Origin of the sequence: Bacteroides sp. 1001302B_160321_D4 (assembly GCF_015667765.1) — a bacterium.
Taxonomy (GTDB): domain Bacteria; phylum Bacteroidota; class Bacteroidia; order Bacteroidales; family Bacteroidaceae; genus Bacteroides; species Bacteroides xylanisolvens.
On the sequence record NZ_JADPLO010000033.1, the window covers coordinates 1 to 57,671 of the forward strand.

Below are 57,671 nucleotides of genomic sequence, written 5' to 3' on the forward strand. Positions count from 1 at the left end.
TTGAGCCTCTTGTCGGATTCGAACCAACGACCCCGAGATTACAAATCACGTGCTCTGGCCAACTGAGCTAAAGAGGCGGGTGGGTAAGCTATCTATATCGCGCCGCTACAACCAACTACCTTTGCTGCGATCAAGCCCTGGAGGATTCGAAGGGAGCTGGCCGTATAGGACTTACCCGTTTTGCGGTTGCAAAGGTAGACATTTTTATGTATTCTGCAATAGCTGCAGACAACTTTTTTACTAACAAAAGACTAACAGGCTACATTTCAGGCAATTAAAATTGCAAAAAAATATTCAGACAACAACTTCCTCTGCTTTATTAACTTTAACAACCAGATTTCCCCTACCAACCGATATTATTTGTACCTTTGTGCGCAATTTATAAATGAAGATGACAGAGAACAGAAGCTATTTACAAAAATATGCCATGCATTTTGGCACGTATATGGGAATCTACTGGATATTGAAGTTCATATTATTTCCGCTGGGATTCCACATACCTTTCCTTTCGCTTTTATTTGTAATCCTGACATTGTCCGTACCTTTCATCGGATATCACTATGCGAAAATGTACCGGGATAAGATTTGCGGAGGAAGTATCCAATTTTCACATGCCATGCTCTTTACCATATTTATGTATATGTTTGCTTCTCTGCTGGTAGCTGTGGCTCACTACGCCTATTTCCAATTCATCGATCATGGATTTATCATCAACTCTTACATCCAGTTGTGGGACGAACTGATGACCAACACCCCGGCTCTGATAGAAAACAAAGAAGTTATAAAAGAAACAATAGATACCGCCCGTTCACTTACTTCCATCAATATCACCATGCAACTATTGTCATGGGATGTATTTTGGGGAAGTATCCTGGCCATTCCCACCGCATTGATGGTAATGAAAAAGGCCAAACCGGAAAATGACGGAGTGTCTCAATCGTAATTTATAATTCGTAAGTAATTAGTAATAAAAAAATGGATATATCAGTTGTAATCCCATTATTCAATGAAGAAGAGTCACTACCCGAACTCTATGCTTGGATAGAACGGGTAATGCAAGCCAACGGATTCTCATTCGAAGTGATTTTCGTTAACGATGGAAGTACCGACCATTCATGGGAAGTGATCGAAAAGTTTAAAGCTCAATCGGAACATGTAAAAGGTATCAAATTCCGCCGTAACTACGGTAAATCACCTGCACTCTACTGTGGATTCGCTGAAGCGGAAGGAAACGTAGTCATAACGATGGATGCGGACCTACAAGATAGCCCAGACGAAATCCCCGAACTTTACCGGATGATTACAAAGGATGGCTACGACCTGGTATCCGGCTGGAAGCAAAAGAGATATGATCCTATTTCAAAAACACTGCCCACCAAGTTGTTTAATGCTACTGCCCGCAAAGTATCAGGCATCAAAAACCTGCACGACTTCAACTGCGGATTGAAAGCCTATCGCAAAGAGGTCGTAAAACATATCGAAGTGTACGGTGAGATGCATCGTTATATACCTTATTTGGCAAAGAACGCCGGATTCAAGAAAATCGGTGAAAAGGTGGTACACCACCAGGCGCGTAAATACGGCACAACAAAATTCGGACTGAACCGTTTCGTAAACGGGTATCTGGATTTACTCTCTCTTTGGTTCCTCTCCAGATTCGGCATCAAGCCGATGCATTTCTTCGGACTGTTGGGATCATTGATGTTTCTGATAGGAATGATTTCTGTCATCATCGTAGGTGCCAGTAAACTATATGCCATGTACAACGGTCTCCCCTACCGACTGGTGACCGACTCTCCCTATTTCTATTTGTCACTTACGGCAATGATTATAGGTACGCAATTATTCTTAGCCGGATTCCTTGGCGAACTCATCTCGCGCAATGCACCGGAACGGAATAACTATCAGATAGAAAAGAAAATTTGATTCACATTCAATAAACTGACTATGAAGAATTTAATTCGTATCTTTCTCATATTGACTATCATTGGCGGTGCAGTCAGCTTACACAGTGCCTGCTCGGATGAGAACGATTGCTCATTGGCAGGACGTCCGATGATGTACTGCACAATATATACCATTAATCCGGATAACCCTACTATTGCATTAAAAGACACGCTTGATTCATTAACAATCACAGCATTAGGCACCGACTCTATCATTCTGAACAATGAAAAGAATGTGCATACCCTGATGTTACCACTACGATACACAAGTGACACTACTGTGTTCATATTCAGATACGATCCCAAACGTAGAGAAAAAGATTTTGACACATTATACATTGTACAACAAAATACTCCTTATTTCCAGTCCATGGAATGTGGTTATATGATGAAACAAAATATAATCAGCGCTAAATTTGGAAAACCGGGAAGACCGGGTAACCCTCCTCCCTATGGCAACGGGCAGCCGGACCAGATAGATTCTCTTCATATAAAAAATAAAGAAGCCAATACAAATGAAATCGAGAACTTGCAGATATTCTATAATTATCGGCCAGAACGCACACCTGATGAAACGACTAATTAGTCTGCTTCTGCTCTTTTGCATTGGGCTTCCGTTGCTGGCACAACAGCAACGTCCGGCGCAAACGCCCAAAAGAGATCAGAAGAAAAAAGAGGTTGCCGAGATAGATACCATTCCGCTCTACAATGGTACGTATGTCGGTGTGGATTTATATGGCGTTGGAAGCAAGCTGCTGGGAGGCGACTTTATGAGTTCTGAAGTCAGCGTAGCCGTTAACCTCAAGAATAAATTCATCCCTACTATTGAGTTTGGTATGGGAGGAACAGATACCTGGAGCGAAACAGGCATACACTATAAGAGCAAAATGGCCCCATTCTTCCGAATCGGTGTGGACTACAACACCATGGCAAAGAAAAAAGAGAAGAATAGCTACTTGTATGCAGGACTTCGCTATGCATTCAGTTCATTTAAATATGATGTTTCCACAATGCCGGCAGATGATCCTATCTGGGGAGATGTAATAGGTAACCCCAGTTTGGAAGACGGTTATTGGGGAGGAAGTGTGCCATTCAGCCATCTGGGTATGAAAGGATCGGTGCAATGGCTGGAAATCGTTTTAGGCGTCAAAGTACGTATTTACAAAAACTTCAACATGGGGTGGTCGGTACGTATGAAATACAAAACCAAAGCATCTACCGGAGAATATGGAGACCCATGGTACGTGCCCGGTTACGGAAAGTTTAAATCAAATAACATGGGAATCACTTATTCCCTTATTTATAAATTGCCTCTTTAGAATACAATGACAGGACTAGAGATTTGGCTGCTTGCAATAGGTCTGGCGATGGATTGTTTCGCTGTCTCAATTGCAAGCGGTATTATTTTGAAACGTACCCGTTGGAAACCCATGCTAATCATGGCTTTTGCTTTCGGCTTTTTTCAGGCAATCATGCCATTTATCGGATGGATGTGTGCAAAGACATTCAGTCATCTTATAGAAAGTGTAGACCATTGGATTGCTTTCGCGATCCTTGCCTTCTTAGGCGGACGAATGATTTTAGAATCTTTCAAAGAAGAAGAATGTTGTAAACTGTTCAATCCGGCAAATCCGAAAGTGGTATTGACTATGGCAATAGCCACAAGTATTGATGCATTGGCAATCGGCATTTCCTTTGCCTTTCTGGGAGTTCAGGACTATACCGAAATCCTTCCTCCTATCAGCATCATCGGGTTTGTTTCATTTGTCATGTCACTCATCGGTCTGATCTTTGGTATCCAATGTGGCTGCGGCATCGCCCGGAAACTGAAAGCAGAGTTATGGGGAGGTATCATTCTAGTCATTATCGGACTAAAGATATTAATTGAACATTTATTTCTTCAATAAAACGAGTTTTCTCATCAAATAGAAGAGCGTATGAAAACAAAAAAAAGTTTCCTTTGGCTGGCTTTCCTGATTTTGGCAACTATCTGGATATTAGTCAGACATAATCAACAAGTTGGCTATTACAGTGTCAAAGGTTTGGTGTTTGGGACAGTATATAAAATTACTTATCAGCATGACGGTGACTTAAAACCGGAAATAGAAGCTGAACTAAAACGCTTCGACCAATCTTTATCGCCATTCAATGACAGTTCTGTTATCAGTCGCGTCAACCGCAATGAAGAGCTGGTGACTGATAGTTTTTTCCAGAAATGCTTCCATCGCTCGATGGAAATTTCCCGCGAGACAAAGGGTGCTTTCGACATTACAGTAGCCCCTCTTGCCAATGCTTGGGGATTCGGTTTCAAAAAAGGTGCTTTTCCTGATTCATTAATGATAGACAGTCTGTTACAAATCACCGGATATGAAAAAGTGAAAATGGATAACGGCAAAGTTATCAAACAGGATCCTCGTACTATGTTAAGTTGTAGTGCCGTGGCCAAAGGGTATTCGGTAGACGTAATTGCACAACTGCTCGACCGTAAGGGAATAAAAAACTATATGGTAGATATAGGCGGCGAGGTGGTAGTGAAAGGGAAAAATCCTTCCAAAGGCTTATGGCGCATTGGAATCAATAAGCCCATCGACGATTCACTGGCCGTAAACCAAGACTTACAGACAATTCTTGAGATAACAGATTTAGGCTTGGCTACTTCCGGAAACTATCGCAATTATTATTATAAGGATGGGAAGAAATACGCCCATACGATTGACCCTAGAACTGGCTATCCGGTACAACACAATATCTTGTCCTCTACGGTAATCGCCAAAGACTGTATGACTGCCGACGCCCTTGCCACCGCCTTCATGGTGATGGGACTGGAAGAAGCGGAAGCTTTCTGCAAAGCGGATACAACGATTGACGCCTACTTTATTTATAGTGGAGAAAATGGAGAGTTCAAGACTTATTATACGGAGGGAATGAAAAAATACATAACTACTCCGTAATATATATATTATACAAACAGAGGTTCTACTTGAGTAAAACAGAACCTCTATTCAATTGGCAAATATCTATTTCATAAACACGAAATACACTGCTGCAATCAGACAAATAAATGCAGCCAGATGATTCCAATGTAAAGCCTCACCTTTAAAGAAGATGGTAGTGAACACTGTAAAAATAACAAGTGTTATTACCTCTTGAATGACTTTTAGTTGCATCAATGAAAACGGGCCTCCATTGCCTATAAAGCCAATGCGATTGGCCGGTATCTGACAGGAATATTCAAAAAAGGCGATCGCCCAGCTGAACGCAATCACACCAATCAGCGGAAGAGCTGCGAACCAACTGTACTCCTGTTTCATCTTTAAATGTCCGTACCAAGCAAATGTCATAAAGACATTAGATACAATCAGTAACAAAATGGTATAGAATCCTTTCATAACAATCTATTCAAATTAATCTATTTTATCTGGTAATAATTCCTCCTGTACATTAGTCATACTGCTCCAAAGGCTATAACGAGCTTCCGGGTTCATCGCTTCCAACTGCCGTAAAATTCCTTTCATATCACTCCGGCTGGACTGCGATTCATAAGGACAATTCTTCACTTGCTTCTGATAATGACGCAAAGCTGCCAATTCTACCAAATCAGCTTCATGGACCAGACACATCGGACGAATAATTGTCATATCAAACTTCTTCATCATCAACCGGGGCGGCATTGTACTGAAAGCTCCCTGATAAGTGATATTCATCAATAAAGTTTCCAAAATATCATCCATATGGTGACCGAGAGCGATTTTATTGCATCCGTGTTCCTTGGCAACTGTGAACAGGGCTTTCCGACGGTTCCATGAACAGAGGAAGCAGGGAGATTTACGTGTGTCGGTAGCAGGATCAAAAGCTGTCTCATACTGCACAAAGGGAACTCCATACGTCTCACAGTGCGCTTTCAAATATTCCGTATCACTCTGATAAGGAATATTCTTCATCACTACATGGACGGCAACGACAGAAAAGCGAGGTTTATAGATACGTGCGCGTCTCCCCAACAGTTCCACAAGCGCCAACGAATCTTTTCCTCCCGATAGTCCGATAAGGATTTTGTCTCCTTCTTCTATCAATCCATATTGCACCACTCCTTTGCTAAACCGCCGTTCAATGCGGCGAATGGTTTTCTCTTCTTCCGTAAATTGTGTCATATCTTTAAAAATCGGCTGCAAAAGTAAGCGAAAAGAATGATTTAAAGAAGAATTAACATAATAGAATCACTGAAAAAGGGTTTATTTCTAATAAATTTGTACTTTTGAACAATTGATAAATGGACCGGTGCCCGAAAGCAGCGATGTTTTCAATCTACCCGTCACTCATAAACGCTCAAAACGATGAAAGGAAAATATATTCTATTTTTAATTTGCAGCCTCTTCCTTTGCGAAGTCTCTGCACAAACGTTGGAACAGGCACGCACCTTATTTACCAAAGGTGAGTACGAACAAGCCAAACCAGTTTTTAAGAAGTATACTAAATCACAACCGTCGAACGGGAATTATAATTATTGGTATGGCGTATGTTGCCTGAAAACCGGAGAGGCGGAAGAGGCGGTGAAACCTCTTGAAATAGCGGTAAAGAAACGTATCACCGGTGGACAACTCTATTTGGGACAAGCATATAATGAGACGTACCGCTTTGAAGACGCAGTGAACTGCTTTGAAGAATACATCGCAGACTTAAGTAAACGCAAGAAACCGACGGAAGAAGCGGAGAAACTTCTGGAGAAAAGCAAATCTGACCTTCGTATGTTGAAGGGGGTTGAGGAAGTATGTATCATCGACAGTTTCGTTGTGGACAAAGCAACTTTCCTGAACGCTTACAAGATCAGCGAAGAATCGGGCAAACTGTTTACTTTCAATGAATTCTTCAAGACAGAAGGAGATCATCCGGGAACTGTTTATGAAACAGAAATCGGAAATAAAATTTATTATAGCGAAAAGGGCGAGAAAGGTAATCTTGATATCTTTTCAAAGAACAAGTTGTTGAATGAATGGAGTGACGGACGTCCGTTACCGGGTAGTATCAATGCTTCCGGGAATGCGAATTATCCGTTTGTTCTATCGGATGGAGTCACCGTTTATTACGCCAGCGATGGCGAGGGATTGGGTGGCTATGATATTTTTGTCACTCGCTACAACACGAATACCGACACTTATCTTGTTCCGGAAAATGTGGGTATGCCGTTCAACTCGCCGTACAACGATTATATGTACGTCATCGATGAATACAACAACCTCGGATGGTTTGCTTCCGACCGTTTCCAACCGGAAGGAAAGATATGTATTTATGTATTCATCCCTAACACTTCCAAACAGACTTATAATTATGAAGCAATGGAGCAGCAAGAGATCATTCGTCTGGCACAGATTCATTCGCTGAAAGAAACCTGGAAGGATAAACAAGCGGTTACCGAAGCACTGCAACGATTGAAAGCTGCTATCAGTCATAAGCCCAAAGAACGCCGTGCCATGGACTTTGAGTTTGTCATTGACGACCATACGACTTACTATCTGATGAGCGACTTTAAATCCGCAAAAGCCAAGACACTTTTCCAACGCTATCAGCAGATGGAAAAAGACTATTATCAACAAGAAGAAAAGCTGAACGGCCTTCGTCAACAATATGCCGGTGCCAACCAACAGGGAAAAGCCAAAATGGCTCCTGCCATTCTCGACCTCGAAAAGCGGATACTGCAAATGTCCGAAGAACTCGATGCTCTCGAAGTGAATGTACGTAATGCAGAAAAAACAAAATAAATAATAACTCTGAACTATGGATATACTCATTATCGCCGTTCTCATTATTGCCGCAGTCATACTGTTTCTGGTAGAACTGTTCGTCATCCCGGGCATTAGTCTGGCCGGAATTTCTGCATTGGTTTGCATCCTGTATGCCAACTACTATGCATTCACCAATTTAGGTATGGCAGGAGGATTTGTCACTCTTGGCATATCAGCGGTTGCCTGTATCGGATCACTGATTTGGTTTATGCGATCGAAAATGCTGGACAAACTGGCGTTGAAAAAAGATATCGATTCAAAAGTAGACCGTAGCGCAGAAGATAGCGTCAAAGTGGGTGATATAGGAATCAGTACTACCCGCCTGGCACAAATCGGTTATGCCGAGATTAACGGAAAAATTGTAGAGGTAAAGTCAATAGACGGGTTCCTCAATGAGAAGACTCCGATAATCGTAAGCCGGATCACCGACGGTACAATCATGGTTGAGAAACACAAAGAATAATATTCACTTAATAAAAACATCAATGGAATCATCTTTCTACTTGCCTATCTTTCTGATAGCCGGAGGTATTATCTTCTTGATAATATTTTTCCATTACGTGCCGTTCTTCCTTTGGTTGTCGGCTAAAGTTTCGGGAGTTAACATCTCGCTGATACAACTATTCTTAATGCGTATACGTAACGTTCCGCCGTATATCATCGTTCCGGGAATGATCGAAGCCCACAAAGCCGGTCTGAAAAATATCACCCGCGACGAACTGGAAGCCCATTATCTGGCTGGCGGACACGTAGAAAAGGTAGTTCACGCCTTAGTATCGGCATCGAAAGCCAACATCGAATTGCCTTTCCAGATGGCTACTGCTATCGACCTGGCAGGACGTGACGTATTCGAAGCTGTACAGATGTCTGTAAACCCGAAAGTGATTGATACTCCTCCTGTAACGGCTGTTGCGAAAGACGGTATCCAGTTGATAGCTAAGGCTCGTGTTACAGTACGTGCCAATATCCGCCAGCTGGTCGGTGGTGCAGGTGAAGATACGATCCTTGCCCGTGTAGGTGAAGGTATCGTTTCGTCTATCGGTTCTTCTGAAAACCATAAATCGGTATTGGAGAATCCGGATTCTATCTCTAAACTTGTACTTCGTAAAGGTCTGGACGCAGGAACTGCTTTCGAGATTCTGTCTATTGATATTGCGGACATCGACATAGGTAAGAACATCGGTGCGGCTCTGCAAATCGATCAGGCTAATGCAGATAAGAATATTGCACAGGCAAAAGCTGAAGAGCGCCGTGCTATGGCAGTAGCTTCCGAACAGGAAATGAAAGCAAAAGCACAGGAAGCTCGTGCCAAAGTGATCGAAGCAGAAGCTGAAGTTCCTAAAGCAATGGCTGAAGCTTTCCGCAGTGGAAACTTAGGCATCATGGATTATTATCGCATGAAGAATATCGAAGCTGATACTTCCATGCGTGAGAATATCGCCAAGCCGACAACAGGCAATGCTGGCAATCAGCCATTGAGCAAATAATCGTTCACAAACGCTGGAATCCGATTTCATTTCAGTCGCAAGACGTTCTCTCCTTTTCTATGGAAAAAGAAAGAGACTTCTTCTGAACTTAAATCCGGTTCCGGCGTTTCTATTTATAGATACAATCCTATTATAAAACTAAAACCTTTCAATGACATGAAAAAGTACTTTCCATCCTCTGAATTGATAATCAATGAAGACGGTTCAGTATTCCATCTTCACGTAAAACCCGAATGGTTGGCAGATAAAGTAATCCTAGTAGGTGACCCCGGACGTGTAGCACTCGTAGCTTCTCATTTCGAAAACAAAGAATGTGAAGTGGAAAGCCGCGAATTCAAAACCATCACGGGTACTTACAAAGGTAAACGGATTACGGTAGTCTCTACAGGAATCGGTTGCGATAACATCGACATCGTAATGAATGAATTAGATGCACTCGCCAATATCGACTTTGTCACCCGTGAAGAAAAGGATCAGTTCCGCCAACTGGAATTAGTGCGTATCGGCACATGTGGCGGCCTACAACCCAATACGCCTGTCGGAACTTTTGTATGTTCGCAAAAGTCCATCGGTTTCGACGGGTTACTGAATTTCTATGCCGGACGTAATGCCGTATGCGATTTGCCTTTCGAACGTGCTTTCCTCAATCACATGGGTTGGTCGGGAAATATGTGCGCTCCTGCTCCTTACGTCATTGATGCCAATGAAGAATTGATTGACCGGATCGCCAAAGACGACATGGTACGTGGAGTGACAATCGCTGCCGGAGGTTTCTTCGGTCCTCAAGGACGTGAACTTCGTATCCCGTTAGCAGACCCGAAACAGAATGATAAGATTGAAGCGTTCGAATATAAAGGTTACAAAATTACCAACTTCGAAATGGAAAGTTCGGCTTTGGCAGGACTTAGCCGGTTGATGGGACACAAGGCAATGACCGTCTGCATGGTGATAGCCAACCGACTTATCAAAGAGGCCAACACCGGATATAAGAATACAATCGATACGCTAATTAAGACAGTACTTGACAGGATATAAATCTATATTCAGGAGGATTAAATTGTAATCGAAAGAATAAAATTGCAATTAAAAGAATGTATAATGGCTTGAATCTTTCACTGATAATATGTGTGGATTCAAGCCATTGTTTTTTTATTAATAACCAATCGTAAATCTCTCCTGGTGGTGTTTCGGATATTCCAGTTCATCAATCATGGCGGCGGCATAATCTTCAACAGAGATATGGCTGTTTCCTACAATATCTACAATCATATCATCTTTTCCCAACCGATAACGTCCTGTACGTACTCCCGGACGCATATCCGCTGCCGGAGAGAAAAATACCCAGTCTATTTCCTTTTCTTTCTTTAAAAAGTTCAGATAAAACTCTCCTAGAGCTTTCACTCCCGGCAATATATTTTCGGGTACCTCACCGGAATCCATCAGACGCAAGCCCGGAGCGATAAACAAAGAACCGGCACCGCCCACCATCAAAAAGCGATTAACACCCGCTTTCTTCACTCCATCAATAATGGTCAGATAAACTTTGATTGTTTCATCGTATATATCAGGATTATTCCATCCCGGATTGAATGCACTAATAACCGCATCTGCACCTTTACAAACGGCAGTCACTTCATCAAGCGCGGAGACATCGGCTTTCACCACTTTCAGATTTTCATTCTCTATCTTTATCTTTTCCGGATGACGAACTACTGCCGTAACCTCGAGATCACGATTCAATGCTTCATTCAGAAGGGCAGATCCCACAAAGCCGCTTGCCCCGATAAGGACTATCTTTTTTACTTTCTCCATATTCTAATATATTATAATGTTACTACTATATAATAAATAACACTACAACATTCAGAATGTTAGTTCTCTTTTAGAAAATTAATTATCCGATATAAGATTCTATTGTCTCTTTCAACCTTTCCAAAGAATAGGGCTTTGAGATAACAGCGTTGCATCCTGCCTGAATAGCCTGTTGCTGTTCAGTATAGAAAGCATACGCGGTCACTGCAATAATAGGCACAGTCAGAGAAATAGTACGGATCTTTTCAGTGGCTTGAATACCGTCCATGATCGGCATACGAATATCCATCAGAATCAAATCCGGCTTTTCGCGGATAAAACTATTGATGGCTTCCTGTCCGTTGCGTACCCATGAAATAATATATTCCTTATTCAGAAGAATATTAAGTTGGACAAAGTTCGACTCAATGTCTTCTACCACCAATATCTTTTTACGTTTATCCTCATCGACGTTCTTCTTATGTGAGAGGCTTCTTTCAGCAACTTCTTTCGGTACTTCCTGATAAGGCAAATAGAGTGCAAACGTACTCCCCTGCCCCAATTCTGAAGTTACCTCGATACGGCCGCCCAGTCGTTCTACAATGCTTTTACAAATTGAAAGCCCTAATCCGGTGCCTTGCACAAAATCATTCAGTTTCTCAAACCGGGTGAAAATTTGAGGGAGTTTCTCTTTGGATATACCGCAACCCGTATCGCTGACATACAGTTTCAGCCAGGGTCCTTCATGTTTCAAGCCTAAAGTTATACTTCCCTTTTCCGTATTTTTAATCGCGTTCGACAAGAAATTGAACAATACCTGCATCACACGGTTACGATCAGTAGAAGTCCAGTATTCTCCTTCGGGACGAATCACTTTCAATTCTACATTCGACTTCATCTTCAGCTGGTGCACTTTTTCCACTTCTTCCACTAGTCCTGCAATCTCAACCTGCTGGAAATGCATTTCCGATTTGCCGGATTCAATACGGGAAAGGTCTAAAATATCATTGATTAACTGTAATAACAAGTTACTGTTTTTCTGAATAATTTCCAGATACTCCATTTTCTCTTCTTCACTTTCTGTCACTGCGATAATCTCCGAAAAACCAACAATAGCATTCAACGGAGTACGAATTTCATGGCTCATATTAGCTAAAAAGACCGACTTCATTTTATCAGCATCTTCCGCACGACGTTTAGCTTCGATCAATTCCTGCGAACGCTGAATCCGGTCTCCGATGTCATGTATCAAGGCAAGTACCCTGTTTCCTTCAAAGGGGGCGATACGTGCCTGAAAATAATGCAGACTTCCATCCACTTCAAGCGGATATTCTATTTCCTTCAACTTACCATCACGCAAACATTCCCTAATGTTACAAATAAACAAGTCGCTAACCTCCGGTGAATAAATAGATCGTCCATCTGCTCCGCGTAGCACTTCCACAGGGTGAAGCAATATCGTTCCCGGTGCCATCAGGACATCGGTAATAAAGAAATTATCATCAAAAATAAAAATGAATTCCGGCAATGCTTCAATTATTTTGCAATTATACTCTTCCAGATATTTGATATGTTGCTCCTTTTCGCATTGTGAAGTGACGTTCACCGTATATGCCAGCAGTTTACCCGGATGACTTTCGCAACTCTCTTTGTAAGACAGAAAATGATCTTCCAGCCAAATTACTTTCCCTTGTTCACTTATACAACGAACTCTAATTTGTGAGGTCTTAGAGTCTGATGAAAGCATTTCTGCAAAGGCTTGTTTATAGAATTCAATATCTTCCGGATGAATAAACCGATAGAAATCATCTATATCTTCAAAAATGATCCCGGCATCCTTTAATCCCAGTGTAAAAAAATAATCGTTTGAAAAGGAGCATTTGCCCGTAATGATATCATATTCCCACAAAGCTATTTGATGAGCTGCAAGGACAGAAAGTATTTCTTGTGAGTTCTCCCGTATGAGTTCACTCTTTTCATTGGAAGAATATAAATTAATCGCTGGTTCCATAAGCATTATTGTTTTATTTTGTTTGGTGTACCACTGCACGGCAGCAAATATAAACAAATAAAGCACAAGTTGTGCTCAATTTTCTGTTTTTTACTTAGAAACAATTATCTTTGCTCATCCAAAAAGAAAAAACAATGATTCAAGATACTATCTGTGCCATCGCTACCGCTCAAGGCGGTGCTATCGGAAGCATCCGCGTTTCCGGTCCGGAAGCTATTTCTATTACCGGCAGCATCTTCAAGCCAGCCAAAGCTGGCAAATTATTGAGCGAACAAAAACCATATACTTTGACATTCGGGCGTATTTATGACGAAGACGAGATGATTGATGAAGTGCTCGTCAGCCTTTTCCGTGCTCCTCATTCATATACGGGAGAAGACAGCACGGAAATCACGTGTCATGGTTCCACTTATATTCTTCAACAGGTGATGCAGTTGCTTATTAAAAACGGTTGCCGCATGGCCCAGCCGGGAGAATATACACAACGTGCTTTCCTCAATGGAAAGATGGATTTAAGTCAGGCAGAAGCTGTGGCGGACTTGATTGCTTCTTCATCTGCTGCCACTCACCGATTGGCAATGAGCCAGATGCGGGGTGGATTCAGTAAAGAGCTGACAGATCTACGCAACAAGTTGTTGAATTTCACTTCCATGATTGAATTGGAGTTGGATTTCAGCGAAGAGGATGTGGAATTTGCCGATCGTTCGGCATTAAGGAAACTGGCAGATGAAATTGAACAGGTCATTTCGCGGTTGGCTCATTCATTTAGTGTCGGCAACGCCATTAAGAATGGTGTTCCCGTAGCTATCATCGGTGAAACAAATGCCGGAAAATCGACTTTACTGAATGTATTATTGAATGAGGATAAAGCCATTGTCAGTGATATTCACGGGACAACACGTGATGTAATCGAAGATACTGTCAATATCGGAGGAATCACTTTCCGGTTCATTGATACCGCCGGAATCCGGGAAACCAATGACACGATTGAAAGTTTGGGTATTGAACGTACTTTTCAGAAGTTGGATCAGGCGGAGATTGTTCTTTGGATGGTAGATGCTGTGAATGCCGCTTCTCAAATTGAACAGTTATCGGAGAAAATAATTCCACGTTGTGAAGGAAAACATTTGATTGTTGTATTCAATAAGACTGATTTGATTGAAGATAAACAGAAAGAGAATGTATTATCTTTATTAAAAGACTTCCCCAAAGAATCTACGGAATCTATTTTCATCTCGGCCAAACAACGGAAGAATACAAGTGAGCTACAAAAAATGCTTATTGATGCTGCACACTTGCCTACAGTGACACAGAATGATATTATTGTGACAAACGTAAGACATTACGAAGCTTTAAACAAAGCTTTGGAAGCTATTCATAGAGTACAAAACGGACTTGATTCGCAGATTTCCGGGGATTTTCTTTCGCAAGACATACGAGAGTGTATCTTCTTTATTTCGGACATAGCGGGGGAGGTTACGAATGATATGGTGCTTCAAAATATCTTTCAACATTTTTGCATCGGTAAGTAAGAAGCGCATACTATCATTGCTGCAATAAAATAGATCGTTTAAAGAAATCACTATGCCCATTATAGAAATATCATCCTTAACAGACTCCGGAGTAGAAATATTCAGTACCCTCACCGAAGCTCAATTACGGAATCGTATCGAGCCTGATAAGGGATTGCTTATTGCAGAAAGCCCCAAAGTTATCCATGTAGCTCTGAATGCTGGTTATGAACCTTTAGCCCTCTTGTGTGAACAGAAGCATATCACTGGTGATGCCGCTGGCATCATTGAACGTTGTGGTGATATACCTGTCTATACCGGTGAAAGAAAGTTACTTGCCACATTGACCGGATATACACTGACGCGCGGTGTCCTCTGCGCCATGCGTCGTCGAGCACTACCAAGTGCAGAGGAGGTGTGTCGGAAAGCTCGACGGATCGTAGTCATTGAGGGCGTGGTAGACGCTACTAATATCGGAGCCATCTTCCGTTCCGCAGCCGCCTTGGGAATAGATGCTATATTATTAACACGCAATTCTTGTGATCCGTTAAACCGACGTGCAGTCAGGGTTTCGATGGGTTCTGTCTTCCTGATACCATGGACTTGGTTGGACGGTTCTCCCAATGAGTTGCGTAAACAGGGTTTCCGTACAGTCGCTATGGCACTCACGGAGAAATCAATCTCTATCGATAATCCTATCTTAGCAACCGAACCCAAGTTAGCCATCGTAATGGGAACAGAGGGGGATGGTCTTCAAAACGAAACAATCAATGAGGCGGACTATGTAGTCCGCATTCCTATGGCAAACGGTGTCGATTCTCTCAATGTAGCCGCCGCATCCGCTATTGCTTTCTGGCAACTTCGCGTTCAAAATGACACAGATCTGCCACCATCACCGGATGATGTACATATATGATTTTACTTATATTCCTACTCACACCTACAATACGTATTTGCGCCACAGGAACAGCGAGGTAACAACTTTTCCATCAATTCACTTCGAAAGAACTCATACAGTTCTTTATGCATGATGTCATATAGTGCCCTAACCCGTTCTTCCTGCTCATCTTCTACATGAATTCCTCCCTGAAAGGGATCTGTAAAGTTGAAAGAAACGTATTTTCTCACTACCCCCTGCATTTCCTTTTGCACTTCCTCCGCTTCCGAACAAAGGGTAATGACATAATCCCACGTCTGTTGGGCATACGTCGCAACGTCACAGGGCTTTCTACGCGAAAAGTCATATCCATTTTGTTCCATCACTTGGCAAACAACGTCAGGGACAGAATTTCCAGCCAAAATACCGGCAGTACTAATCTTCATCCCTCTACCGAAGGAGTTCAAAATTTCCTGTGCCATACGACTGCGGCACATATCATTATTACTTACTATCAGTATATTCTTCATACAAAAATTCTATTTTTATTTATTTCCTGATATAGCTACTTTAATAACCCCATCCAACTTGTTCTCGAAAATACGGTAAGCTTCCTCAATCTCATTTAATGGAAATCGATGTGTAATAAGAGGAGTAGTATCAATTTTACCTTCCTCAATCAGCATGAGAATCTCGTTACAATCGCAGCCATCCACTCCACCTGTTTTAAAAACCAAATTCTTGCCATACATATCAGGTAAAGGAAGAAGCTGTGGTTTATCATAGAGGGCTACAATCGTGACAATAGCATTAGGACGGGCACAATTCCAAGCCAAATAAAAAGAATCGTCACTCCCTGCCACTTCCAAAACAACATCTGCACCACCATGGTCACTGTTCTTGAGAACAAATTCCTTGCAGTTTTCCGGTTCAGTCACCAACACATCAGGATAATGCTCGCGAACAAACCGAATTCTTTCAGGAGATTTCTCACAGATAATAATGCGTTTTGGCTTCTTCAGCATCACACACAACAAAGTACAAATCCCGGTAGGTCCGGCACCGATGATAAGAACAGTATCTTCCTCGGTAATTTCCGAGATGCGTGCTGCCCAAAAACCTGTTGCAAGCACATCACCGACAAACAAAGCTTGTTCATCACTCACTGTATCCGGAATACGGTTCAACCCCTGATCCGCATAAGGAACTCTGACATATTCCGCCTGACCGCCATCTATTCGACACCCCAAAGCCCAACCGCCATTAGGATCAGTACAGTTATTCACATATCCATGCTTACAGAAAAAACACTCACCGCAGAAAGTTTCGACATTCACAGTCACCCTGTCACCAGGCTTCACCGAAGTGACATCAGCCCCTACTTGTTCTACCACACCTACCATCTCATGCCCGACAGTTATTCCGGGCACAGCACGCGGCACACTGCCATGTTTAATATGAAGATCACTGGTGCAGATGCTACCAAGTGTTACACGCACGACTGCATCCCGTGAATCCTTTATTTCCGGTCTTGCTTTCTCCTGCAATTCAAACTTTCCGTGTTCAATATATGTGTATGCAAGCATAATATCCTCCTCGTTCATTAATATATACCTTGCAAAGATAATGATTTCATTGGCAAAACAAATCTCTTTTATCACGTTCAATACTCCCAAACCGAATCTCACTCTATATTTATAACAATACAAAGCTGAATAAAGTCATTCACTGTTTTTTCTACTTCAGCTTTGATATTCTGGAAAATATTCTTACTTTTATATCCTAAATAATAAATAAAAACAGCAGCATGACTTATTATATTTACACACAAGCCTATGATAGATACTTCCGAAAATCTGATTATTATAAAAGGTCAAATCAAGACTCCTGAAATAGAAAGTTGCCAAAATCATAATGGCAACTATAAGGTAGTATTCCGGAATGTTCCCAGTGCGTATACTTACAAAGAAGAAAATGTCCTTTGGCTGACTGATCCGGACAAACCGGACCCCAATAATTATCAAATAATCAGTAAAGGGAGAACTTTATCAAACATCAAAGCCTTATCTATTTTTAAGGCCGGATCACACAACTATTGGCACATTCGTTTTCTGAATGGTAAAGAGTATGATTACAGAGAAAAGGACTTAGAAATTATCGAATCATGCTTGGGAGAGAGTCGTTCGAAAAGTATATTCGAATATTTGAAGAAAGTTGCCGATGCGAACGAATTGAAAGCCGATGACGGAACGAAGCTATTGGCAAAACAATATGAAAAGATTCATTTCATCGCAAACAACAGAGCTATTGCTGTATATCTGAATCCTCAAAAATATAAAATGCAGACCCAGACTGCCTCAACCTTGATTTTTCCTTTCGGTTGTAATGCAAGCCAGCAAAAAGCAGTCCAGGCAGCTTTTGAGAATCAAATCAGTGTTGTGCAAGGACCTCCGGGAACTGGAAAGACCCAAACGATTCTGAACATCATTGCCAATATCCTTGTGCGTGGTAAGACTGTTCAGGTAGTATCTAATAATAACTCCGCCATCGTCAATGTACTTGAGAAGTTATCCAAATACGATATGGGATTCATTGTTGCATTGCTTGGTAGCACAGCTAACAAAGAGAAATTCATCGAAACTCAAGAAGAGGAAAAACAATATCCGGAGAACTTTGAGTCATGGCATGATGCGGATGCCGACCAACCTCAATTTCTCAATCAGATACATCATCAGACAGAAGAACTAAAAAGCATATTTTCCAAACAGGAACGCCTTGCCATGGCAAGACAGGAAATACAAGCTTTAAAAATAGAGTGGCAACATTATCTGCAAGAGTTCGGAACAAAAGAAATTACTCTCCAACAACGAAAGAGTTCCAGCTCGGCAGACCTTCTGAATTTATGGAATGAATGTCAGCAATTTGCAGAAAAAGAGCAATCATCAAGTCTTCGGGGAATAGCAGCTTTTATTCAACGGTTGAAATGGTTATTCTTTAAATTCAGGAGCAAAACGATTTGTAAAATCCCCGATAAAGGTTTCTATAAACGGGAGATGAGTTTAATTATCACCGACTTCCAAATCTTATTCTACCAAACAAAGTATGCAGAACTGGAAGTTGAAATAGACACATTAGAAAAGGAGCTTGCCAACAAAGATGCAGCAGAAATGGCTAGACAAATGGCCGATACATCAATGAAATATCTAAAGAATCAGTTATTTCATACCTATGGCAATAATCATGACAAGCCCATCTTTACGCTCCCTGATCTAAAAAATAATTGGCGAGAGGTACAAAAAGAATATCCTATCATATTAAGCACTACCTTTTCATCATTAGGCAGTCTGCAACGAGATGCCGTATATGATTATATCATTATGGACGAAGCGTCACAGGTTTCCGTTGAAACCGGAGCTTTAGCCTTGTCATGTGCTAAAAATGCAATCATTGTCGGTGACACCATGCAACTTCCCAATGTGGTCACGGAAGAAAATAAGGAAACGCTAAACTTTATCGCTAATGCGTGCCTGATTAAGCCGGAATATGATTGTGCCAATATGAGTTTTTTGCAATCTGTCTGCAAAGTTATTCCGAATGTACCGCAGACCTTGTTACGGGAACATTATCGATGCCATCCTCGAATCATCAACTTCTGTAATCAGAAATTTTATGGTGGAGATCTCGTCATCATGACACGTGATAAAGGAGAAGAAGATGTCATTTGTGCCATACGGACAGCCAAAGGCAACCACTCCCGCAACCACATGAATCAACGGGAAATAGATGTTATCAAAGAGGAAGTACTACCGAATCTATCTTATGAAACAGATGAAATTGGCGTCATAGCTCCATATAACAAACAAGTAGATGCAGTAAAATCCTCACTTGAAGAGGATATTGATGTCGCAACAGTCCATAAATTTCAGGGAAGAGAAAAGGATGCTATCATTATGACCACCGTCGACGATGTCATCACTTCCTTTTCCGACGATCCCAACCTGCTCAATGTTGCTGTTTCGCGGGCTAAGTCACAATTCTATTTAGTCGTATCAGGAAACGAACAACCCAAAGACTGCAATATTAGCGATTTGATCGCTTATATCGAATATAACAATGGCACTGTTTCCACCAGTAAGATTCATTCTATATTCGATTATCTATATGAGCAATATACAGATGCCCGAATTGCCTATTTGAAGAAACACAAGAAAATATCCGAATACGATTCCGAGAATCTTACATTTGCATTACTTGAAGATATCCTGAAAGAGAATATCAATATGCGTCATTTGAATATCATTTGCCATTTACCACTCTATATGTTGATTCAGGATTATTCTTTATTGAATGAAGAGGAAAGCAAATATGCTGCAAATATAAATACTCATATTGATTTTCTAATTTATAATCGTGTGAGCAAACAACCGGTATTGGCTATTGAGACGGATGGTTATGCATTCCACAAATCGGGGACGAGTCAGTCAGAACGTGATATTAAAAAGGATCGTATCTTAGAGTTGTACGGAATTCCATTGGTGAGATTGTCTACTATTGGTAGTAATGAGAAGAAAATTATTGAGGATAAGTTAAGCGAAGTATTAAACTTGCATTAGAATGTTCATTGCAAATCATTTTTTTGTTAGAATAGGAGTTTCTGCATATTCTAACAACCAAAAGAATAAATTTTACTCCAACTATAACAATCACATCAATAATAATGCCTACATTTACTTCTCATTTAAAGTACGACAGCACAACTAAAAATTAACGCAACTGAAGTATTATAGATTACGATGAACAAGTCAATAAACATACTTGATAAAGAATATCTGCAATGGGTGAAAAACCTTTGCGGTCGCTATCGTCAAAGCCAAATAAAGGCAGCGGTGAAAGTAAATGTGGAACAGTTGAAATTCAACTGGCTTTTAGGTCGTGACATTGTTGAATTGCACGTAGAAGAACGCTGGGGCGAAAGTGTTATCACTCAATTGAGCAAAGATTTACGTGAAGCTATACCCAATGCAGCTGGTTTGTCAAAGAGCAATATCTACTATTGTAGGAAGTTTTATTTGTTATATAAGGATGCTCTGAAAACTTTCCACCAACTTGGTGGAAAAAATGAAACGGAATTATTCCACCAAGTTGGTGGAATATTTGAAGTCCCATGGAGACACCATTGCTTGATAATGGATAAAGTGAAAGACGATATAGACAAAGCTCTGTTCTATGTTCACCAGACGGTGGAGAACGGCTGGAGTCGTAGTATGCTGCTCAATTTCATTAGCACCGACCTTTATGAGCGGCAGGGCAAGGCACTGACTAACTTTACAAAAACATTGCCCGATGCGATGAGCGACCTTGCACAGGAGTTGACCAAAGACCCCTACAATTTTGCTTTCACGGGTATAACTGGGCGTTACAATGAACGATTGCTCAAAAATGCTCTACTGAATAACATTACCCGATTCCTGATTGAACTGGGTACAGGTTTCGCTTATGTGGGCAAAGAATATCGTTTGGAAATAGGCGAAACGGAAAACTTTATCGACTTGCTCTTTTATAATCTTTCGCTTTCCTGCTATGTAGTGGTAGAGGTAAAGATCGGCAAATTTGCTTTTGCCGACATCGGTCAATTAGGTGGATATGTGGTGGCTTGCAATCATTTGCTGCGTAAGGAAGGACGGGATAACCCAACCATCGGCTTACTGATTTGCAAAGAGAAAGACCGCATACAAGCCCAGTATGCTTTGGAGTCGAGCAGCCAACCTTTGGGTATTTCCGAATATGATCTGGAGAAGTTCTATCCCGAAAAAGTGGAAGGTACCATGCCTACCATTGAAGAGATAGAAGCTAAATTAAGAGATAACTAACAATGAAACCAACGATTTAAACTGCTAAATTCTCAATCGACTGGCAGAAGAAAGAATCCGCCAGAGCAGGGATGCGTCGTATGATAAAAAGACTTCTGAAAAAATACAAATATCCACCAGAAGAAGCTGAAAATGCACTGGAAACAGTTATTCATCAATGTGAACAATGGACTGATAATGATTCTGATAATTACAACTCATTACTCAACGAAACTAGAAAATATGATTTTCATAACGAAACATATCCTCCAATGGCGGCAGATGAAAGAGTTGAATATTATACCCCAAAGAACAACAATAAAAATACCCTATTATGAATATAGACATAAATAAGTTAGAGAAGGAAATAAAAGATTATAAGACAAATTTCTTCTCCTCTTGGAATGATGAAAAGTATAAATGGGAAGCAGTAAGCTGGTTTCAATCCCATTGGGATATCAAGTCCCCAGATTTCACACAAATGCTTAAAACTTCTCTTTCGAAAACTCAAAATCTTCTAGGAGCACAACATTATTTTCCTAGACGCATGATAAAGAATTTCGCAATGGTTGCCCCTGAAGATGTAAGAAAGATGTTTATTGATTTATATAATGAACATATTCCCCTTTCCGATCGAATTTATAAATTTATTAAAGAATCAGACTTTATACTTGAGAAATACAAAAGCACTTGGAGAAATCACTTTCAAGATTATAGAACAATAAGCACCTATTTATGGCTTAGATATCCAGAACGATATTACATATTTAAACCAAGGGAATTCTCGCGAGTATCTCAAATTTTAAATACTAGTTACACCTTCAAAAAAGGTGCTACTCCCAATACTGTATTGCAAGCATACGAATTATATAATGAAATCAAATGGATTTTGCAACAAGATACAGAACTGAAAGCAATGCTTTCTGATGTCCTCACTCGCACTCCGAATTGTGATCCAGATCTCGAATTGACAACTACTACTGTAGATTTTCTATACTTCTTAGATAAGAATAATCAAAAAAGTCAAAAAACATTTCAGATAGCAGGAAAAAAGCAAGAAAAAGACATCCCTCCTTTAACTCCCCCTACTTCCAAACTTCACTACTGGTGGCTAAATGCTAATCCTCAAATGTGGAGTTTGTCCAATTGGAGCATAGGAGAAATTCAGTCTTACACTTTATATAATGACAATGGAAATAAACGTCGTGTATTCCAGAATTTCTTAGATGCAGAAGCTGGTGACATAGCAATCTGTTATGAAGCAACTCCTACCAAACAAGTAGTTGCACTTGCTAAGATTTACAAAAAGAATGATGGAAAACATATCTATTTCCAAAAAACAGAATCGCTTACTTATCCTATTGATTATTCGATTTTAAAAAACTGCGAGGAACTCAATAATATGGAGTTCTTTGCTAATCCTAATGGCAGTTTATTCAAACTTACCCAAAATGAATATGATTTCATTATGGATATAATTCGAGACACAAATCCTATTAAACGAACAAATGAAAATATCGGCCGATACACAGATGAAGATTTTCTAAATGACGTATTTCTTGATGAACAAGAACTCAAAACTCTAAAAAGTATACTCAAATACAAAAAAAATATCATATTGCAGGGAGCCCCGGGAGTAGGTAAAACATACTCTGCCAAACGACTGGCTTATACAATAATGGGAGAAAAAGATGATTCAAGAATCTCAATAGTCCAATTCCATCAAAATTATTCATACGAAGATTTTGTTATGGGTTATAAACCTCAAGAAGAAAAATTCGAACTAAAAAAGGGAATATTTTACAAATCTTGTATTACTGCCGGAAATGATCCAGAACACGATTATTTTTTCATAATTGATGAAATCAATCGTGGTAATATGAGTAAAATATTCGGAGAATTATTAATGCTAATTGAAAAAGATTACCGTAATGTTAAAATAGCATTAGCACACAATGGAGAACTTTTCTCTGTGCCAAACAATCTCCACATCATAGGTATGATGAACACCGCAGATCGCAGCTTGGCTATGATTGATTATGCATTGAGAAGAAGATTTTGTTTCTACAACATGAAACCAGGATTTGATTCAATCGGCTTCCAAAAGTACCAAAATGAATTACATAATACCACTTTCGACAAATTAATTGAAACGATCAAGAGATTAAATGATGAAATATCTAGAGATGAATCACTCGGTGACGGATTCCAAATAGGACACAGTTATTTATGTGGATTAAAATCTTGTGATAAAGTAAAAGAAATTATATTCTATGACATTATTCCTATGTTACATGAATATTGGTTTGATGATAAACAAAAAGTTGATTTTTGGGAAAATGAACTAAAGAGCTTATTCTAATGACAAATGACAAAAATATATTAATCAAAAATATTTATTACATGCTAGCTTATGCCTTTCAGGTACTTAAGCGTAACAACTATGCAAGTATAGCTTCTGAAAAATTCGAGCATATAGAAGACTTGTTTGCAGAAATTCTATCGCGAGGTATTTCGTATCAATTAAAACAAGGATTATATCGTGAATATGTACCAAGAACAGAATCACTACCTACAATGAGAGGGAAAATTGACATAACAAAAACTATTAAACATAGAATACAATGTCAGCAGATCCTATCATGCGAATTTGATGAACTATCAGAAAATAATATATTTAATCAAATATTAAAAACTACAATCAGTATTCTTCTCCAAGGAAAGATAGTAGCCAAAGAACGAAAAAACAAATTAAAAAAAGTCCTACCATTCTTCGTCAACATTAATACCATTGAACCATCCATCGTAAAGTGGAATACACTCTATTTTCAACGTAATAATCAGACCTATAAAATGCTGATGAATATTTGTTATTTTATTTTGGAAGGTTTACTACAGACAACTGAAGATGGTAAATACCACATGGCAACTTTCTCTGATGAATATATGCATCGGCTTTATGAGAAATTTGTATTAGAATATTACAAAACAGAACATCCTGAATTAAAGACCAGTACTTCCCGAATAAAATGGAATATTGACTATCAATCCGATAACAAAGCACTAGAATTACTTCCATGTATGCAATCAGATATCATGTTAGAATACAATGGAAGAACGCTTATTATTGACACCAAATATTATTCGCAAACAATGCAAAAACAATATAACAAACAAACCCTTCATTCTAACAACTTATACCAAATTTTCACCTATGTGAAAAACTATGATATACAAAATTCAAGCAATGTTGCAGGTATGCTTTTATATGCAAAAACTAATGAAGAAATTACTCCTGATTTAGAAACCAGTATATGTGGAAATAGAATCTATGTCAAAACTCTCGACTTATATACAGATTTCAAAAATATTGCTTCCCAATTAGATGAAATAATAAGCTATATAAAGATACATTAAACACATATAGACTCATTGTGTATTTTAAGCATCATCCGATGAATCCCATATTTATAAGATTATAAACAAATATTTATTTCGTTCCTCCCCAAATTACATAACCTTAAACATACTACTAATAGAAATCAGCAACAAATTCCATTAAGTAAATAACCAAAACTACAGAAACAAAAACATACACTAAAAAATAAAGCACACTTTCATTTGAATTAAACTGTTTCTTGTTATCTTTGCCTAGACGTATTCATTTAAAGAACAATAATATGGATGTTGAAATAAAAGAGAAGGAAAACCGGAGACATGTCGGACGCAATTTACAAAGGATTCGTGTATATTTAGGCATGAAACAGGAAGCACTGGCCGCCGATCTTGGTGTAAATCAGCAGGTCATTTCAAAGATTGAGAAACAAGAGGAAATAGAAGAAGGCTTTCTAAAAAGAATTGCTGAAGTGTTGGGAATATCCGAAGAAGTCATTAAAGACTTTGATGTTGAAAAGACGATTTTCAATATTAATCATCATAATTATAAGGATGCAAATATCTCTGAAGGTGCTACTACATACGCCATCGTTCAACAAATAAATCCACTTGAAAAAATAGTTGAGTTATATGAGCGTTTGTTGAAAAGTGAGCAAGATAAAATTGAGATCCTGAAAAAACATATGAAATAATCACTGCTAGATTCAGCAATCTAATATATAGAAGAATGGAAACAATAGAAAATATAAAATCAAATCACCTTCACCTTGGGAAAAAGATAGAACGTGTACGCAGACTTCGCGGTATGACTCAAACGGAGCTAGGCCAATTATTAGGAATAACCAAGCAAGCTGTTTCAAAAATGGAACAAACCGAGAAAATTGATGATGAACGATTAGAAAAAATAGCCTCTGCATTAGGAGTTACTACCGACGGATTGAAAGAGTATAACGAAGAAACGGTTTTATATAACACAAATAATTTTTACGAGAATTGCGGTGTAAAAAATGCAATTGGTAATAACCAAACATTCAATAATTTTCCCATAGAACAAACGATTGAACTCTTTGAGAAACTGTTAGAGAAACAGAAAGAACAATTTGAGAGCTTAAAAAAAGAGAAATAGATGACCTTTATAAAATACTCAACTTCGTTTATAACAATTATTTCCCTAAGGGAGTTGTAGATGAATTGATTTCCTCAAAGAACAAAGAAATTGATTGGCTAAAAATAGAGATAAAGAACCTTAAACAAGAAAGAGAAACCTTGCTGCAAATAATTAGGGATATGTATTGAGTATCCCTAATTACCAAATGTTGATAAGAAATCCCCATTACATACAAATAAAACAATCCCAACGCTTCCCATTCCCAAAATAAAGTCCTACTTTTGTGAAGAATTCTGTTTGCAATATTTACAACAGTATTTCACAAATAAAATAAACCCTACAAAATGAAAGAAGAACCCGACAGTCTGTCTGTCCCTTACAATTTTGCCCGTTGTTTCAACGCTCAATGTCCACAAGCCTCCAAATGCCTGCGCCACATAGCTACACAACTTGATACAACAGATTACCTTTATATCTCCATCGTTAATCCGGCACGTTATCCTGCGGATGGAAACCAATGCGAATGTTTCAAAACTACAGTAAAAGTCCATGTGGCATGGGGACTTAAACAGTTGCTTAACAGAATCCCCTATGAGGATGCAGTCAGTATCAGAATACAATTGGTAGGACACTATGGAAAAACGGGATATTATCGATTCTATCGTGGAGAACGGGGGCTTATGCCTAAAGACCAAGCCTACATCAGACAACTATTCCGCAATAAAGGGATAAAAGAAGAGCCAACTTACCAACGCTACACAGAAGAATATATTTGGTGAGTTGCTGTCATCTGTCACAATTTAGGGGTTAATTGTTTAGTAATGAACCGATAAGACTGTGACAGCAAGAGGTGACGGCAGGGTGATGGCATTTTTGCCGTCACCTGGTTATTAGTCTTACAACATGATAGAGTGTACCGCTACGCGTATGTTTGGAAGGTATTTCTTGCTTTTTCAGTATTCTTCCGAAGGAATTAACCCTCTTGACAGACATCGGGATTGAACTGCCTTTTTGAATATCTTCCATAATCTCCGCTGGAGACAACCACTCCCCTTCTTCAGGCTGTGCGGCACGGAAATAACGGAAGAAAAGTTGCTCTTCCGGCGGGACTTGTTCAAATTCACGGTTGTTTTCCACCATGATCTTTTCTTCCTCCTGGTCGAACCAGTAACGTTCGCCATGTTCCAATTCGTACATAGCTTGTGCGTAAAGCTGCTCATAGTCTATCGGACGGTTGGTGTCAATCACTCCGGTCACTTCGATGCAAATAAAACGACGACTGCCGGAAGGGTCGGTCAACAAGTCTTTCTGGTTACTTGTAGCTATGAATGAGGCGTACCGACGCATTTCAAGCACGGCACTGCCATGAGGTTTCTTCACATTCAGTACAGGCTTTTGCAGAATATGTTTCAGAAAGCCTTGTTGTGTCGAACTCACCTGGTCAAATTCATCGATATTGATAAGCGCAAAACGATTGAGGTAAAGTTCGGCATCTTTCTTTCGGGAGAAATCAATGCTGTCAGTATAGTAGGAACGCTCGGAAGGGGGCATTATGCTCCGGCAAAAGGTGGATTTACGTGTCCCTTGCGGTCCGACAAGTAAGGGCGAAACACTGTTTGCATACTTTTTATTGCTTCCTTTCCAATGAGAAACCATATTGAGGAACCAACGGTGGAACAAATCCATCCAATACGGATTCTTACAAGGGACGGTGGCTGCCAATGCACGAATACGGTCTTTACCGTCCCATGCGGGAAGCCGGTAGAGGAAATCTTCCAACGGGTTGAATACAGGGACGCGGTTGGAGTAAATATAACGACTAATATCCCTATCCCACAACGGGATACCTTCCATCTGTGCATCCAAAGCAATGCTGTTCAGCGCACGTTTATCGAGAGGATTGAAACGGAAACGAAAAGAAAGCCTTTCACGATATTCTACCTCACCAATTTGGGTATTATGACGGAATTCATAGCGGCGTTTCATAAATTCTTCAGTCTGCAAGGCGAGTTGCTGCTCTTTAGTCAGGCTGATATTCTTGCCGAAACCTTTGCACTCGGTATATATATTGCCAATCATTTGCCGGATAAGCTCTTCCTGTCTATACATATAGAAGTGGAAAACAGTACGTTTCACAACTTCTTCTTGTGGAAGTCCCGAAGCAAAACAGTTTTTAGCCAGTTGGACAACTAAAGGATGCCATGTGTCTTTGCTCAATTCGAGCCCCGCTTCCCGGAGATCGGCATAAGCTTTCCGAAAAGCGGCTTCGAAAAGCATCAGGAAGGCATTTTCCGCATCATATCCCGGTACGGCACGGGTTAATGGAGATTTCTCCGCCTGAACCGCTTCACGGAAAGTGGTTTCTTCGGGCATTGATGATGGTTGAGAGAGATAAAATTGGACTGAATTCGGACGATATATGATGTCCGGATCGTGGGATAATCGCGAATATTGTTCCAGAGTCGGTTCTTTGGGAAGTATATCGAACGGGATTTGGGGCTGATAACATTTCACAGCCAGTCGATAAGCATGGGCATGGAATAGTTCCGCTTCTTCCCGTGTTTTGGGAAGGGAGTTGTCCGGTCGGGTGAAGGTAGTCCATATTTTCACCGTTTTACCACTTGAACCCATAAAAACACAACGGGTTTGTGGTTGCTCACAGGCTTTTTGTTTCACTAAAGCGATTTCCGACTTATTGGATAAAGGACCGATGGTCAGTTCTACAATACCGTTGTAGTTTTTCATTTGTTTCTGACCGTTTACTTTTCGAAATTCGGCAGCAGGAATTATCTTGGGCAGTTTATCGGCAAACATACACCGTTCATCGGAAAGGGTATATCGCAGATGTTCTCTGAATGTAGAAACAGGACGGGATTTTATTTCTGTCTTTATCTTATTTACCAGTATATCAAGATCCATTACGCTAAGCGCTATCGTATCTTCGTTCTTACGAAATTGAGTAATTTTCATTAATTTGATAATAATTTGTTTTGTCAGCGTCTTTGCGATCGTTGAGACTGCTAAATTAGTCATAATATCCGAAACCGGCAAAGAAAACAAGTTTTTAATACAGAAAATTATTGATATATCAAGCATCTCTTTAACCGAAAGAAACGGGATTGCCACCACTCTATTACGGGGCAAATTAGTTTTCTCTGCTTGAAACTATAGTTCCAGCTAAGAGAAACTATAGTTTCATCGGTAAGAAACCAATGGTTTCAAGTAATTGGAACTAGAGTTTCAAGCCTATGAAACTAAAGTTTCAAACCGCAGAACCAACAGTTTCACGCCTTGAAACTGTTAGTTTAAAGGCAGGACACAACTCATAAGTACGAGGATAATAAATTGAACTACTAATCCATTGATGGCTGATACTATTTATTTTCGAGCAGCGTCTTTATTTTGTCTTTGTTTTCTAGGTGACAGCATTATTGCCATCACACTGCTGTCACACTGTGCTGTCACACTATTAAGTACTTATACTCTGTAAGTTAGATTATAATCTGTGACAGATGACAGATATATTTTGTTTTTTATTTCATAGAGATGCTGATATAACTAATCTAATACTTTATATATCCTTCTTGTTCATACGCTTTCCCATATTTATGAATCATTGCTACCAATGGTCTTAAACGTTCGTCAGAAACCAACATAGCCCTATAACGCAAATACTGATTATCATAAAGCTGCCGGTTTCCGTCCTTGAGGCGTTTCTTCACATCCGCAGGAATGAAAAATTCCGCACGGTTGCCCAATTTGACATAGAATTCATTTAAAAAGATAGAAATGCCAGCCAAATCTATATCTCCGAAATGAATATAGCGATTGGGAATTATCTTTAGCCAGTTACACAAATCCTTCGATTGCGGATAACGGGACACGAAAAGAACTTTCATTCCTTCAAACAAGTACTTTTGGGCACGGATATGCTGGAAATTCTCTCCATTCTCTATACCCACTACTACAACATCTTCAGGAATACGGAAATATTCGTAATCCTGCATGAAAATAGAAGTGCCTTGCAAGGGAGAAAGAACACATGGTTCGCCATGAAAAGTAGCTTCTATAGGCGTATAACAATTGAGGAGAAAACCTTTGAACGTACGGGTATATCTCAATTTAGAGTCCCCCGCCTTCGCCACTTGCTCCGAACGCGACACTTCATCCGGACAGTTCTTCATCTCAATCCAATCTTCCAGCTCCATGCCGGAAGTATAATTCTGGGAGATGTAGATACGGCATCCTTCCGGGTCAATCATACGAAAACTACGCTTACTCCCTCGGGGAACAATAGTGATGATTCCCTCATCCATTAATCTATTTGCTATCAGTCCATCAAACTTTGTGTAAGGTATGAGCTCGCCGCCCAGCATTTTCAGAACTAGCCTCGCCATTGCCAATGTAAATAAACTACCACTCATTTTTCTATCTTATTATAGGTTAACAATGGGACAACCTGTGTATTTGACCGCCCGTCTTTACTCAATAAATAGGTATAACGATAATCTTCCACATTGTAAGTAGTGGGAGAACTATTTACCAACAATATATTCCGGCAATTGGCAAAGTCCAAAATACCTTTCACATTGTTGGGGTGTAACTTGCCTATTTCATCCATCATACAATGGATTTTAAAGTCACCAAACTTACGTGACGCCTTTTCTTTGAATACATTAATCAGCATGATATTGACCATTGCTTTCACCAGAATGTCCGTGCCGTCAGAACCTACATTGGCAATCTTCTCCACCCATCCCGTGTCATTATCATTCTCTTTCACGCGGAACTCCAGTTTGAATGTATCGGCAAGCGCCAACCGTCTGCGTCCCGGCTCGTCAAGCAGGAATTTCATAAACGACAACAAATGCCGGACAGCCACCGCATTGACATCTTCACGGGAATCCTGCGAGAACAAGTCAACCTTTCCCATATTATATTGGTTCTCATCACTAAACCGTTTAATCTCCAGCAATAACTGCATCAGTTTATCGCTGCTCTGAAGCGGGCGAAGAGCTATTTCCTTTATTACTCCGGCAAAATTCCGCTTGACAAAATCGTCGTTGATATCCTTTATTGTTCTGTGTATCTCGCTTTCATTACGGGTCAGTCCTCCCACTTCCTGCGAAATCCGGCGGATTATATCCGTATACCGTTCACTGATATGTTTCTGATAATCGGAAATCTTATCATTATCCACAAACTCGCACAAATTGGAAGCGAAATCATAGTAATCCTGTTCTCCAACCAGTTCCGTACGGAAATGAAACGTGTTTTTTGACGAGAAGTTTCCATTGAACTGCGTTACCGCTTTCTTGAATTCTTCTGTTTTTCTGATAGTGGATACGATGAGCGACTTCAACTCTTCCACAATAACATCGCAATTTTTCCGAGTAGGCTTCTCTCCTATTTCTATCACAGAAGGCGGACAAAAAGTTTCATCTTTCCGGAACATATCCACTTTATTCAACCCGTCCTCCAATAAGTGCAATTCTTTGCCAATCCGCTCGAGGTGCTCGTCCGCCCCTTTTTTCTGGACCTGCAACTTCTCCTTTTTCAGAGCGAAACGTTCGTCCAATGCAACTAGCTTCGCATCCAGTTCTTTCTTCCTGCTTCGCGTAGCAGGTTCTTTATCAAACAGTTCCTCCTTGTCTCTTTCATAATAAAGAACTTGTGGGCGGGATTTACCTATATAATCTAATTCTTTATTTATTTCGGCAAGCCTGTCATCATACTTGCGGATAGTGACCGTATCAGCACCCTTTCCATTCAATTCATTCTCCTGCGCCTGCTTCAATTCCTTTTTCCGCTCCGCAGTTTGCTGTTTCATCCGCTCTATCTCTTGCTGAACGCTGGCAACAAACTCCTCCAGTTCCTTCCGGAGTTCCGTCCTGCTGTCATTATACACTTTCCGGCAAGCTTTCAACAGTTTTTCCCGTTCCGCCAAATGCTTCTCCTTCTCGCCTTCCGCCACATAAAGACGATGGCCGATATCATTCAGTTGCGCCTGTAATTCTTCGGTACATCCTCTTTTCCATTCCTCCTCTTTCGTCTTCCATGAGGCGTAATCAGCCTGCAAATTCTTCAATTTTGCAGGAATCTGCATTCGCTCGGCTTCCATCAGATGTTGTTCTTCCAAAATACTATGTATTTGCTTCGAATACTTCTTCTCCAAAGAAGAAACAGCTTCCGCCTCTTCTTCCGTCAGTCGGGTGAGACGGTCGGTACAGAGTTGCCGGGCTGCTTGTTGCCTGTCGCGCTCCTGCTTCATTTCCTCGGGAGTGCGGACAGAACGCTCGATTGCTGTCAGATTGAGTGAAACGCCGAACAAAGTAGCTTCCTTATTCACTAATTGAGGTTGCAGTTCATTGTTGTACAACACCAGTTCCTCATCCGCCACCTTGCCTATCGTCTCCTGCCAATCCGGTTTATTCTTCTCCAGCCATTCACACAAAGAACCTTTTCGTTTCTCAATCAAGGCGTCCAATGTTTGCAACTGTTCTTCAATCGCGCTCCGTTCTTTACGAACGGTCTCCATCTTTGTCTGAAATTCCCATTTCAATTTTTCCACTTTCCATTCACACTCCTGCCTCAACTGCTTTATTTCTCCTTGTTGCTGACGGATGCTATGTTCCAGTTCCTTGTCCTTTTTGCGCAGTTCGTTGATGCCGTCTTCACAATCGGACATTTCCTTTTGATGGGGATGTTCGTATTTCACCTTTTGAAGTTTCAGGTTACACTGTGCCTGTTCGTCGCGCAACTGCCGGATACGATTATCCACAGTCTGCACTTTCTCTTCTTGCGTTGCCCTTACTTTCTCTTCTTCCACACGAAGTTGTTGCATCAATTCTTCCTGCTTGCCGGCAATCTCCGCATTCCGAGCATTTATCCGTGCTTGCTGGCTATTCTCAAAAGTACGGAAATCAGCTTCCAGTTTCTCAAACAGCAATCGGTACTTACTCAATACGTCCTCATAAGCCCTTGTCAGTTCCGATTTCATATTCCGGACTTGTTCAAGTTCCTGAATCAGTAATTCTTCGCAAGATACCCGTTTGATGATTTCTTCAATCTGCATCTGCTCGTAATGCAGACGTTTCTCACGTATCTTTTTGAGCAAATCGTTTATTATACCTATATCCCTAATCAAGCCATCACGCTCATTGGTGTACTTTTGTTGCAGTTCACCCATAAGCCGCAGCAACCGTTCACGTTCCGTCTCGGCTTTAGCCTGTTCTTCCTTCACTAACGGAATCTCATGCAAAGCCTGTTTCTCCGCAAAGTTAAGCTCCGCACGCCCTTCACCAATCTGCTTTTGAGTATAAATCAAGTCACGATAGGCGTTCATTACTTTCTCCGCCATCTTCCGGACAGGCACTTCTCCATTCTTGTTCTTTGTAAACCAAAGCATCACGTCCCTGTATTCCTGCTCGAATTCCTTTATCTGGCTACGATAGAAGTCCAAATCGACAGAGATATCCTCATCACTCATCGAACGGATAATGGTATCTTTTATAAAGTCAGCATCCAGTTTGGAATTTAAAAAGACGTTCTGTATCGTACGGGGAATATTCTGATATTTTGCACTTTCCACAATGGCAAACTTGCGGTAAGGTATCATTTCATGCTTGCGGTTATTACCGAAAATAATGTCCCGATACATTTCATAGCTAGTCACTTGTGCAGTAATCTGAATCTTCGAACCGATATGTTCGCGGATGCGTCCCCACTCGGAATGTACCACATTGTGTTCGTCAATGAACCAGTCCTGTTGGAATGGCGCATCAATAAAACGGAAAAACACCCGTCCCTGGGATTTGGCAGCTACCACACAATACGCCCCATTCTCCCGCATCACTTCATAGATAATGTAAGAATTGGCGTATGGAAAATAAAAAGCATCAAAGCTTTTCTTCTCCTTCGGAATACCCAGTCTTAGTTTGTCAGCATTGTAAAAGAAGAGAATGGCACGAAGCAGCGTACTCTTACCGACACCTTGCGTACCTATAAAATGTACGTTCCCATCCAACTTCACTTCCGCATACGGAATATGGGCACTGTTCAGAAAAATAATCTTATTCAGGTATCTCATCTTGCACCTCCTCTGAAATTGTGATACAATCAACCAAGTCCTCCATATAATGGAAAGCCGACAATACTTTATACGTCCCGTCAAGTTCGTTTTCTTTCTCTATCAGTCCTATACTCTCCAGTTCTTTCAGCAGTTTGCCGACTACTTCATCATATTTCTTCTTATCCGAAAACAGTTTGGTTGCCTTTTCTTTCAGTTCGATATCGCATCCTATCTGAATCTCAATATCAGCAGCACGAAACAGAAAGCCCGGGCCGAATGCCGAATGATAGGTTTTCAGGAAACTCAAGTAATCAATCCACTTCTGAATTGCTTCCAGTTTACGTTCCAAATCGACTTTCGATTCCTTGCGAGTAAAGTAGTAATAACCGTCACCACCTTCCAGATAAAAACCGATGCCTTTATAGTAATCATAATAATCGGGCAAATCTTCCTCAATGGCATCATACAAGCGTTTCACTTGGGCAGAGACACTATTGGAAGAAATGAATCCCCCTTTGCTAAGTATATTAAATATCTCTTCAGTATATTTCATAGTCATCTGTTTTTAGCATTCAGCATACATCATTTGGCATATATTAAAGGGTATTCCACTTCGTCGGAAATTTCATAAGTATCCGTAAAGCGAAGTTCGTCGGCATACTGTGACGCCAGTTGGCAGAAAAAGATTAATTTCTCTCCACGTGTCACCTCTTTCCGGTAGCGATAGTTCATCACAAAAGAGAACAGATGGGTGCTGGACGCCATAAATGAATTATGCACCTCCTGCAAGTTTACGGTATCTATCATTTGCGACTGCCCATCCAGGTATCCTTCCGGAATGGCATCTGCCAGTTGTTTCATTCCTTTCGGAGAATTTCTCTGCCGCGCGACAAGTTTCTTCAAAATCTGAAAAGCCTCATCGGAAGTCCGTAGATTATCAATAGAAAGCTTGATGCGATAACCGACCTGCGGCTCCATCCAGACAGGATTTTTTTGTGCGGCAACAGAACGGATACTTGTATGTTCTTCCAACAAGAACTGGTCTTTCAAGTACTTCAACTTCTTTACTTTCTCAAAGATACGGTTCTGATAATCTATCAGATTCAGATAATGGATGATTTGTTTCTGGATTTCAATCAGATTATGGTACGAGTCATTTAGCTGAAGTTTTACGTCACTTACTACATTCCGCATTTGTACGTCCATCGCCACCCGGAAGAAAACAGGCTGTCCGTAGTCTATCAATTCCTCACTTTTACGAATCAGCAGAGCAATATTATTCCGTTTCTCATCGAGGCGGACAAGTTTAGTCTTTTTTATCTTATAATTAGGTTCGTTCTTATAGGTATTATCCATGTTTCTTTTCAGATCCATCACATTGCGGACTGTAGTCAGAGCGATGTTTTTCAGGCAGCGTTTCACTTCACGCTGGTAGTTGTATTTACGTTGTTCGTTATTCTCTTTCAAGTAATAGTCAATGTTTTCATTCAGTCGTGTCAGGTAATCCTGCACGAAAGATACATTGATTTCTTCATTTACTTCGAGTACATCTTCAAAGAATTTCAGATAAATATCCTCCATTTCAAGGAAGTCGCCAGTGTCCCGGATGACTCCATAGTCTATCAGATAGCGGATACGCTCTTCTTTGTACTCCGTCATTTCAAGCGCATAATCATAACGGAACGAAAGAGATTTCCGTTTAGCAAACATTTCTTTCAAGAGCTCTTTCTCCCGGTCGAGACTCTTGACCAGTTCTTCTATGGAACGAAAAGTACTCATCTAATTCACTGTTCTTCCAAATCCATAATACGTCTCGTTGCAGGATATTCTTCCGCAATCGTCCTTTTCTTAATTATTTCTGCCACAACACTTTTTATACTTCTTCCCGCTTCCACAGGGACAAGGATCGTTCCTTCCGACCGTGTGTTCGGAAGGCATGCCACGAAACAGATTGTCTATCCTTGCCTGCATTTCCGGAGTAATGTCCATACCGGCAGCCTTCATATTCGGGCCTGCAACAATGCGGGGAGGATTCTTTCTAAATTTGTCTTTTTGAAATAAAACGAATGCCTCCCCTGAAGAATAACCTTTCAAGAACCAACGGGGACAATGATTCACATAATCCATAAATAGTTCAATAGCCTCTTGCAGTTCCTGCATGGAAGAAAGTTTGTGGCTAATCATTGAAGTAATAATAGACATTGAATTTTCTTCCGTTTGAGCAGTAAACCACAAATATGCCAAACTACTATCCGCCTTTTCTTCCGTATATCGCAGTTTCTTCATCATATACTCCTTCAATTCATCCCAACACGGATTAGGAATGATACTCAATGGCATCATGCCCGCTGAAAAGGCTTCCTCTTTAGAAAACTTCTTCCTGTCCGGTATATCACGGCGCAGATACAATTGCTCCTCCAAAGATTCAAAATCATCCAAAAAAGGAGACTCTATGTAAAGGTTTGTATTATAACCATCTTCCACTTCAAAGGTTAGTCGCTGTATCAATGCCGAATTAGCCAAACTGTCAGCTATTTCTTCTTTTGTCACTGAATGCTGCAAATAGCCTACCAGTATATACAATAAGTCCGAATAAGAGAGAAAACCATATAAATTTACGATTCCACAGGCATACTGTTCTATCATAAAACGAACAGATTGCTTTTGGGAAGTCAACAGTTTATTCAGATAAGAAGCTACTGCCTCACGCAATTCATCGCAGATCATATAACGGACTTTACTCTCATCCATGTGACTACAGTCCGTTGCTATGAAAGAAAGAGTTTCCAAAGTAGTCACCAAAAAAGAATTTGTACATTCTACGTAACTACCAGATCCCGCCTTCACTAACTTATCAAGTAATGCCAGTTCATAATGCGTCAACCGGGAAAGCCACATTTCAGGACAGGTCAAAACAGCTTCTGCAAAATAAGTTACATACTCATCCTTGTGCAACTTGGTAGGAACAGGTAAAAGCAAAATTTTCGCCATCCTCTTTAATTCCTCTTTTGTATTCATCTTCAAGCCATCCACCAATTTCAATGACGGCTGAAACAATTCCGACTGACATTTTAACATAATATCTATTCACTTATTGATTAATTCACAAAAGTAGGAATTTCTTATCCGACATCACTATTTTGGGATGAGAATTTGCAAAGGCAATTACTATTTATACCTTTGTGACTTCAATAGAGAATTAGTAACCCGTTAAAAGAGGAAATTGATTATGCGTTCATTCATAGTGCTTCTTTGTTTAGTACCCACCCTCCTGCTTGCCCAACAAAGCAAACTTGAAACACAGTTGAAACAGGCAATCAAAGATAAGAAAGCTGAAATAGGGATTGCCGTTATTATTAACGGAAAAGATACGGTAACTGTCAATAATGACATTCACTACCCGTTGATGAGCGTATTCAAGTTTCATCAGGCGTTGGCATTGGCCGATTATATGGGAAAGAAAAAACAATCACTGGACACCCGGTTGCCAATCAAAAAATCAGATTTAAAGCCAGATACTTACAGTCCGCTGCGAGATAAATATCCGCAAGGAGGAATTGAAATGAGTATTGCCGACCTGTTAAGATACACACTTCAGCAGAGCGATAACAATGCTTGCGATATTCTTTTCAACTATCAAGGTGGTCCGGAAACTGTGAATAGGTATATCCATTCATTAGGAGTTCGGGAGTGCGCCATCGTCGGAACAGAAACAGCGATGCACGAAGACTTGAATCTGTGTTATCAAAACTGGACCACTCCGTTAGCTGCTGCCGAATTATTGGAGATATTCCGCAAGAAACCCTTGTTTGCAAAAGTGTACAAAGACTTTATATATCAGACAATGGTGGAATGTCAAACCGGGCAAGACCGTTTGGTTGCTCCGTTGCTTGATAAAAAAGTAACCGTAGGTCACAAAACCGGAACGGGAGACCGTAATGCGAAAGGACAGCAGATTGGTTGTAATGACATCGGTTTCGTTCTTTTACCCGATGGACGTACTTATAGCATAGCTGTCTTCGTGAAGGATTCTGAAGAAAACAGTCAGGCGAACAGTAAGACTATCGCTGATATTTCCCGCATCGTTTACGAATACGTAATACAGCATTAAGAGCGACACAAAACACGTTCGGTGCGAATCAGGATTGAAACAAAGTAAAAAGTAATAGGAATTAAAAAAACATTTATATGAAACTGCATCATATTGCCATTTGGACCTTCCGGCTGGAAGAATTAAAAGAATTTTATGTCCGTTTCTTCGGAGGAAAAAGCAACGAGAAATACATTAATCCCAAGAAAGGATTTGAGTCATACTTTGTTTCTTTCGGAGAGGGAACTGACTTGGAACTCATGAGCCGTACAGACGTACAAAACACACCCATTGAAGAAAATAGGGTCGGACTAACACACTTTGCTTTCACCTTTCCCAGCCAGGAAGAAGTATTACGTTTCACCGAACAGATGCGTTCGGAAGGATATACCATCGCCGGTGAACCGCGTACTTCGGGAGACGGATACTTTGAAAGTGTTGTGCTCGATCCTGATGGAAATCGGATTGAGTGTGTATATCAGGAAATAACAGGAGGAGGAGAAGGAAAAGGAGAAACAGCAATCGGAACTGAAACTGAAGTTGGACCGGAAGCTGAAGCTAGACCAAACACTGAAACAGAAAGTATTCATTCCGTAACGCTCGATACAGAACGCTTGCTTCTCCGCCCTTTTGAAGAAGAAGATGCAGAAGCATTTTTCGCCTGTTGCCAAAACCCGAATTTGGGGAACAATGCCGGATGGCCGCCCCACCGGACATTGGAAGAGTCCCACCGTATACTCCATTCTACATTTATTAATCAGGAGGGTATATGGGCAATGATACTAAAAGAAACGCAACAACTGATCGGTTCCGTAGGAATCATCCCCGATCCCAAACGAGAAAACCCACAAGTGAGAATGTTGGGTTATTGGCTCGACGAGACTTATTGGGGCAAAGGATATATGACTGAATCAGTGCAAGGCGTTCTTAAATACGGTTTTGAAAAATTGAAACTAAGTCTCATCACTGCCACTTGTTATCCACATAATAAACGTTCACAGAAAGTCCTGAAAAAGAACGGTTTCATCTATGAAGGAACCCTCCATCAGGCAGAACTGACTTACAACGGAAATATCTACGACCACCAGTGTTATTATCTCCCCGGCATCTCCCAACCTACTCCGGAAGATTATGAAGAAATCCTCCATGTATGGGAAACGTCCGTCCGTCATACGCATGATTTTCTGACGGAAGAAGATATCCAGTTTTACAAACCACTGATGCAGGAACATTATCTACCAGTTGTTGAACTTTTTGTTATCCGCAATGCCAACGGAAAGATTGCCGCTTTCATGGGACTAAGCGACGAACTGATCGAAATGTTGTTTGTACACCCTGACGAGCAGGGAAAAGGATACGGCAAACGATTAATAGAATACGCAAGAGACAAAAAACAGATGGATAAAGTAGATGTCAACGAACAGAATGAAAAGGCACTCCAATTCTATCTCCATCTGGGATTCCAGATCATTGGCAGAGATGAAACGGACAGTATGGGCAAACCTTTCCCCATTCTTCATTTACAACTACCGGAAGCGAATACCGGTGACAGAAATTAATATCAAACAAACATCAGTTGAGTAAGTGCCCCCAAGCAATTGTTGAGCTAACTTAATGATAAAAGAAAAAAAACATGAACCTACGTGCCAGATTATCCGAACGTGTACACATTGAAGATATCAGAGAAGTACTCCATTTCATACAGGACGACAAGCGTCTTAGAGAAGAAGTCTACCAGCTGATATTCGACGAAGACCACATTGTTTCCTATCAGGCATTGTGGGTATGTACCCATTTCTCCAAAGCAGATGTAGAATGGTTGAGCCAACGACAGGACGAGTTGATTGATGCCGCCATGACCTGTCCACATTCGGGAAAGCGGAGAATGATTCTGAACCTGATATGCCAGCAACCTGCCGCCGACCCGCCACGAGTGGATTTCCTCGATTTCTGCATGGAACACATGATATCACGTGAAGAACCAGCCGGTGTGCAATCTCTCTGCATGAAACTGGCTTATCAACTGACGCGCTCCATCCCGGAACTGCAACAGGAATTACGTACCATGCTGGAAATCATGGAACCGGACTTAGTGGTTCCTGCCATCCGCTCTGTACGAAGAAACACCCTAAAGGCTATGAAAGCAAAGAAAAATTGATTGTTTTTATCACTTTCATTTCAATAAGTACAAATTCGTATTTAGCTGTCAAATAAGAATATACCTATCAATCAGAGTATATTCAGATGGAATATTTGAGATATACCCGTCACTGAAATCTGAATACCGATACAGAAAGTAAAAAAGGCTACGAGCTTATTAATGATTTGATTTCCCACAGGTCCCAATTTCTGAATGAACCTCTGTCCTTGTGAAAGGAATACATAAAAGATAGCCGCCATACAGATAATGACAAGCGCAATGACCAAATAATTAATTCCGGTTTGCAATAGTTTGCCTTTGACACTGGCGGACGCCATCAAAGTAAAGATGACCGATATGCTACCCGGTCCGATACTGATAGGAAACGTGATGGGATAAAAAATCTTCTGTTCGATATTCTTCCATCTGAAACCATCTACATTCTGACTGGCTTCTCCTTTATCAGTAGAACCCGAATCACCTAACAACTCCATTGCCGTCTTACAGATCAGTATTCCGCCTCCCAACTGAATAACGGGAATAGCCAAACCGAAAATCAATAGAAACAGATGCCCTATCACCAACGTCCCTACACCAATCATTATAAAATTGAACGTCAGTTTCTGAATAGCCGCTTTCCGCTGTTGAGGATCGAGATCTGTAAAAAATCCATTGACAACAAAACCGTTTCCCAGAGGATTTATCACCGGAAAAAGCGCCATAAACGATGACGAAAATATAATGAGAAGATTACTTAATGACATAATACCTGTTTTTTTGATACTTTATTAATATCTGATACTTATCTAAAACATAAATGGAACGTTATTGTTTTGAGAATATGTTTTTGCGGAATGAATTCGCATCCGTTGGATTCCCTGTAAAAGCAGCTTATAATAAACCTTTAACTAGAAATTAAAATTATGTGTACAAGAGTCGTTTATTCGGGAAAGAATGGAATGGTGGCAACCGGCCGGTCTATGGATTGGAAAACAGAAATGCACAGTAATCTTTGGGTATTTCCCAAAGGTATGGAAAGAAATGGAGAAACGGGAGCCAACTCCCTGAAATGGACGTCCAAGTATGGCAGTGTGGTAACTTCGGCTTTCGAGATTGCCAGCACAGACGGGATGAATGAGAAAGGTTTGGTTGCCAATCTATTATGGTTGCCCGAAGCAGAATATCCGATCAGGGATCAAAGCAAACCGGGACTTGCCATTACTGCATGGGTGCAATATATGCTGGATAACTTCGCCACCGTAAACGAGGCCGTGGCCGCCATTGATGAAAATACTTTCCAAGTGGTATCGGACCTGATGCCGGATGGTTCCCGCCTGGCAACCTTGCATTTATCTATTTCCGACGCAACGGGCGATTGTGCGATATTCGAATATACAGGTGGAAAGCTGACTGTTTACCACAGCAAGGAGTACAAAGTGATGACCAACTCCCCTACCTACAACAAGCAACTGGCACTAAACGAATACTGGAAATCAATAGGAGGATTGAGCTTCCTGCCCGGAACCAACCGTCCATCCGACCGTTTTGCAAGAGCCAGTTTTTATATTAATGCCCTGCCCCAAACAGATGATGTGAGAATAGCCATAGCAAGCGTATTCAGCGTTATCCGTAATACTTCTGTTCCTTATGGCATATCCACTCCCGAATTTCCGGAAATTTCCACCACACAATGGAGAACGGTATCGGATAGTAAGAATCTGCTCTATTTCTTCGAATCGAGCCTGACTCCCAATACATTCTGGGTAAATCTTCGGGAAATCGACTTGTCAGAAGGGGCTCCGGTACTCAAATTATCTATCGCCAATGGTGAAACTTATCACGGAAATGCAACCAAAGACTTTAAACCGGCACAGCCGTTCAGATTCATGGGAGTAAAGGGGTAAACGGGAATGTACATAAACTTATGCTTACTGATAGCCCAAATAAAAATCGTTGTAGGTATTCACGAGAAGTCAACGTCAGCCCCCTGATTGGCGTGGAGAAAATTAATACAGAAAAGACTGATATATAAGAGATTGATGCAGAAAAGAAATAGTGACGGTATCCGCTTGCGATAGTGACGGTATCGTTGTCATATACCGTCACTATCCTTATCGGATACCGTCACTATCACAAGTAGATAGAATCTGTGTCTTTTTCAGCTTATTATTAATTGAAATAATAAAGGAACACAGCAATTCCTTCAAGTGCCTTTTTCGGTTGGTCTTTTATTTCGATAGCAAACTTGATTTCCGCTTTTGCCACACCACGCAGATTAGTCAGCGAGTGCAAAGTAGTCACCAGACGGATGCTCTGTCCTGACAGTACAGCCTGACCGAATTTCATTTTGTCCATACCGTAGTTAATCATCATTTTCAGGTTATTCACCTGGATAATCTGATTCCACAAATAAGGAAGCATGGATAATGTCAGGTAGCCGTGAGCAATCGTGCTATGATAAGGGCTGTCTACTTTAGCACGTTCCGTATCTACATGAATCCATTGATGATCCAGCGTTGCATCAGCAAAAAGATTGATACGTTCCTGCGAGAGTTCCACATAATCGGAAACACCTATCTGTTGGCCTACTAGTTTTTCGAATTCTTCGTACGAATTGATAATTACTTTTTCCATAAGTCTTATCGTTTTTATGGGGGTTATTTACTATTAAATTAGGGACAAAAATAGGAAAAATAAACTGATATGCCACCAAATTTATAAATAAAAGCAAGGAATGAAGTATTTAGGTATGTTTTACAAACCGGAAGCCTGTTTCAGTGCTTCTGTCAGAATACTGTACCCCTTACCATTCAAATGTAAATCGTCGAGAGTCAACTCCGGATTCAGCCTGCCATCCTGCAATAAACGATTGAATACGTCCAGATAGACAATATCTGTTCCCTGCAATTTTTCGTGTATCTTCCGGTTAAGGATCTGGATAAATTTATTCACAGCCGTACTGTAATCATCATAATCATTACGTGGAAAAATACAGAAAAGATATGTTTTCAGTGAAGGGACGGCAAGAACCGCTTTTACATAACGCTCTACATATTCATCTATATTTTCATCGTTCAACTGATAAATATCATTGGTTCCGAATTGAACAACGACCTGGCAATCGGAAGTGTCTACCGCAAAAGACTCCACATAGGCCAGCCCTTCACCGGGAGCACCATAGTTCAGACATTCCCATTGTGGGAAATAGATATCCAGTGCCCAAAAAGCCATGTGACTGTTGCCAAGAAAGGCAAATTTTGGTTTTTCTTCTATCCTATCCATACAATTTCATTCAAACGTCCACGTTATCTCACTCAAACTCTCAAACAAATATAGAATAAAATTCGCGGATTTACGTTACTTTTGCAAAGGTAATCACATTCATTCATATATATAAACCAATGATACATTTTTTCAAGAAACCCGTTTCTCACCTTGCGTTGCCGGAGAAATTCACTTATCCTTTCCATTATACCCCTCATCCATTGTGTGTGTTGGCTGCGGAAGAAGTGAAAGAATATATTGCAAGCCGGAAAGAATGGCAAGAGGAATTGGCTTCCGGAAAGATGTTTGGAGTGTTGATTGTGCAAACGGACAACGGAATAACAAACAACGAAGAAAATCAGATTGGTTATCTTGCAGCTTTCTCCGGCAATCTGGACGGAAAGAATCTGCATCCTTATTTCGTTCCTCCTGTTTATGACCTATTACAACCAGAGGGATTCTTCAAAATCGAAGAAGAACAGATTTCTGCCATTAATATCCGTATTCGTGAATTGGAAAACAGTAGTTCTTATCTCGATTCAAAAGAGAAATGGAAGATAGAAACGGAACAGGCTAAAGCTGTTTTGAATCAAGCAAAAGCGGAGCTTAAAATGGCAAAGGAGGCGAGAGAGATTCGCCGCCAGTCATCTCCCGAGCTTTCTGGAGAAGAACAAGCCTCCCTGATTCGGGAAAGCCAATACCAAAAGGCGGAATACAAACGACTGGAAAAGAAATGGAAGAAACGATTGGAAGAGCTCGAAATGGAAGTCAGGCACTTCGATATTGAAATAGAACGACTGAAAACCGAACGAAAAGAACGTTCAGCAGCTTTACAAAGAAAGTTATTCGAGCAGTTCCGGATGCTAAATGCCCAAGGAGAGATGAAAGACTTATATACTATTTTCGAGCAAACGGTTCAGAAAGTTCCTCCTGCCGGTGCGGGTGAATGTGCTTTGCCTAAGTTATTGCAATATGCGTATCTTCATCAATTAAAGCCATTGGCTATGGCTGAATTCTGGTGGGGCGACTCTCCTAAAAACGAAATCCGGTATCACGGATATTATTATCCTTCCTGCAAAGGGAAGTGCGAACCGATTCTGCAACACATGTTACAAGGATTGGAGGTAGACGAAAATCCACTGCTGAATCCTGTTCATGAAGATGAAGAACTAGAAATCGTGTTTGAGGATGAATGGTTGCTGGTAGTCAATAAACCGGCAGGGATGTTGTCCGTTCCGGGAAAAGCAGAGGACAGAGATTCAGTCTATCATCGTTTGAAGAAGAAATATCCCGAAGCTACCGGCCCCATGATTGTACACCGGCTCGATATGGCTACTTCAGGATTATTGCTCGTTGCCAAAACAAAAGAGGTACATCGGGATTTACAGGCACAATTTGCAAACAGAAGTATTAAGAAACGCTATGTGGCGGTGTTGGATGGGGTGATAGTGCAGACAGAGAAGGAGAAGGAGAAGGAGAAGGAGAAGGAAACAAAACCAATAGCAGAGGAAACAACATTAATAGTAGAGGAAACTGTATCAACGAAAAAAACAGCAAAAGTAGAAAGAACTGATTTAGCACTAGAAAATACAGAACTAAGACCAGAAAGGGCAGAAAAAGTAGAAAAAGACAAAAAGACAAAAAGAACAGAAAGAACGGGAAGAACAGGAAGAATCGAACTCCCTCTTTGTCTGAATCCTCTCGACCGTCCTCGGCAAATGGTTAGTAGAGAACACGGGAAAGAAGCGATTACAGAATATCAGATCATCAGTGAGTCTGAAAGAATTACCAGTAAATCTGAAAACACTTTCAACGAATCAAACAGGATTGATGAATTAGAAAGGAGTATCAATGAGTCAAGAAAATACACCCGGATTATCTTCTATCCATTGACCGGACGCACACATCAGTTACGAGTACACGCAGCTCATCCGGAAGGCTTGGGATGCCCCATACTTGGAGACGAACTCTACGGAAAGAAAGCAGACAGACTATACCTCCATGCCGAATATATAGAGTTTCGCCATCCCATATACGGAGACATTCTCTGCATACAGAAAGAGGCCGATTTCCATAAAAAATATGATTAAGCCATGAACCAAATTCTTTTTGAAATGTATATAGGGGTAATTACTAATTTTCAAAAAGAACCTGACTATGGACATCAAATTCCGCATTACAAAGTATTTAGCCGTATCTGCTTTAGCAATGCTGCTACTGGGAGCCTGCTCCAAAAACAATATCTACATCAACTATCCTGACGAAGAAAACAACGGAGGTTCATCCGGCTCCGGCAATGATGACAACAACGGCAATCCGGCCAAAGAGAATGCGCTGGTTACTTTCAGTGCTTCCGTAGAGGGACGAAACATCACACGAGCCATGTCTCCTATGGGAAAAGGACTTCAAAGCTGGCTGTGTGCCTATATAGCCAACACATCGAACAATATCACAGGCGCTCCCGTTGCTCAAGGCAACTATGTCACCTCCTCCCCCGGTGTACTGACAGGAAATCTAGGATATAAAATGTATTTGAGCAATGCTATCTATAGCTTTTATGCCGTATCATGCAATTCCACCAGCCCGGCGCCTACTTTCACCAACGGACTATCCGAACCTTTATCCAACGGAGTAGATTATCTTTGGTGGCACGCGGTTCATCAGGACATCGCCAGTTCACAGGTAAATATCCCCATAACCTACCAACACGCAGCCACGCAAGTAGTTGTAGCGATCGCTGGAGGAGAAAATATCACTTTAAACAAGATACTTTCCGCTACCATCACTCCGCCGAAACCGGGCGCAATCATGGACTTGTCAACAGGTATCATCACTTCGGAAGTCAGCTATGACAAAGCAGCCGATATGGGAATCAACGACTTCACCGTACAATATATCATGTTACCCGTAAAGAGCTCCTCTCCCATGACCTTGACACTGGAGCTGATGGTAAACGGAGAAAGCTTTTCACGTACCTACACCACTCCGCTCACTCCACCCAACAACCTCCTGTCAGCCGGAAATTCATACCTTTTCCGGGCAGTTATCAATGAAAACTCCATCTCATTCGCCAATGTCAGTGTGAAAGAATGGACAGAGGTAGACGAAAGCGGAAACCCGCTATACCCTGTACAAGATTAAAATATCCGAAATAAAATCAAAGCAAACCAGGTTACGCAAGCCACAAACCGGGTTATGCAAACTGCAAACCGGGTTACGCAAACCACCAACCGGCAATCATGCCACCGTTTGCGTAACCTGACTATTCGTAAATACCTGCTTCTTCAACCTGCGATAAACGTAGATAAAGGCCGGCACGAGGAATAAGTCTGCCGCTATCCAAGCCATCGGATCACCGTAGCAGACAGCAATAAAACCAAATACTGGTACGGCATAGAGACTGACAAGAATACGAGCAATCATCTCCGCCACTCCGGAGAACATGGCAAGATTGGTAAAGCCCACTCCCTGAATGGTATAACGCAAGATGCACAACAAACCAAGCATCGGGAAAAACATACAGGAGACATGCAGGAACAACTCCGTATCCAGCAGAATCTCCGTTTCCGACGGGTCTACGAAGATCAACGCGAAATATTTAGCCCCTACCATCAGAAGAAGGAACGTGAAAGCCGCATAAATAATCATCATCAGAGCACTAGCCTTGATTCCCAACCAAATACGTTCCGGTTTACCCGCTCCGTAATTCTGTCCGCTATATGTAGCCATCGCAATGCCCAAACTCTCGAACGTACAGATAAAGAACATCTTGATGCGCATAGCAGACGTAAAGGCTGCCACACACGCCGTTCCCAAGGCATTATTCGCGCTCTGAAGCATGATGCTGCCGATAGCCGTGATAGAAAACTGCAATCCCATAGGCACACCGATGTAGAGCAGCGTCTTAGCCAGTTTCGACTGGAACCGGCGTTCTTTCGGAGTACCCTGCAATATTTCAAACTTCCGGTACATATAAATGTAGCAGAGAACAGCCGACAATCCTTGCGAAAAGACAGTAGCAATAGCAGCTCCCGCCACTCCCCAATCAAGTACCAGAATACAGAACAAGTCGAGAATGATATTCAGAACAGCAGCAAACAGCAGAAACCAGAAAGGCGTCTTACTGTCTCCCAACGCACGGATAATGCTCGAAAGAAGATTGTAGAAAAACGTACACGGCACACCGATGAAAGTGACAAGCAAGTAAGCATAAGCTCCTTCAAAAATATTCTCCGGTGTACGCATGATCCGAAGAATATCCTCACATAAAATACAGGTGAGAAGTGCAATTACCACCGACATTCCCGCAGCCAGTTTCAGACTGACAGCCACATAACTGCGCATCGTACTGTAATCCCGCGCCCCAAACTTCTGCGCAACGGGTATCCCGAACCCTCCGCAACATCCATTGCAGAACCCGAGAATGAGAAATACCACTGACGTGCTGGCTCCAACAGAAGCTAACGCGTTTATTCCCAAGAACTTTCCTACAATTGCAGCATCAACAAGCGAATACGTTTGTTGCAACAGATTGCCGAGTAAAAGCGGCAGTGTAAACTTTAAAATGAGAGGTAATGCCGGCCCTGCCGTCATTTCTTTAGAAGTTGCCATACGTCTATGTTCTAAAATTGGGCGCAAAGATACGGAATATTCAACGAATTAATCCTTGTTTCCCGTCCCTCTTTTAGTTGACATAAATCAAAAAATTGTGATTAAACACTAAACAGTTAATCACTTAACAAGTCGTTTAGGCGAACCATGCCACGAACAACCCAGGCAGAAAACCTCTGTCAAGTCGAACCCTTCCATCGAATCTTCCGGATATTTGGGAACGACTTCACCATTTTCGAGCACATAAACCAGCAGCCTTTCCCCCTGTTCATTCTTCACATACATGGCTGCAATCTTGCATTGCGGACATAATAACTTTTTCATGCCGCAAAGATACAGATTGTTTCCGTCATCCACAAGCTCTTCAGAAGATGTTTCAAAAAGCCTGTCCATGATTTACCATCAGAAAAGAAAATACCCACCAGAAAGATGCATTTTAACAAAATACGCCTGTGATTCTGCATAATCTTCGCTATCTTTGTCAATCCAAAGTGTAAAGAAGAAAGAGATGAAGGTATCACGCATCGCACACGAAAAGAAAACAGTAGAGTTAATGATCCGCCTCTATTGTCGGAAAAAAGAAAAAAACAAGACTCTTTGTACCGACTGTGAAGAGTTGCTTCGCTATGCGCATGCCCGTCTCGACCGTTGTCCGTTTGGAGAGAAAAAGGGTGCATGCAAAGAGTGCACGGTACATTGTTACAAGCCTGTCCTGCGCGAACGAATGCGACAGGTAATGCGTTTTTCCGGACCGAGAATGTTGTTCTATGCACCCTGGCAAACCATACGACATTTATTGAACCTATAACTTACTAAAAAAAATCAGTAATGAGAAAAGCCATTATCATAGGGGCCACCTCCGGTATCGGACAAGAAGTTGCAAAATGCCTGTTACTGGAAGGCTGGAAAATAGGAGTAGCCGGCAGACGGCAATCTTCCCTCGAAAACCTGCAACGGGCAGCACCGGATCAAATTCAAATCCAAGCATTAGACGTAACCCAAGAGGATGCAAGCGAAAAGCTGAATCTGCTCATCGACAAACTAGGTGGCATGGATTTGTTTCTTCTTAGTTCCGGCATCGGTTTCCAGAATATGGACCTGAACATGGAAGTAGAACTGAACACAGCACACACCAATGTAGCAGGCTTTATCCGAATGGTAGATACCGCTTTCACGTACTTCAAGAAAAACGGAGGCGGACACCTCGCCGTTATCAGTTCCATTGCCGGAACGAAAGGGCTCGGAGTTGCTCCTGCCTATTCTGCCACCAAACGTTTTCAAAACACTTATATAGATGCGCTCGAACAACTGTCATACCTGCAAAAGCTACATATCCGTTTTACCGATATTCGTCCCGGATTTGTAGCCACCGATTTACTGAATGACGGAAAGCATTATCCACTGCTGATGGATGCCGCCGAAGTGGGCCGTCATATCTCCTGGTCGCTGAAGCGCAAACAACGGGTAGCAGTAATCGACTGGCGTTACCGGATTCTGGTGTTTTTCTGGAAAATGATTCCCCGCTGGATGTGGAAACGTCTGCCGGTAAAAACAAATTAACCCCAAAAGTGAACAAGCCGGGAAATGAACAGGTAATTAGCAAGATCAGATAACTCCTATTCCAATAATTCTACCTATATTTGTCCTGTAACATAAACTTATAATCTAACAAAAAAAGATGGAACAAAAAATTTGTCAGAGTTGCGGAATGCCGATAGACGACTCAACTTTTGGAAAAGAAGCAGACGGTAGCAAGAATCAGGATTATTGCCACTATTGCTATGCGGACGGACATTTCACGAAAGAGTGTACGATGGACGAAATGATCGAACTCAACCTGAATTACCTCGATGAGTTCAATAAAGACTCGGAAGTGAAATACACGGTGGAAGAAGCACGTAAAACGATGAAAGAGTTCTTCCCACAGTTGAAGAGATGGAAATAATCAATCATGAATATAGAAATGTGTCGAAAATAACCTAAAACCATATCTCGACATATTTTTACATTCTAAAGCTTTTTCACTGAAATCAATCACTATTGCCATTCAGTTCCGGGTGGCGTTCCAACCATTTTACCGCATAAGAGCAGGTGGCTTTCGGTTTCATTCCGTTGGCTACTGCATAGGCATAAGCAGCTTTCACCAATGCAGCGGCTATTCCGCGACCTTCTATCGGGCGGGGCACGATGGTATGAATGATGTCGAGAGAATCACCTAAGAGGCGATATTGTACAAAGGCGGTACGACCGTCTACTTCTGTCTTAAACAAATGCTGTTCGGGCTGATGAATAATTTCGTAATCCATAATCTATGTTGTTTTAAAGTTCATTATTGTTTTAAGTACTCTTGCCTAATAATTATCTATTATCAGGCACGGATTTTACGTTTTTTTTCAAAATGACGCATAGATAAAGCAACAGTGTTCATCAGCGTAATTCGTGCCTAGATTTATTATATAAACTAATTATAAAAGCATATTTATAATCAAAATTGTTCTATCCATTGCAATCGGTTGGTATCGTAACCGCGGCGTTCGGCAGCGGTGACGAGTTTCTTTTTGATTTCCTCGGGCAGTTGTGGCGCGCGGCTTAGTATCCAAAGATATTTATCGGTGCTGCTGCCTACAAGGGCATAGTTGTAATTCTCTTCATCCAGCTCCAATATGTAATAATCAGAGTAGAAATTAAGGAAGAAAGAGACTTTCAGTTTACCCGGTTGCGCGGGATCGGGTATCTTGGCGTGTCCGTTGGCAGTCTTGCAGATATCATAAGGAGAATTGCGCTTGCATCCCCGGTTCTCCACACGAATCGTACCGTCGGGACGAAGCGTGTAAGTGGCCGTGACATCTACCAGTCCGTGTTCAAAACGGTTCTCGTAGCGGGCTATTTCGTACCAAAGTCCCATATATCGGTTCAGGTCGAGAGAGGAGACCGTGGTGTGATCCGTACCTTTAAAAAGACGTTCGACAGTAGGGATGGAAAAACGAAACCCGGCTTCCGTCAGACGTGTCGGGCGGACTTTCTGACCGGCTGTAAGGAAAGAGGCCGCTTCACCGTAAAATATACGGAAAGCCCGCTGCGGAGCAATAATCGTTGTCCATGCCTGATAAGCTTTTCCCATCTCACGGGTAAAAGAATATTGCGAAATCTGTTGCGGAGCCACCAGATTATACACACCCCGCGTTTCTTCATGGGCGATAAAAAACTCCATGGCACGGCAAAGGTCGTGCATGGCTATCCACGGGAAAGACTGGGTGCCGGGACCGATGGCGGTAGCTACCTTCGTGGCTTGCAAAGGACGAAGCATCTGCTGCATCGCTCCCCCATCCGGAGAAAGCACTACGCCAAAGCGTGTAATGACGAGCCGGGTAGGTTGGGGACAGTGTTTGGCTTCTTTCTCCCATGCATAACAGAGATCGGAAAGAAAACCGTCGCCGCGGGTACGGGTATATTCGTCCGCTTCCACTTCCGGAGGATAATAGCCCACGGCGGAAGCTGAAATCATCAGTTTCGGTTTTGTCTTGACGGCATTTAACGCACGGATAATACGGTGCGTCACCACAATGCGGCTGTTGAACAATTCCTGTTTGTACTCCGGTGTCCAACGCTTATTGATGGGTGCGCCAGCCAGGTTGATGATTACGTCGCAATGCGTCAATGTCTGAATCAAATGTCCGGACATACCTTCGCGGAACATCGATCTTCCCAAGGGAATAATCCGGTGTCCGCCCTTTTCTGTGAGATAATTGGAAAGATGTTTACCTATATATCCGGTAGCTCCGGTCATTGCTATATTCATCTTGATTCATTATTTATTTTAACTCTATTAGAAAAACGTATAAAATGCAAGAAAAGTTCTTTGAAAAAAACAAAATGGGGCTATCTTTGCAAGGCAGACTTTAATACTGAAAGAAAAAAATCTCTGAACAGACTGACAAAGAGAGAGAAAATTTGTTCTATCAAATAAAGGAGACGATGAACGGCATCTACAAACAGGGCGGACGGAATACAGAAAGCGATCTGTTTGGAGAGAATGGCAAGGATGTGAACAGTCCGACAAAGTCTGAACAAGAAACTGAATGGTATTAACTGAAATAATGAAATAAATAAATGAAGAAACAAACTAAAATCAACTATATTCTTACGCTCATATTAGTATTTTGCATCGGCGCATCCATTCCTGTATTGACAGGCAGCAGCCAGGTGACCGAACAACATTCCGCCAAATCGGAAGTTCCTTATTGCGTCACCTCGCCCACCGTTCCCGCCCAGGTTACTTTTGACGGAGAAACCATTGACCTCCGCCGCTATGACCGCCGCGAACGGATGGATCGTGAGATGATGGCTTTCACCTATATGCATTCCACCACCATGCTACTGATAAAACGTGCCAACCGATACTTCCCCATCATAGAACCGATACTGAAAGCCAACGGCATCCCCGACGACTTCAAATACCTGATGGTAATCGAAAGTAACCTGAACAACATCGCCCGCTCTCCGGCAGGAGCAGCAGGGCTGTGGCAGTTTATGCCCGCCACCGGACGGGAATTCGGACTGGAAGTGAACGACAACGTAGACGAACGCTACCACATTGAAAAATCAACCGTAGCCGCCTGCAAATATTTCAAACAAGCGTATGCCAAATATGGAGACTGGATGGCTGTCTCCGCCGCCTACAATGCCGGACAGGGACGTATCTCCTCCCAACTCGACAAACAACTGGCAAGTCATGCCATGGACTTATGGCTGGTAGAAGAAACTTCCCGCTATATGTTCCGCATATTGGCAGCCAAAGAGATATTCAACAACCCGCAACGTTACGGGTTTCTGTTGAAGCGGGAACATCTGTATCCGCCCATTCCCTACAAAAAGGTGACCGTCTCCACTAGCATCAATGATTTGAATGATTATGCCAAATCACAAGGTATCACATACGCACAACTCCGTGATGCCAACCCCTGGCTGCGCGACACCTCATTAAAGAACAAGACCGGAAAGACATACACCCTCTATATTCCCACACAAGAAGGTATGTATTACGATCCGAAAAAAACAGAGGCCTATAATAAACAATGGGTGATTGACTGAAAATCCTCTCCCCTAACCTCTTCTCATAGCGGAAAACGGAGTTTGCACTGCCCATTCACAGCCAAACACCCCCTTTCTACAAGAAGATGCCGGAGGAACGTCCAAATAGCATTTAGTATGAACTGTTAGTATGAAACTGAAAGAAAGAATCCATCGTTTTTTACATGACGAAAAACTGAAACGAAAGTTGTACGTCATCATCTTCGAATCGGACACTCCCGCCGGGAAACTGTTTGACGTGATTCTGATCGGCTGTATTCTAGTCAGCGTACTGCTTGTCATCATCGAAAGCCTGAAAGGGCTTCCCAGCTTTCTGACGACTCCGTTCGTCATTATGGAGTACCTTTTCACCGCTTTCTTCACTTTCGAGTACCTGACGAGAATCTACTGCTCGCCCCGTCCCCGGAAATACATATTCAGCTTCTTCGGAATCGTAGACTTGCTAGCCACCCTTCCGCTCTACATCGGCCTGCTCTTCCCCGGTGCACGCTATCTGCTCATCATCCGTGCTTTCCGCCTGATACGGGTATTCCGTGTCTTCAAGCTTTTCAACTTTCTGAATGAAGGCGAACGACTGCTCACCGCCTTACGCGAAAGCAGCAAGAAGATTGCGGTATTCTTCTTATTTGTCGTCATCCTGGTGACTTCCATCGGCACGCTGATGTATATGATTGAAGGAACACAACCCAACTCACAGTTCAACAACATCCCGAACAGCATTTACTGGGCTATCGTCACCATGACTACCGTAGGCTATGGAGACATCACCCCCGTCACCGGTCTCGGGAAGTTCCTTTCCGCCTGTGTCATGCTAATTGGTTACACAATTATTGCCGTACCGACAGGGATCGTATCCGCCTCCATGATGAAAGACTACAAACGCAGAAGAGACAAAGAATGTCCCAACTGCCATCGCTCCGGACACGAAGACAATGCCGAGTTTTGCAAATATTGCGGACATCATCTGAATCCGTCCGAAACAGACGTGGAAAAGAAATAAATTTTACGACTTATGCTGAAAGAAACGCTCGAATAAAACAATAAACACACAGCCTACCGCATAACAAGCTATGTCCGCCCAATCGAACGTAGAACCCAGAATGATTCTGGCTGCACGGTTCGTAATCCCCAATGTTTCCACCAACCGGAAGTATTGCAGCACTTCCACAAAACAGGCAAAAAGAAAGACATAAAACGGCATCCGCGGAATTCCTGTCGGGAGAAATATCCTCATAAAACTATACACCAGCACTACCACCAGCATATCTCCGACATAAGGACGTATGAAATTGTCACGCACATATAAAGCTATCAATACCTCGATGCAAAAGATCAGCAGAAAGCTGATTATATAAAAAAATCTTTTCTTCATTATTCACTCAATCACAGGGTTAAACATTCATTTGAGTCTGCGAATATACGATAAAATAGATCGAATACGTTCAAATATTACTAAATGATTGATCCATAAAAGAGAAATAATTGTATATTTATAGTTCCAAGTATTTTTCCACAAACAATAAAAAAACAGAAAGGAGATTGAACACATGATGTTGAACATAGATTTCGTCATTCGTTTATTGGTCGCCGGCATACTGGGGGCGATCATCGGACTGGATCGTGAATACCGTGCCAAAGAAGCCGGATACCGTACTCATTTCCTCGTATCGCTAGGCAGTGCCCTGATTATGATTGTTTCCCAATACGGGTTTCAGGAGATTATAAAAGAAAGCAGTGTCACGCTCGACCCCAGTCGTGTGGCGGCTCAAGTCGTCAGTGGCATCGGATTTATCGGTGCGGGAACCATCATCTTCCAAAAGCAGATTGTACGCGGACTGACTACCGCCGCAGGAATCTGGGCAACTGCCGGTATCGGACTGGCAGTAGGCGCAGGAATGTACACCATCGGCATCGCTGCCATGGTATTGACCCTCATCGGACTGGAATTACTTAGTTACCTGTTTAAAAGCATCGGAATGAAAAGCTCGATGGTTTCTTTCTCTACTTCCAACAAAGACACTCTGAAACAGATAGCGGACAGATTCAACTCTAAAGACTACCTGATAGTCTCTTACGAGATGGAAACGTTGCATAAGGGTGAAGCAGAGTTTTATCAAGTGAGTATGGTCATCAAGTCGAAACGAAATAACGATGAAGGACATTTGCTTTCATTGATACAGGAGTTTCCGGAGGTAACAGTGCAGCGAATTGAATAAGTCCCTTTACAAAAAACAATAGAGACAAGAAAAGCAGAAGAAACAAGGAGGAGTATTTTAATTCTAAAATATAAAGAGATGAAAACCTATTTCTGCTTTTCCGTCAGATACTTCCAATAACGTACAGGCATATCCTGCCTGTGCTTTCTCGGGTTCATACGTTCTTTGATACAAATGGCCTTGAAATAAGTTTTCCAGAGTTGTTGGAAAAGTTTCTCATCCTTGTCCATCAGACTTTCATCCAGCATCCCCGTAATCAGATGGGATTCACGGCTGTCATCATCAAACGAGACGGTTGTCACCTCCTGCAAGTCATAATAAAAACCATAACGGCGTTTCATGTCGTAGATAATCCACTTCTGATCGGCAAAACGGTCTTTGAAATGGTGGACGGTAAGAGGAAGCGCATTATACTGCGGTTCGAAAGCCGCAAAGAATGTACCATCCGCAGCTTTCTGAAAACGGACAAACTGCATCAGGTGCACACGTTCGCCATCCACTTTCTTCCATATTTGCGCCAATCGCAAAACGTCCGGATCGCCAAAATTGGTTTCGATGGAACGGGGTGAGTCGATCGCTTTACGGATATAACGAAAAATGAGCATCCCTACCTCCGGAAGCTCCGACAGCCAACTTTGTGTGAGGCAGCCCAAAGCAGATACAGAGACTTTCTTCTGCAATCCCCGCCACACACGCCCTGCCTTCTCTTCATCGGTAACTACGGTATGCAACTCATCATAAAATAAGGGCAAAGCATCTCCTTCCGACAACAAATCATCGGGAAAGGTCTTGCGAAAATAGGCGTCGAACACGGCAGTCAGCAGACCATCAAAGCTTTTATCGTAAACGAAAACTTTCAAGATTTCTGATTTATGATTTATGGGTTATGAATTATGATTTATGATTTATGATTTATGGGTTATGATTTATTTTTAGGCACGGATTACAGGGATTAATGCGGATTCTTTGCAGCAATGACAACACTAAAAACCGTGTAATCCGTGTAATCCGTACCTAAATTATTATATAAGCTAATCAACATACTTAGTAATTCGTTTAATCAGAATTCATAAATCATAAATCAGAAATCAAATCGTAATTGGCGTTCATCCACTTTCTTTTTTGGTTTCGGGAGCAATAAGCTACGTACCCGTTGCGGTGAAAGTTCGTTCACAGTCAGCATTTGGAGAGGCAGCTCTTTGCAGGTGATGAAATATTGCGCCTTCTTCATCACCACTCCTATCTTCTTCAGTTCATAAAAACCCAGTCGCGAAAAACGGCGGGAGGCGACAATCAACTTCGCCGACTTCACTCCCACTCCCGGTACACGGAGCAACATTTCGTAGTCCGCTTTGTTGATGTCGACAGGAAACTGCTCGGGATGGCGCAAAGCCCACGAGAGTTTCGGGTCTATCTCGAGGTCGAGATCCGGATAGGCATCATCCACAATTTCGTCCACCTTGAATTGGTAAAAGCGCAATAACCAGTCAGCCTGATAGAGCCGGTTTTCACGTACCAAAGGCGGTTGCTTCAATGCCGGAAGACGTTTATCGTATGTATTCACAGAAACGTAGCCCGAATAGTAGACACGCTTCATGGTCGGCCGTCCGTAAAGAGCCGACGAAAGAAAAAGAATATCTTTATCCGACTCGGAGGTAGCACCCACAATCACCTGGGTACTTTGTCCCGCAGGCGCGAAACGGGGTGCATGGCGAAACTTCTGCCGTTCTTCCTTACTCTCCAACACACCTTGCTGAATGTATTTCATCGGAGCAAATACACTTTTATGATCTTTCTCCGGTGCAAGGAGTTTCAGGTTTTCTTCTTTGGGAATTTCGACGTTGACACTCAAACGGTCGGCATACAGTCCGGCCTCATTCACCAATTCACGACTGGCACCGGGAATACTCTTGAGATGAATATAACCGTTAAACCGGTACACTTGCCGCAAATCTTTGGCTACACGCACCAGTCTCTCCATCGTATAGTCCGGATTGCGGACCACTCCGGAACTAAGAAACAACCCTTCAATGTAGTTACGACGATAGAATTCCATCGTCAGTTCCACCAATTCCGAAACGGAAAATGTGGCGCGGGGAAGATCGTTGCTACGCCGGTTGATACAGTAGGCACAGTCGTAAATACAATAATTGGTAAGCATGATTTTCAATAGCGAGATACACCGCCCGTCCTCGGCAAAGCTGTGACAGATCCCCCATCCTCCGACAGTGTTTCCCAGCGTGCCCGGCTTATTGGAGCGCACCGTACCACTGGAAGAACAGGAAACATCGTACTTGGCAGATTCCGCAAGTATCTTCAGTTTAGCTAAGACGTTTTCGTTCATAATTCCCAATCTTGATTCTTTTCGCAAATATACGATTTAATTTGAGACGCGTATAGAAGAAAAAAAGTTTAGCAAATATATCAATACA

General features: G+C 41.6%; 53 protein-coding genes, 1 tRNA gene and 1 pseudogene. 32 read left to right on the forward strand and 23 right to left on the reverse strand.

Annotated elements, in window-relative coordinates; translation table 11 throughout:
- Positions 1-3: 3 nt before the first annotated feature.
- A tRNA-Thr gene (locus KFO40_RS13650) sits at positions 4-77 on the reverse strand.
- Between the two features lie 308 nt (positions 78-385).
- On the opposite strand from KFO40_RS13650, the gene KFO40_RS13655 reads away from it, so the two are divergent.
- Genes KFO40_RS13655 through KFO40_RS13680 form a run of 6 tightly spaced genes read left to right on the forward strand, consistent with a single transcriptional unit; the run spans position 386 to position 4,897 of the window.
- Complete coding sequence (locus tag KFO40_RS13655; RefSeq protein ID WP_015532571.1) at positions 386-943, forward strand: DUF4199 domain-containing protein; 558 nt, start codon at positions 386-388, stop codon at positions 941-943.
- Between the two features lie 32 nt (positions 944-975).
- Complete coding sequence (locus KFO40_RS13660; RefSeq protein WP_004309773.1) at positions 976-1,926, forward strand: glycosyltransferase family 2 protein; 951 nt, start codon at positions 976-978, stop codon at positions 1,924-1,926.
- Between the two features lie 21 nt (positions 1,927-1,947).
- Entirely contained in the window at positions 1,948-2,532 is a 585-nt protein-coding gene (locus KFO40_RS13665) for a DUF6452 family protein (RefSeq protein WP_004309772.1), read from the forward strand.
- A complete protein-coding gene (locus KFO40_RS13670; protein ID WP_004309771.1) occupies positions 2,516-3,265 on the forward strand; it encodes a DUF6048 family protein in 750 nt (249 codons plus the stop codon). Before KFO40_RS13665 ends, KFO40_RS13670 begins: the two co-directional genes overlap by 17 nt.
- A 6-nt stretch (positions 3,266-3,271) precedes the next feature.
- Positions 3,272-3,853 carry a manganese efflux pump MntP family protein gene (locus KFO40_RS13675; RefSeq protein WP_004302038.1) on the forward strand — a complete coding sequence of 194 codons (582 nt, stop codon included), beginning with the start codon at positions 3,272-3,274 and terminating at the stop codon, positions 3,851-3,853.
- Between the two features lie 30 nt (positions 3,854-3,883).
- Entirely contained in the window at positions 3,884-4,897 is a 1,014-nt protein-coding gene (locus tag KFO40_RS13680) for an FAD:protein FMN transferase (RefSeq protein ID WP_004309770.1), read from the forward strand.
- Between the two features lie 66 nt (positions 4,898-4,963).
- On the opposite strand, the gene KFO40_RS13685 is transcribed toward KFO40_RS13680, so the two are convergent.
- Entirely contained in the window at positions 4,964-5,335 is a 372-nt protein-coding gene (locus KFO40_RS13685; protein ID WP_004302024.1) for a DMT family protein, read from the reverse strand.
- A 15-nt stretch (positions 5,336-5,350) separates the two neighbouring features.
- Entirely contained in the window at positions 5,351-6,097 is a 747-nt protein-coding gene (locus tag KFO40_RS13690) for an ATP-binding protein (RefSeq protein ID WP_004304890.1), read from the reverse strand.
- Between the two features lie 183 nt (positions 6,098-6,280).
- Between KFO40_RS13690 and KFO40_RS13695 the strand changes: the two genes are divergently transcribed.
- The 4 genes from KFO40_RS13695 to KFO40_RS13710 all read left to right on the forward strand — a co-directional run bounded on the left by KFO40_RS13695 (position 6,281) and on the right by KFO40_RS13710 (position 10,248).
- Positions 6,281-7,702, forward strand: coding sequence for a tetratricopeptide repeat protein (locus KFO40_RS13695; RefSeq protein WP_009040379.1), 1,422 nt, complete (start codon positions 6,281-6,283; stop codon positions 7,700-7,702).
- Positions 7,703-7,718: 16 nt separating this feature from the next.
- The gene (locus tag KFO40_RS13700; RefSeq protein ID WP_004304887.1) at positions 7,719-8,189 is read left to right on the forward strand and encodes an NfeD family protein; all 471 of its coding nucleotides are present in this window, start codon (positions 7,719-7,721) and stop codon (positions 8,187-8,189) included.
- 22 nt (positions 8,190-8,211) lie between these two features.
- On the forward strand, positions 8,212-9,213 hold the full coding sequence (gene floA / locus KFO40_RS13705) for a flotillin-like protein FloA (RefSeq protein WP_004304885.1): 1,002 nt from the start codon (positions 8,212-8,214) through the stop codon (positions 9,211-9,213).
- A 156-nt stretch (positions 9,214-9,369) separates the two neighbouring features.
- On the forward strand, positions 9,370-10,248 hold the full coding sequence (locus tag KFO40_RS13710) for a nucleoside phosphorylase (RefSeq protein WP_004320316.1): 879 nt from the start codon (positions 9,370-9,372) through the stop codon (positions 10,246-10,248).
- Positions 10,249-10,365: 117 nt separating this feature from the next.
- Here the strand turns inward: KFO40_RS13710 and KFO40_RS13715 are convergent, their stop codons facing one another.
- Both KFO40_RS13715 and KFO40_RS13720 read right to left on the reverse strand, forming a co-directional pair.
- Positions 10,366-11,025: an NAD(P)-dependent oxidoreductase gene (locus KFO40_RS13715; protein WP_117513470.1), complete on the reverse strand. Its 660-nt coding sequence runs from the start codon at positions 11,023-11,025 to the stop codon at positions 10,366-10,368.
- An 82-nt stretch (positions 11,026-11,107) separates the two neighbouring features.
- Positions 11,108-13,015 carry a PAS domain-containing hybrid sensor histidine kinase/response regulator gene (locus KFO40_RS13720; RefSeq protein ID WP_211146474.1) on the reverse strand — a complete coding sequence of 636 codons (1,908 nt, stop codon included), beginning with the start codon at positions 13,013-13,015 and terminating at the stop codon, positions 11,108-11,110.
- Positions 13,016-13,149: 134 nt separating this feature from the next.
- Here KFO40_RS13720 and mnmE point away from each other — a divergent pair, with 134 nt between their 5' ends.
- Both mnmE and KFO40_RS13730 read left to right on the forward strand, forming a co-directional pair.
- Complete coding sequence (gene mnmE / locus KFO40_RS13725; protein WP_032846428.1) at positions 13,150-14,547, forward strand: tRNA uridine-5-carboxymethylaminomethyl(34) synthesis GTPase MnmE; 1,398 nt, start codon at positions 13,150-13,152, stop codon at positions 14,545-14,547.
- A gap of 52 nt (positions 14,548-14,599) precedes the next feature.
- The gene (locus KFO40_RS13730; RefSeq protein WP_118024012.1) at positions 14,600-15,442 is read left to right on the forward strand and encodes a TrmH family RNA methyltransferase; all 843 of its coding nucleotides are present in this window, start codon (positions 14,600-14,602) and stop codon (positions 15,440-15,442) included.
- A gap of 14 nt (positions 15,443-15,456) precedes the next feature.
- Here KFO40_RS13730 and KFO40_RS13735 read toward each other — a convergent pair whose 3' ends face one another.
- Complete coding sequence (locus tag KFO40_RS13735; RefSeq protein WP_004320325.1) at positions 15,457-15,933, reverse strand: low molecular weight phosphatase family protein; 477 nt, start codon at positions 15,931-15,933, stop codon at positions 15,457-15,459.
- Positions 15,934-15,948: 15 nt separating this feature from the next.
- Positions 15,949-16,989, reverse strand: coding sequence for an alcohol dehydrogenase (locus tag KFO40_RS13740; protein ID WP_229070653.1), 1,041 nt, complete (start codon positions 16,987-16,989; stop codon positions 15,949-15,951).
- A 249-nt stretch (positions 16,990-17,238) separates the two neighbouring features.
- Here KFO40_RS13740 and KFO40_RS13745 point away from each other — a divergent pair, with 249 nt between their 5' ends.
- From KFO40_RS13745 to KFO40_RS13780, 8 genes and pseudogenes are all read left to right on the forward strand, one after another.
- Positions 17,239-20,016, forward strand: a complete 2,778-nt coding sequence (locus KFO40_RS13745) for an AAA domain-containing protein (RefSeq protein WP_211146475.1) — start codon at positions 17,239-17,241, stop codon at positions 20,014-20,016.
- Positions 20,017-20,196: 180 nt separating this feature from the next.
- Complete coding sequence (locus KFO40_RS13750) at positions 20,197-21,273, forward strand: YhcG family protein (RefSeq protein WP_211146476.1); 1,077 nt, start codon at positions 20,197-20,199, stop codon at positions 21,271-21,273.
- A gap of 32 nt (positions 21,274-21,305) precedes the next feature.
- Positions 21,306-21,590 (forward strand): annotated as a pseudogene (locus KFO40_RS13755) (type I restriction enzyme endonuclease domain-containing protein); the annotation flags it as partial.
- Positions 21,587-23,614, forward strand: coding sequence for an AAA family ATPase (locus tag KFO40_RS13760; protein ID WP_004316543.1), 2,028 nt, complete (start codon positions 21,587-21,589; stop codon positions 23,612-23,614). The pseudogene KFO40_RS13755 and the gene KFO40_RS13760, both read left to right, overlap by 4 nt.
- The gene (gene mcrC, locus KFO40_RS13765; protein WP_004316546.1) at positions 23,614-24,669 is read left to right on the forward strand and encodes a 5-methylcytosine-specific restriction endonuclease system specificity protein McrC; all 1,056 of its coding nucleotides are present in this window, start codon (positions 23,614-23,616) and stop codon (positions 24,667-24,669) included. Before KFO40_RS13760 ends, mcrC begins: the two co-directional genes overlap by 1 nt.
- Positions 24,670-24,932: 263 nt before the next feature.
- On the forward strand, positions 24,933-25,340 hold the full coding sequence (locus tag KFO40_RS13770; protein ID WP_004316547.1) for a helix-turn-helix domain-containing protein: 408 nt from the start codon (positions 24,933-24,935) through the stop codon (positions 25,338-25,340).
- Between the two features lie 35 nt (positions 25,341-25,375).
- Positions 25,376-25,774 (forward strand): helix-turn-helix domain-containing protein, encoded by a 399-nt coding sequence (locus KFO40_RS13775; RefSeq protein ID WP_004301999.1) that lies wholly within the window; start codon positions 25,376-25,378, stop codon positions 25,772-25,774.
- Positions 25,775-26,100: 326 nt separating this feature from the next.
- Positions 26,101-26,535, forward strand: a complete 435-nt coding sequence (locus KFO40_RS13780; protein WP_004316548.1) for a DUF6078 family protein — start codon at positions 26,101-26,103, stop codon at positions 26,533-26,535.
- Between the two features lie 100 nt (positions 26,536-26,635).
- Here KFO40_RS13780 and KFO40_RS13785 read toward each other — a convergent pair whose 3' ends face one another.
- The 6 genes from KFO40_RS13785 to KFO40_RS13810 form a co-directional block, all read right to left on the reverse strand.
- Complete coding sequence (locus tag KFO40_RS13785) at positions 26,636-28,726, reverse strand: BT4734/BF3469 family protein (protein ID WP_120145204.1); 2,091 nt, start codon at positions 28,724-28,726, stop codon at positions 26,636-26,638.
- 593 nt (positions 28,727-29,319) lie between these two features.
- Positions 29,320-30,180 (reverse strand): hypothetical protein, encoded by an 861-nt coding sequence (locus tag KFO40_RS13790; RefSeq protein ID WP_004314783.1) that lies wholly within the window; start codon positions 30,178-30,180, stop codon positions 29,320-29,322.
- Positions 30,177-33,845: an ATP-binding protein gene (locus KFO40_RS13795; RefSeq protein WP_211146477.1), complete on the reverse strand. Its 3,669-nt coding sequence runs from the start codon at positions 33,843-33,845 to the stop codon at positions 30,177-30,179. Before KFO40_RS13795 ends, KFO40_RS13790 begins: the two co-directional genes overlap by 4 nt.
- A complete protein-coding gene (locus tag KFO40_RS13800; RefSeq protein ID WP_008644382.1) occupies positions 33,829-34,380 on the reverse strand; it encodes a condensin complex protein MksE in 552 nt (183 codons plus the stop codon). Before KFO40_RS13800 ends, KFO40_RS13795 begins: the two co-directional genes overlap by 17 nt.
- A 29-nt stretch (positions 34,381-34,409) precedes the next feature.
- The gene (locus tag KFO40_RS13805; RefSeq protein ID WP_004320669.1) at positions 34,410-35,606 is read right to left on the reverse strand and encodes a hypothetical protein; all 1,197 of its coding nucleotides are present in this window, start codon (positions 35,604-35,606) and stop codon (positions 34,410-34,412) included.
- A 69-nt stretch (positions 35,607-35,675) separates the two neighbouring features.
- On the reverse strand, positions 35,676-36,905 hold the full coding sequence (locus KFO40_RS13810; RefSeq protein WP_211146478.1) for a YecA family protein: 1,230 nt from the start codon (positions 36,903-36,905) through the stop codon (positions 35,676-35,678).
- A gap of 151 nt (positions 36,906-37,056) precedes the next feature.
- On the opposite strand from KFO40_RS13810, the gene bla reads away from it, so the two are divergent.
- From bla to KFO40_RS13825, 3 genes are all read left to right on the forward strand, one after another.
- Positions 37,057-37,938: a class A beta-lactamase, subclass A2 gene (gene bla / locus KFO40_RS13815; RefSeq protein ID WP_151934199.1), complete on the forward strand. Its 882-nt coding sequence runs from the start codon at positions 37,057-37,059 to the stop codon at positions 37,936-37,938.
- Between the two features lie 77 nt (positions 37,939-38,015).
- Positions 38,016-39,476: a GNAT family N-acetyltransferase gene (locus KFO40_RS13820; RefSeq protein ID WP_211146479.1), complete on the forward strand. Its 1,461-nt coding sequence runs from the start codon at positions 38,016-38,018 to the stop codon at positions 39,474-39,476.
- 74 nt (positions 39,477-39,550) lie between these two features.
- Positions 39,551-40,075 carry a hypothetical protein gene (locus KFO40_RS13825; protein WP_118220137.1) on the forward strand — a complete coding sequence of 175 codons (525 nt, stop codon included), beginning with the start codon at positions 39,551-39,553 and terminating at the stop codon, positions 40,073-40,075.
- Between the two features lie 71 nt (positions 40,076-40,146).
- On the opposite strand, the gene KFO40_RS13830 is transcribed toward KFO40_RS13825, so the two are convergent.
- The gene (locus KFO40_RS13830) at positions 40,147-40,821 is read right to left on the reverse strand and encodes a MarC family protein (RefSeq protein ID WP_049703233.1); all 675 of its coding nucleotides are present in this window, start codon (positions 40,819-40,821) and stop codon (positions 40,147-40,149) included.
- 159 nt (positions 40,822-40,980) lie between these two features.
- On the opposite strand from KFO40_RS13830, the gene KFO40_RS13835 reads away from it, so the two are divergent.
- Positions 40,981-41,961 carry a linear amide C-N hydrolase gene (locus KFO40_RS13835; protein ID WP_211146480.1) on the forward strand — a complete coding sequence of 327 codons (981 nt, stop codon included), beginning with the start codon at positions 40,981-40,983 and terminating at the stop codon, positions 41,959-41,961.
- Between the two features lie 265 nt (positions 41,962-42,226).
- Here KFO40_RS13835 and KFO40_RS13840 read toward each other — a convergent pair whose 3' ends face one another.
- Positions 42,227-42,691, reverse strand: coding sequence for a MaoC family dehydratase (locus tag KFO40_RS13840; RefSeq protein WP_004308264.1), 465 nt, complete (start codon positions 42,689-42,691; stop codon positions 42,227-42,229).
- A 120-nt stretch (positions 42,692-42,811) separates the two neighbouring features.
- Positions 42,812-43,339 (reverse strand): SGNH/GDSL hydrolase family protein, encoded by a 528-nt coding sequence (locus KFO40_RS13845; protein WP_008651245.1) that lies wholly within the window; start codon positions 43,337-43,339, stop codon positions 42,812-42,814.
- A gap of 119 nt (positions 43,340-43,458) precedes the next feature.
- Here KFO40_RS13845 and KFO40_RS13850 point away from each other — a divergent pair, with 119 nt between their 5' ends.
- Together KFO40_RS13850 and KFO40_RS13855 are read left to right on the forward strand one after the other, a co-directional pair.
- The gene (locus KFO40_RS13850) at positions 43,459-45,411 is read left to right on the forward strand and encodes an RluA family pseudouridine synthase (RefSeq protein WP_211146481.1); all 1,953 of its coding nucleotides are present in this window, start codon (positions 43,459-43,461) and stop codon (positions 45,409-45,411) included.
- Between the two features lie 67 nt (positions 45,412-45,478).
- On the forward strand, positions 45,479-46,462 hold the full coding sequence (locus KFO40_RS13855) for a fimbrillin family protein (protein ID WP_008021115.1): 984 nt from the start codon (positions 45,479-45,481) through the stop codon (positions 46,460-46,462).
- A 96-nt stretch (positions 46,463-46,558) separates the two neighbouring features.
- On the opposite strand, the gene KFO40_RS13860 is transcribed toward KFO40_RS13855, so the two are convergent.
- Positions 46,559-47,932: an MATE family efflux transporter gene (locus KFO40_RS13860; RefSeq protein ID WP_004314776.1), complete on the reverse strand. Its 1,374-nt coding sequence runs from the start codon at positions 47,930-47,932 to the stop codon at positions 46,559-46,561.
- Positions 47,933-48,052: 120 nt separating this feature from the next.
- On the reverse strand, positions 48,053-48,256 hold the full coding sequence (locus KFO40_RS13865; protein ID WP_008771178.1) for a hypothetical protein: 204 nt from the start codon (positions 48,254-48,256) through the stop codon (positions 48,053-48,055).
- Between the two features lie 184 nt (positions 48,257-48,440).
- Here KFO40_RS13865 and KFO40_RS13870 point away from each other — a divergent pair, with 184 nt between their 5' ends.
- The 3 genes from KFO40_RS13870 (at position 48,441) to KFO40_RS13880 (ending at position 49,877) form a co-directional block, all read left to right on the forward strand.
- A complete protein-coding gene (locus KFO40_RS13870; RefSeq protein ID WP_049703237.1) occupies positions 48,441-48,740 on the forward strand; it encodes a nitrous oxide-stimulated promoter family protein in 300 nt (99 codons plus the stop codon).
- Between the two features lie 20 nt (positions 48,741-48,760).
- Positions 48,761-49,492: an SDR family NAD(P)-dependent oxidoreductase gene (locus tag KFO40_RS13875; RefSeq protein WP_211146483.1), complete on the forward strand. Its 732-nt coding sequence runs from the start codon at positions 48,761-48,763 to the stop codon at positions 49,490-49,492.
- Between the two features lie 118 nt (positions 49,493-49,610).
- Positions 49,611-49,877, forward strand: a complete 267-nt coding sequence (locus tag KFO40_RS13880; protein ID WP_004314772.1) for a zinc ribbon domain-containing protein — start codon at positions 49,611-49,613, stop codon at positions 49,875-49,877.
- Between the two features lie 85 nt (positions 49,878-49,962).
- Here KFO40_RS13880 and KFO40_RS13885 read toward each other — a convergent pair whose 3' ends face one another.
- Both KFO40_RS13885 and KFO40_RS13890 read right to left on the reverse strand, forming a co-directional pair.
- Positions 49,963-50,238 carry a GNAT family N-acetyltransferase gene (locus KFO40_RS13885; protein ID WP_118218880.1) on the reverse strand — a complete coding sequence of 92 codons (276 nt, stop codon included), beginning with the start codon at positions 50,236-50,238 and terminating at the stop codon, positions 49,963-49,965.
- 179 nt (positions 50,239-50,417) lie between these two features.
- Complete coding sequence (locus tag KFO40_RS13890) at positions 50,418-51,731, reverse strand: TIGR01777 family oxidoreductase (RefSeq protein WP_211146484.1); 1,314 nt, start codon at positions 51,729-51,731, stop codon at positions 50,418-50,420.
- A 311-nt stretch (positions 51,732-52,042) separates the two neighbouring features.
- On the opposite strand from KFO40_RS13890, the gene KFO40_RS13900 reads away from it, so the two are divergent.
- Together KFO40_RS13900 and KFO40_RS13905 are read left to right on the forward strand one after the other, a co-directional pair.
- A complete protein-coding gene (locus KFO40_RS13900; protein WP_211146485.1) occupies positions 52,043-53,023 on the forward strand; it encodes a lytic transglycosylase domain-containing protein in 981 nt (326 codons plus the stop codon).
- A 130-nt stretch (positions 53,024-53,153) separates the two neighbouring features.
- Positions 53,154-54,023 (forward strand): ion transporter, encoded by an 870-nt coding sequence (locus tag KFO40_RS13905; protein WP_008021108.1) that lies wholly within the window; start codon positions 53,154-53,156, stop codon positions 54,021-54,023.
- A 3-nt stretch (positions 54,024-54,026) separates the two neighbouring features.
- Here KFO40_RS13905 and KFO40_RS13910 read toward each other — a convergent pair whose 3' ends face one another.
- Entirely contained in the window at positions 54,027-54,395 is a 369-nt protein-coding gene (locus KFO40_RS13910) for a DUF2809 domain-containing protein (protein ID WP_008644359.1), read from the reverse strand.
- Positions 54,396-54,570: 175 nt separating this feature from the next.
- Here KFO40_RS13910 and KFO40_RS13915 point away from each other — a divergent pair, with 175 nt between their 5' ends.
- Entirely contained in the window at positions 54,571-55,239 is a 669-nt protein-coding gene (locus tag KFO40_RS13915; RefSeq protein WP_004314765.1) for an MgtC/SapB family protein, read from the forward strand.
- Positions 55,240-55,325: 86 nt separating this feature from the next.
- On the opposite strand, the gene KFO40_RS13920 is transcribed toward KFO40_RS13915, so the two are convergent.
- Together KFO40_RS13920 and KFO40_RS13925 are read right to left on the reverse strand one after the other, a co-directional pair.
- Positions 55,326-56,099, reverse strand: coding sequence for a TIGR03915 family putative DNA repair protein (locus tag KFO40_RS13920; RefSeq protein ID WP_211146486.1), 774 nt, complete (start codon positions 56,097-56,099; stop codon positions 55,326-55,328).
- 221 nt (positions 56,100-56,320) lie between these two features.
- On the reverse strand, positions 56,321-57,583 hold the full coding sequence (locus KFO40_RS13925; protein ID WP_004314762.1) for a putative DNA modification/repair radical SAM protein: 1,263 nt from the start codon (positions 57,581-57,583) through the stop codon (positions 56,321-56,323).
- Between the last annotated feature and the right edge of the window lie 88 nt (positions 57,584-57,671).

Bases quoted from the DNA above. Each gene is read 5' to 3' on its own strand.
- bla (WP_151934199.1), top strand. From the start codon at position 37,057: ATGCGTTCATTCATAGTGCTTCTTTGTTTAGTACCCACCCTCCTGCTT.
- KFO40_RS13660 (WP_004309773.1), top strand. From the start codon at position 976: ATGGATATATCAGTTGTAATCCCATTATTCAATGAAGAAGAGTCACTA.
- KFO40_RS13675 (WP_004302038.1), top strand. From the start codon at position 3,272: ATGACAGGACTAGAGATTTGGCTGCTTGCAATAGGTCTGGCGATGGAT.
- KFO40_RS13850 (WP_211146481.1), top strand. From the start codon at position 43,459: ATGATACATTTTTTCAAGAAACCCGTTTCTCACCTTGCGTTGCCGGAG.
- KFO40_RS13845 (WP_008651245.1), bottom strand. From the start codon at position 43,339: ATGGATAGGATAGAAGAAAAACCAAAATTTGCCTTTCTTGGCAACAGT.
- KFO40_RS13770 (WP_004316547.1), top strand. From the start codon at position 24,933: ATGGATGTTGAAATAAAAGAGAAGGAAAACCGGAGACATGTCGGACGC.
- KFO40_RS13825 (WP_118220137.1), top strand. From the start codon at position 39,551: ATGAACCTACGTGCCAGATTATCCGAACGTGTACACATTGAAGATATC.
- KFO40_RS13795 (WP_211146477.1), bottom strand. From the start codon at position 33,845: ATGAGATACCTGAATAAGATTATTTTTCTGAACAGTGCCCATATTCCG.
- KFO40_RS13670 (WP_004309771.1), top strand. From the start codon at position 2,516: ATGAAACGACTAATTAGTCTGCTTCTGCTCTTTTGCATTGGGCTTCCG.
- KFO40_RS13740 (WP_229070653.1), bottom strand. From the start codon at position 16,989: ATGCTTGCATACACATATATTGAACACGGAAAGTTTGAATTGCAGGAG.
- KFO40_RS13665 (WP_004309772.1), top strand. From the start codon at position 1,948: ATGAAGAATTTAATTCGTATCTTTCTCATATTGACTATCATTGGCGGT.
- KFO40_RS13655 (WP_015532571.1), top strand. From the start codon at position 386: ATGAAGATGACAGAGAACAGAAGCTATTTACAAAAATATGCCATGCAT.
- KFO40_RS13785 (WP_120145204.1), bottom strand. From the start codon at position 28,726: ATGAAAATTACTCAATTTCGTAAGAACGAAGATACGATAGCGCTTAGC.
- KFO40_RS13695 (WP_009040379.1), top strand. From the start codon at position 6,281: ATGAAAGGAAAATATATTCTATTTTTAATTTGCAGCCTCTTCCTTTGC.
- KFO40_RS13690 (WP_004304890.1), bottom strand. From the start codon at position 6,097: ATGACACAATTTACGGAAGAAGAGAAAACCATTCGCCGCATTGAACGG.
- KFO40_RS13925 (WP_004314762.1), bottom strand. From the start codon at position 57,583: ATGAACGAAAACGTCTTAGCTAAACTGAAGATACTTGCGGAATCTGCC.
- KFO40_RS13905 (WP_008021108.1), top strand. From the start codon at position 53,154: ATGAAACTGAAAGAAAGAATCCATCGTTTTTTACATGACGAAAAACTG.
- KFO40_RS13860 (WP_004314776.1), bottom strand. From the start codon at position 47,932: ATGGCAACTTCTAAAGAAATGACGGCAGGGCCGGCATTACCTCTCATT.
- KFO40_RS13915 (WP_004314765.1), top strand. From the start codon at position 54,571: ATGATGTTGAACATAGATTTCGTCATTCGTTTATTGGTCGCCGGCATA.
- KFO40_RS13820 (WP_211146479.1), top strand. From the start codon at position 38,016: ATGAAACTGCATCATATTGCCATTTGGACCTTCCGGCTGGAAGAATTA.
- floA (WP_004304885.1), top strand. From the start codon at position 8,212: ATGGAATCATCTTTCTACTTGCCTATCTTTCTGATAGCCGGAGGTATT.
- mnmE (WP_032846428.1), top strand. From the start codon at position 13,150: ATGATTCAAGATACTATCTGTGCCATCGCTACCGCTCAAGGCGGTGCT.
- KFO40_RS13780 (WP_004316548.1), top strand. From the start codon at position 26,101: ATGAAAGAAGAACCCGACAGTCTGTCTGTCCCTTACAATTTTGCCCGT.
- KFO40_RS13885 (WP_118218880.1), bottom strand. From the start codon at position 50,238: ATGGATTACGAAATTATTCATCAGCCCGAACAGCATTTGTTTAAGACA.
- KFO40_RS13700 (WP_004304887.1), top strand. From the start codon at position 7,719: ATGGATATACTCATTATCGCCGTTCTCATTATTGCCGCAGTCATACTG.
- KFO40_RS13805 (WP_004320669.1), bottom strand. From the start codon at position 35,606: ATGAGTACTTTTCGTTCCATAGAAGAACTGGTCAAGAGTCTCGACCGG.
- KFO40_RS13870 (WP_049703237.1), top strand. From the start codon at position 48,441: ATGAAGGTATCACGCATCGCACACGAAAAGAAAACAGTAGAGTTAATG.
- KFO40_RS13890 (WP_211146484.1), bottom strand. From the start codon at position 51,731: ATGAATATAGCAATGACCGGAGCTACCGGATATATAGGTAAACATCTT.
- KFO40_RS13900 (WP_211146485.1), top strand. From the start codon at position 52,043: ATGAAGAAACAAACTAAAATCAACTATATTCTTACGCTCATATTAGTA.
- KFO40_RS13875 (WP_211146483.1), top strand. From the start codon at position 48,761: ATGAGAAAAGCCATTATCATAGGGGCCACCTCCGGTATCGGACAAGAA.
- KFO40_RS13865 (WP_008771178.1), bottom strand. From the start codon at position 48,256: ATGAAAAAGTTATTATGTCCGCAATGCAAGATTGCAGCCATGTATGTG.
- KFO40_RS13760 (WP_004316543.1), top strand. From the start codon at position 21,587: ATGAATATAGACATAAATAAGTTAGAGAAGGAAATAAAAGATTATAAG.
- KFO40_RS13710 (WP_004320316.1), top strand. From the start codon at position 9,370: ATGAAAAAGTACTTTCCATCCTCTGAATTGATAATCAATGAAGACGGT.
- KFO40_RS13735 (WP_004320325.1), bottom strand. From the start codon at position 15,933: ATGAAGAATATACTGATAGTAAGTAATAATGATATGTGCCGCAGTCGT.
- KFO40_RS13790 (WP_004314783.1), bottom strand. From the start codon at position 30,180: ATGAGTGGTAGTTTATTTACATTGGCAATGGCGAGGCTAGTTCTGAAA.
- KFO40_RS13750 (WP_211146476.1), top strand. From the start codon at position 20,197: ATGAACAAGTCAATAAACATACTTGATAAAGAATATCTGCAATGGGTG.
- mcrC (WP_004316546.1), top strand. From the start codon at position 23,614: ATGACAAATGACAAAAATATATTAATCAAAAATATTTATTACATGCTA.
- KFO40_RS13715 (WP_117513470.1), bottom strand. From the start codon at position 11,025: ATGGAGAAAGTAAAAAAGATAGTCCTTATCGGGGCAAGCGGCTTTGTG.
- KFO40_RS13720 (WP_211146474.1), bottom strand. From the start codon at position 13,015: ATGGAACCAGCGATTAATTTATATTCTTCCAATGAAAAGAGTGAACTC.
- KFO40_RS13880 (WP_004314772.1), top strand. From the start codon at position 49,611: ATGGAACAAAAAATTTGTCAGAGTTGCGGAATGCCGATAGACGACTCA.
- KFO40_RS13840 (WP_004308264.1), bottom strand. From the start codon at position 42,691: ATGGAAAAAGTAATTATCAATTCGTACGAAGAATTCGAAAAACTAGTA.
- KFO40_RS13745 (WP_211146475.1), top strand. From the start codon at position 17,239: ATGATAGATACTTCCGAAAATCTGATTATTATAAAAGGTCAAATCAAG.
- KFO40_RS13730 (WP_118024012.1), top strand. From the start codon at position 14,600: ATGCCCATTATAGAAATATCATCCTTAACAGACTCCGGAGTAGAAATA.
- KFO40_RS13800 (WP_008644382.1), bottom strand. From the start codon at position 34,380: ATGAAATATACTGAAGAGATATTTAATATACTTAGCAAAGGGGGATTC.
- KFO40_RS13830 (WP_049703233.1), bottom strand. From the start codon at position 40,821: ATGTCATTAAGTAATCTTCTCATTATATTTTCGTCATCGTTTATGGCG.
- KFO40_RS13680 (WP_004309770.1), top strand. From the start codon at position 3,884: ATGAAAACAAAAAAAAGTTTCCTTTGGCTGGCTTTCCTGATTTTGGCA.
- KFO40_RS13835 (WP_211146480.1), top strand. From the start codon at position 40,981: ATGTGTACAAGAGTCGTTTATTCGGGAAAGAATGGAATGGTGGCAACC.
- KFO40_RS13810 (WP_211146478.1), bottom strand. From the start codon at position 36,905: ATGTTAAAATGTCAGTCGGAATTGTTTCAGCCGTCATTGAAATTGGTG.
- KFO40_RS13855 (WP_008021115.1), top strand. From the start codon at position 45,479: ATGGACATCAAATTCCGCATTACAAAGTATTTAGCCGTATCTGCTTTA.
- KFO40_RS13685 (WP_004302024.1), bottom strand. From the start codon at position 5,335: ATGAAAGGATTCTATACCATTTTGTTACTGATTGTATCTAATGTCTTT.
- KFO40_RS13775 (WP_004301999.1), top strand. From the start codon at position 25,376: ATGGAAACAATAGAAAATATAAAATCAAATCACCTTCACCTTGGGAAA.
- KFO40_RS13910 (WP_008644359.1), bottom strand. From the start codon at position 54,395: ATGAAGAAAAGATTTTTTTATATAATCAGCTTTCTGCTGATCTTTTGC.